At 71.4% G+C, this 57,671-nt stretch carries 49 protein-coding genes and 2 tRNA genes (1 of these 51 running past the window's edge); 35 read left to right on the top strand and 16 right to left on the bottom strand.

Features of this window, described 5'->3' with window-relative positions; translation table 11 throughout:
- Positions 1-58 precede the first annotated feature (58 nt).
- The 3 genes from ICC28_RS33040 to ICC28_RS33030 form a co-directional block, all read right to left on the bottom strand.
- Complete coding sequence (locus tag ICC28_RS33040; RefSeq protein WP_188292470.1) at positions 59-1,585, bottom strand: alpha/beta hydrolase; 1,527 nt, start codon at positions 1,583-1,585, stop codon at positions 59-61.
- Positions 1,586-1,747: 162 nt separating this feature from the next.
- Positions 1,748-3,292 (bottom strand): alpha/beta hydrolase, encoded by a 1,545-nt coding sequence (locus ICC28_RS33035; RefSeq protein WP_188292469.1) that lies wholly within the window; start codon positions 3,290-3,292, stop codon positions 1,748-1,750.
- A gap of 74 nt (positions 3,293-3,366) precedes the next feature.
- Positions 3,367-6,114, bottom strand: a complete 2,748-nt coding sequence (locus ICC28_RS33030; RefSeq protein WP_188292468.1) for a lysylphosphatidylglycerol synthase domain-containing protein — start codon at positions 6,112-6,114, stop codon at positions 3,367-3,369.
- A 186-nt stretch (positions 6,115-6,300) separates the two neighbouring features.
- Between ICC28_RS33030 and ICC28_RS33025 the strand changes: the two genes are divergently transcribed.
- The 6 genes from ICC28_RS33025 to ICC28_RS33000 all read left to right on the top strand — a co-directional run bounded on the left by ICC28_RS33025 (position 6,301) and on the right by ICC28_RS33000 (position 17,546).
- On the top strand, positions 6,301-6,687 hold the full coding sequence (locus tag ICC28_RS33025) for an MGMT family protein (RefSeq protein ID WP_188292467.1): 387 nt from the start codon (positions 6,301-6,303) through the stop codon (positions 6,685-6,687).
- Between the two features lie 257 nt (positions 6,688-6,944).
- The gene (locus tag ICC28_RS33020) at positions 6,945-10,562 is read left to right on the top strand and encodes an ATP-dependent helicase (protein ID WP_188292466.1); all 3,618 of its coding nucleotides are present in this window, start codon (positions 6,945-6,947) and stop codon (positions 10,560-10,562) included.
- Positions 10,563-10,653: 91 nt separating this feature from the next.
- Positions 10,654-14,205 carry a UvrD-helicase domain-containing protein gene (locus ICC28_RS33015; protein ID WP_188292465.1) on the top strand — a complete coding sequence of 1,184 codons (3,552 nt, stop codon included), beginning with the start codon at positions 10,654-10,656 and terminating at the stop codon, positions 14,203-14,205.
- A gap of 10 nt (positions 14,206-14,215) precedes the next feature.
- Positions 14,216-15,628 (top strand): dipeptidase, encoded by a 1,413-nt coding sequence (locus ICC28_RS33010; RefSeq protein ID WP_188292464.1) that lies wholly within the window; start codon positions 14,216-14,218, stop codon positions 15,626-15,628.
- A gap of 156 nt (positions 15,629-15,784) precedes the next feature.
- Entirely contained in the window at positions 15,785-16,726 is a 942-nt protein-coding gene (gene nudC / locus ICC28_RS33005; RefSeq protein WP_188292463.1) for an NAD(+) diphosphatase, read from the top strand.
- Between the two features lie 94 nt (positions 16,727-16,820).
- Positions 16,821-17,546 carry a uridine kinase gene (locus ICC28_RS33000; protein WP_188292462.1) on the top strand — a complete coding sequence of 242 codons (726 nt, stop codon included), beginning with the start codon at positions 16,821-16,823 and terminating at the stop codon, positions 17,544-17,546.
- A 140-nt stretch (positions 17,547-17,686) separates the two neighbouring features.
- On the opposite strand, the gene ICC28_RS32995 is transcribed toward ICC28_RS33000, so the two are convergent.
- Positions 17,687-17,944, bottom strand: coding sequence for a mycoredoxin (locus ICC28_RS32995; RefSeq protein ID WP_188292461.1), 258 nt, complete (start codon positions 17,942-17,944; stop codon positions 17,687-17,689).
- Between the two features lie 184 nt (positions 17,945-18,128).
- On the opposite strand from ICC28_RS32995, the gene ICC28_RS32990 reads away from it, so the two are divergent.
- The 5 genes from ICC28_RS32990 to ICC28_RS32970 all read left to right on the top strand — a co-directional run bounded on the left by ICC28_RS32990 (position 18,129) and on the right by ICC28_RS32970 (position 22,036).
- Positions 18,129-20,324, top strand: coding sequence for an ATP-dependent DNA helicase UvrD2 (locus ICC28_RS32990; RefSeq protein WP_188292460.1), 2,196 nt, complete (start codon positions 18,129-18,131; stop codon positions 20,322-20,324).
- 165 nt (positions 20,325-20,489) lie between these two features.
- Positions 20,490-20,822: a hypothetical protein gene (locus ICC28_RS32985; protein WP_188292459.1), complete on the top strand. Its 333-nt coding sequence runs from the start codon at positions 20,490-20,492 to the stop codon at positions 20,820-20,822.
- A 175-nt stretch (positions 20,823-20,997) separates the two neighbouring features.
- Positions 20,998-21,366, top strand: coding sequence for a WhiB family transcriptional regulator (locus ICC28_RS32980; protein ID WP_005480495.1), 369 nt, complete (start codon positions 20,998-21,000; stop codon positions 21,364-21,366).
- A complete protein-coding gene (locus ICC28_RS32975) occupies positions 21,363-21,689 on the top strand; it encodes a hypothetical protein (RefSeq protein WP_188292458.1) in 327 nt (108 codons plus the stop codon). The genes ICC28_RS32980 and ICC28_RS32975 overlap by 4 nt, the downstream gene beginning before the upstream one ends.
- 137 nt (positions 21,690-21,826) lie before the next feature.
- Positions 21,827-22,036: a hypothetical protein gene (locus ICC28_RS32970; protein WP_188292457.1), complete on the top strand. Its 210-nt coding sequence runs from the start codon at positions 21,827-21,829 to the stop codon at positions 22,034-22,036.
- A gap of 3 nt (positions 22,037-22,039) precedes the next feature.
- Here the strand turns inward: ICC28_RS32970 and ICC28_RS32965 are convergent, their stop codons facing one another.
- Positions 22,040-23,419, bottom strand: coding sequence for an ABC1 kinase family protein (locus ICC28_RS32965; protein ID WP_188292456.1), 1,380 nt, complete (start codon positions 23,417-23,419; stop codon positions 22,040-22,042).
- Positions 23,412-24,626, bottom strand: a complete 1,215-nt coding sequence (locus ICC28_RS32960; RefSeq protein ID WP_188292455.1) for a TOMM precursor leader peptide-binding protein — start codon at positions 24,624-24,626, stop codon at positions 23,412-23,414. Before ICC28_RS32960 ends, ICC28_RS32965 begins: the two co-directional genes overlap by 8 nt.
- Before the next feature lie 237 nt (positions 24,627-24,863).
- On the opposite strand from ICC28_RS32960, the gene ICC28_RS32955 reads away from it, so the two are divergent.
- From ICC28_RS32955 to ICC28_RS32940, 4 genes are all read left to right on the top strand, one after another.
- Positions 24,864-25,460, top strand: coding sequence for a M48 family metallopeptidase (locus tag ICC28_RS32955; RefSeq protein ID WP_188292454.1), 597 nt, complete (start codon positions 24,864-24,866; stop codon positions 25,458-25,460).
- 138 nt (positions 25,461-25,598) lie between these two features.
- Positions 25,599-27,353: a TerD family protein gene (locus ICC28_RS32950; protein ID WP_188292453.1), complete on the top strand. Its 1,755-nt coding sequence runs from the start codon at positions 25,599-25,601 to the stop codon at positions 27,351-27,353.
- A 13-nt stretch (positions 27,354-27,366) separates the two neighbouring features.
- On the top strand, positions 27,367-28,047 hold the full coding sequence (locus ICC28_RS32945) for an AIM24 family protein (RefSeq protein WP_188292452.1): 681 nt from the start codon (positions 27,367-27,369) through the stop codon (positions 28,045-28,047).
- 16 nt (positions 28,048-28,063) lie between these two features.
- Positions 28,064-28,819, top strand: a complete 756-nt coding sequence (locus ICC28_RS32940; RefSeq protein WP_188292451.1) for an AIM24 family protein — start codon at positions 28,064-28,066, stop codon at positions 28,817-28,819.
- Positions 28,820-28,951: 132 nt separating this feature from the next.
- On the opposite strand, the gene ICC28_RS32935 is transcribed toward ICC28_RS32940, so the two are convergent.
- Both ICC28_RS32935 and ICC28_RS32930 read right to left on the bottom strand, forming a co-directional pair.
- Positions 28,952-29,479 (bottom strand): NUDIX hydrolase, encoded by a 528-nt coding sequence (locus ICC28_RS32935; RefSeq protein WP_188292450.1) that lies wholly within the window; start codon positions 29,477-29,479, stop codon positions 28,952-28,954.
- Positions 29,476-30,906, bottom strand: coding sequence for a zinc-dependent metalloprotease (locus ICC28_RS32930; protein WP_188292449.1), 1,431 nt, complete (start codon positions 30,904-30,906; stop codon positions 29,476-29,478). Before ICC28_RS32930 ends, ICC28_RS32935 begins: the two co-directional genes overlap by 4 nt.
- Positions 30,907-31,098: 192 nt before the next feature.
- On the opposite strand from ICC28_RS32930, the gene ICC28_RS32925 reads away from it, so the two are divergent.
- The 4 genes from ICC28_RS32925 to ICC28_RS32910 all read left to right on the top strand — a co-directional run bounded on the left by ICC28_RS32925 (position 31,099) and on the right by ICC28_RS32910 (position 34,340).
- Complete coding sequence (locus tag ICC28_RS32925; RefSeq protein ID WP_188292448.1) at positions 31,099-32,214, top strand: SDR family oxidoreductase; 1,116 nt, start codon at positions 31,099-31,101, stop codon at positions 32,212-32,214.
- 258 nt (positions 32,215-32,472) lie between these two features.
- Positions 32,473-32,934: a molybdenum cofactor biosynthesis protein MoaE gene (locus tag ICC28_RS32920; protein ID WP_188292447.1), complete on the top strand. Its 462-nt coding sequence runs from the start codon at positions 32,473-32,475 to the stop codon at positions 32,932-32,934.
- A gap of 116 nt (positions 32,935-33,050) precedes the next feature.
- Positions 33,051-33,209, top strand: a complete 159-nt coding sequence (locus ICC28_RS32915) for a hypothetical protein (RefSeq protein WP_188292446.1) — start codon at positions 33,051-33,053, stop codon at positions 33,207-33,209.
- Positions 33,210-33,245: 36 nt separating this feature from the next.
- Entirely contained in the window at positions 33,246-34,340 is a 1,095-nt protein-coding gene (locus tag ICC28_RS32910; RefSeq protein ID WP_188292445.1) for a PDZ domain-containing protein, read from the top strand.
- 53 nt (positions 34,341-34,393) lie between these two features.
- On the opposite strand, the gene ICC28_RS32905 is transcribed toward ICC28_RS32910, so the two are convergent.
- Positions 34,394-34,936: a PPA1309 family protein gene (locus tag ICC28_RS32905; RefSeq protein WP_188292444.1), complete on the bottom strand. Its 543-nt coding sequence runs from the start codon at positions 34,934-34,936 to the stop codon at positions 34,394-34,396.
- Between the two features lie 162 nt (positions 34,937-35,098).
- Between ICC28_RS32905 and ICC28_RS32900 the strand changes: the two genes are divergently transcribed.
- The 4 genes from ICC28_RS32900 to ICC28_RS32885 all read left to right on the top strand — a co-directional run bounded on the left by ICC28_RS32900 (position 35,099) and on the right by ICC28_RS32885 (position 40,659).
- Positions 35,099-38,023 carry a UPF0182 family protein gene (locus ICC28_RS32900; RefSeq protein ID WP_223190168.1) on the top strand — a complete coding sequence of 975 codons (2,925 nt, stop codon included), beginning with the start codon at positions 35,099-35,101 and terminating at the stop codon, positions 38,021-38,023.
- 43 nt (positions 38,024-38,066) lie between these two features.
- Positions 38,067-38,140: transfer RNA gene (locus ICC28_RS32895), tRNA-Met, on the top strand.
- Between the two features lie 206 nt (positions 38,141-38,346).
- Positions 38,347-40,206 carry a tetratricopeptide repeat protein gene (locus ICC28_RS32890; RefSeq protein ID WP_188292442.1) on the top strand — a complete coding sequence of 620 codons (1,860 nt, stop codon included), beginning with the start codon at positions 38,347-38,349 and terminating at the stop codon, positions 40,204-40,206.
- A gap of 379 nt (positions 40,207-40,585) precedes the next feature.
- Positions 40,586-40,659 (top strand) — tRNA-Met (locus ICC28_RS32885).
- Positions 40,660-40,788: 129 nt separating this feature from the next.
- Here ICC28_RS32885 and ICC28_RS32880 read toward each other — a convergent pair.
- Positions 40,789-41,205 (bottom strand): Fur family transcriptional regulator, encoded by a 417-nt coding sequence (locus tag ICC28_RS32880; RefSeq protein WP_188292441.1) that lies wholly within the window; start codon positions 41,203-41,205, stop codon positions 40,789-40,791.
- 143 nt (positions 41,206-41,348) lie between these two features.
- Here ICC28_RS32880 and ICC28_RS32875 point away from each other — a divergent pair, with 143 nt between their 5' ends.
- A complete protein-coding gene (locus ICC28_RS32875) occupies positions 41,349-42,800 on the top strand; it encodes a catalase (RefSeq protein WP_188292440.1) in 1,452 nt (483 codons plus the stop codon).
- A gap of 106 nt (positions 42,801-42,906) precedes the next feature.
- Here the strand turns inward: ICC28_RS32875 and ICC28_RS32870 are convergent, their stop codons facing one another.
- A complete protein-coding gene (locus tag ICC28_RS32870; RefSeq protein WP_188292439.1) occupies positions 42,907-43,299 on the bottom strand; it encodes a cyclic nucleotide-binding/CBS domain-containing protein in 393 nt (130 codons plus the stop codon).
- 150 nt (positions 43,300-43,449) lie between these two features.
- Positions 43,450-44,250 carry a histidinol-phosphatase gene (hisN, locus tag ICC28_RS32865; protein ID WP_188292438.1) on the bottom strand — a complete coding sequence of 267 codons (801 nt, stop codon included), beginning with the start codon at positions 44,248-44,250 and terminating at the stop codon, positions 43,450-43,452.
- 362 nt (positions 44,251-44,612) lie between these two features.
- Between hisN and ICC28_RS32860 the strand changes: the two genes are divergently transcribed.
- On the top strand, positions 44,613-45,221 hold the full coding sequence (locus ICC28_RS32860; protein WP_188292437.1) for a TetR/AcrR family transcriptional regulator: 609 nt from the start codon (positions 44,613-44,615) through the stop codon (positions 45,219-45,221).
- Positions 45,222-45,318: 97 nt separating this feature from the next.
- Here the strand turns inward: ICC28_RS32860 and ICC28_RS32855 are convergent, their stop codons facing one another.
- The 4 genes from ICC28_RS32855 to ICC28_RS32840 all read right to left on the bottom strand — a co-directional run bounded on the left by ICC28_RS32855 (position 45,319) and on the right by ICC28_RS32840 (position 48,938).
- Positions 45,319-45,642 (bottom strand): DMT family transporter, encoded by a 324-nt coding sequence (locus ICC28_RS32855; RefSeq protein WP_188292436.1) that lies wholly within the window; start codon positions 45,640-45,642, stop codon positions 45,319-45,321.
- 121 nt (positions 45,643-45,763) lie between these two features.
- Positions 45,764-46,774 carry a ribosome small subunit-dependent GTPase A gene (gene rsgA / locus ICC28_RS32850; protein ID WP_188292435.1) on the bottom strand — a complete coding sequence of 337 codons (1,011 nt, stop codon included), beginning with the start codon at positions 46,772-46,774 and terminating at the stop codon, positions 45,764-45,766.
- A gap of 12 nt (positions 46,775-46,786) precedes the next feature.
- Entirely contained in the window at positions 46,787-48,103 is a 1,317-nt protein-coding gene (aroA, locus tag ICC28_RS32845; protein WP_188292434.1) for a 3-phosphoshikimate 1-carboxyvinyltransferase, read from the bottom strand.
- A 121-nt stretch (positions 48,104-48,224) separates the two neighbouring features.
- Positions 48,225-48,938, bottom strand: a complete 714-nt coding sequence (locus ICC28_RS32840) for a M50 family metallopeptidase (protein WP_188292433.1) — start codon at positions 48,936-48,938, stop codon at positions 48,225-48,227.
- 50 nt (positions 48,939-48,988) lie between these two features.
- Between ICC28_RS32840 and ICC28_RS32835 the strand changes: the two genes are divergently transcribed.
- The 10 genes from ICC28_RS32835 to ICC28_RS32790 all read left to right on the top strand — a co-directional run.
- Positions 48,989-49,804, top strand: a complete 816-nt coding sequence (locus ICC28_RS32835; RefSeq protein ID WP_188292432.1) for an SOS response-associated peptidase — start codon at positions 48,989-48,991, stop codon at positions 49,802-49,804.
- 1 nt (position 49,805) lies between these two features.
- A complete protein-coding gene (locus ICC28_RS32830) occupies positions 49,806-50,444 on the top strand; it encodes an alpha/beta family hydrolase (protein WP_188292431.1) in 639 nt (212 codons plus the stop codon).
- A 77-nt stretch (positions 50,445-50,521) separates the two neighbouring features.
- Positions 50,522-51,370, top strand: a complete 849-nt coding sequence (locus tag ICC28_RS32825; RefSeq protein ID WP_223190143.1) for a sigma-70 family RNA polymerase sigma factor — start codon at positions 50,522-50,524, stop codon at positions 51,368-51,370.
- The gene (gene rsrA, locus ICC28_RS32820; protein WP_188292429.1) at positions 51,367-51,669 is read left to right on the top strand and encodes a mycothiol system anti-sigma-R factor; all 303 of its coding nucleotides are present in this window, start codon (positions 51,367-51,369) and stop codon (positions 51,667-51,669) included. The genes ICC28_RS32825 and rsrA overlap by 4 nt, the downstream gene beginning before the upstream one ends.
- Positions 51,670-51,780: 111 nt before the next feature.
- Positions 51,781-53,064 (top strand): HD-GYP domain-containing protein, encoded by a 1,284-nt coding sequence (locus ICC28_RS32815; RefSeq protein ID WP_188292428.1) that lies wholly within the window; start codon positions 51,781-51,783, stop codon positions 53,062-53,064.
- Positions 53,061-54,302: an HD-GYP domain-containing protein gene (locus tag ICC28_RS32810; RefSeq protein ID WP_188292427.1), complete on the top strand. Its 1,242-nt coding sequence runs from the start codon at positions 53,061-53,063 to the stop codon at positions 54,300-54,302. Before ICC28_RS32815 ends, ICC28_RS32810 begins: the two co-directional genes overlap by 4 nt.
- Before the next feature lie 117 nt (positions 54,303-54,419).
- Entirely contained in the window at positions 54,420-55,400 is a 981-nt protein-coding gene (locus tag ICC28_RS32805) for a tetratricopeptide repeat protein (protein ID WP_188292426.1), read from the top strand.
- A 125-nt stretch (positions 55,401-55,525) separates the two neighbouring features.
- The gene (gene def, locus ICC28_RS32800; RefSeq protein ID WP_188292425.1) at positions 55,526-56,176 is read left to right on the top strand and encodes a peptide deformylase; all 651 of its coding nucleotides are present in this window, start codon (positions 55,526-55,528) and stop codon (positions 56,174-56,176) included.
- Between the two features lie 291 nt (positions 56,177-56,467).
- Entirely contained in the window at positions 56,468-57,553 is a 1,086-nt protein-coding gene (gene cyc1, locus ICC28_RS32795; protein ID WP_188292480.1) for an epi-isozizaene synthase, read from the top strand.
- A protein-coding gene (locus tag ICC28_RS32790; RefSeq protein WP_188292424.1) for a cytochrome P450 crosses the window boundary here: on the top strand, positions 57,550-57,671 show its 5' end (the start). The gene runs 1,255 nt beyond the window's last position; only the first 122 of its 1,377 coding nucleotides appear in the window; its start codon is at positions 57,550-57,552; its stop codon lies off the right edge, out of view. The genes cyc1 and ICC28_RS32790 overlap by 4 nt, the downstream gene beginning before the upstream one ends.

Genomic DNA, 57,671 nt, shown 5'->3' with positions numbered 1-57,671 from the left:
TCCCGGCCTGAACGGCGGGGGCTCCGGGCGCCAAGGGTGCCTGGAGCCCCCGCCGTCGTCATGAGCAGGTCTTGCCGTCCTCGGGCACGGTGCCCCGCAGCAGATAGGCGTCCACCGCTGAGTCGACGCAGTCGCTCCCGCTGCCGTAGGCACCGTGGCCCTCGCCCTTCCAGGTGAGGACCACTCCCACGCCCTTGCCCAGCTCGTCCGCCATCTTCCGGGCGCCCTCGACCGGTGTCGCCGGGTCGCCGGTGTTGCCCACGACGAGGATCGGTGCCGATCCGGGCGCGCTCACCTCCGGGGTGTCGAACTGCCCGTCCACCGGCCACTGGTGGCACCAGCCGGCCGTGTCCCAGCCCAGGAACCTGCCGAAGACGGGCGAGATCTTCTCGAACTCCGGCAGCAGCTTCTTCGTCTCCTCGACGGTCGGCCGCTGCTTGGTGTCCAAGCACGATATGACCCGTTGCGAGTGGGACGTCGTGCCGTAGCGCCCGGACGGGTCACGGTCGTTGTAGCCGTCGGCGAGGGCGAGCAGCTCCGAACCGTCGCCCTCCTCCACCGACTCCAGCGCGCTGGTCAGCGTCGGCCAGCTGGACTTGCTGTACAGCGGCAGCACGATCCCGGTGAAGGCCAGCGTCTCCGTCAGCTTCCGTCCCGGCCCCGTCGGCATCGGGTTCGCGTCGAGGCGGTCCAGCAGGTCGGCGATCTTCCGCGTGCCCTCCTCGGGGTCCTGCCCGGTGGACCTCAGATAGTTGTTCAGGGCGCGCTGGAAGCCCCGGGACTGGTTCTCGGCGTGCTCCACGATGCCCGCTTCGGGGTCGACGACGGCGTCGAGGACGAGCCGCCCGACGTTCTTCGGGAACAGGTTGGCGTAGACGCCGCCGAGTTCGGTGCCGTAGGAGATGCCGAAGTAGTGCATCTTCGAGTCGCCGAGGACATGGCGCATCAGGTCCATGTCGCGGGCGGTGTCGGTGGTCGACACGTGCGCCAGGAGCTTCCCCGCGGACTTCTCGCAGCCCCGCCCGAAGTCGGCGGCGTCCTGAAAGTACGCCGCCTCCTCGGCCGCGTCGTCCGGAGTGGCGTCCACGGTCTCCGCGGCCTGGATCTCCTTGTCGCCGCGGCAGCGCACGCCCTCGCTGGCGGCGACTCCGCGCGGGTCCCAGCTCACCAGGTCGTAGCGCTCGTGCAGCGAGTCGGCGTTGGAGGCGTAGTACGGCATCATCGAGATGCCCGAGCTGCCGGGGCCGCCGAAGTTGAACAGCAGCGAGCCGATCCGGTCGTTCCCGCGGGCCTTGGCGCGGATCAGGGCGAGCCCGATCGTCTCGCCCTCCGGCTCGGACCAGTCCAGCGGCACCTTGAGCGTCGCGCACCGCCAGTCGCCGCCCGGGGCGGGGGAGTCGTCGGTTGCCTTGCACTCGCCCCAGTCGAGCTTCTGGGAGGTCAGGGATGAGGGCAGCGAGGAAGTCGGCGCACCCCTGCTGGTCTCCGGGCCGCCCTTGCCGTCGTCGGACGAGCCGCCGCTGCACGCCCCGACCAGCAGTGCGGTGGCGCTCGTCAGAGCCGCCCACCGTACGAAACGCGCCATGTGCACTTCCCCCCTCGCAGGCCGTCCGCATCGTCCCGCGGATGGCGGTCAAGCCATAGTAGGCGGATCACGCGACAGCCGTTCCAGCCTGTGGATAACCCTCTGGCCTGCGGCTTTGTCGGGATCTTGGGGGTGCTGTCAGGGAAGATGCCAGGTGGGCCGTCACGAGCACACGGTCCCGGCCGCGGGCACCTTTCCCTCCAGCAGGTAGCCGTTCACTGCGCCCTGCACGCACTTGTTCTTGCTGTCGTAGGCGCCGTGCCCCTGGCCCTTGTACGTCAGCTCGACGCCCACGCCCTTGCCGAGCGCCCGCACCATCTTGCGCGCCCCCTCGTACGGCGTGGCCGGGTCGCCGGTGTTGCCCACGACGAGGATCGGCGCCGATCCGGGAGCGCTCACGTCCGGATGGTCGCCGGTGCCGGCCACGGGCCAGTCGATGCAGCTGATCATGGACCAGGCCAGGAAGTCGCCGAACAGCTCGGAGGCGGCCCTGAACTCCGGCAGCTTTCGCTCCACGAACTCGGCGGTGTAGCGGGCCTTGTCGTCGGCGCAGTTGATGGAGACGTTGGCCGCGGTGATGTTGCTGTACTCGCCGTTCTCGCTGCGTCCGTTCATCGAGTCCGAGAGCAGCAGCAGGATCCTGCCGTCACCGTCGTACGCCTGGACCAGGGCCTCGGTCAGGATCTCCCAGAAGTCCTGCGAGTACAGCGCCTGGGCGATGCCGTTGGTCGCGGCGGTCTGGGTCAGTTCACGTGGGAAGACGCCCGGCAGCGGCTTGCGGTCCAGGTCCGACAGCAGCTTGGCGATACCGTCCTTCACGTCCTGCGCGCTGTCGCCGATCGGGCAGTCCTCGACCTTCGAGACGCAGTCCTCGGCGAAGTTGTCGAGCGCCAGCTGGAAGCCCTTCGCCTGCCCGAGAGAGCCCTCCTCCGCGGTCTGTGTCGGGTCGACGACCGCGTCGAAGACGGCACGGCCGACGTTCTTGGGGAACAGATGGGCGTAGACGCCGCCGAGTTCGGTGCCGTAGGAGATGCCGAAGTAGTGCAGCTTGTCGTCGCCGAGGACCTGGCGCATCAGGTCCATGTCGCGGGCCGCGTCGGTGGTGCGCACGTGCGGCAGCATCTTCTTGGACTTCTTGTTGCAGGCCGCGTTGAACTCCCTGGTGCTGTCCAGCAGCGCGGTGCGCTCCGTGGCGTCGTCGGGCGTGGCGTCCTGCTGGAAGTAGGCGTCGAGCCGCTGGTCGTTCTCGCACAGCACGGGCGCGCTGCGGCCGACCCCGCGCGGATCGAAGCTCACCAGGTCGTAGCGGGTGCGCAGGGCCGCGTAGTCCTCGCCGAACGCGGGCAGCGTGGTGACGCCCGAGCCGCCGGGCCCGCCGAAGTTGAACAGGAGCGAGCCGATGCGCTTGTCCTTGTCGCCGCTCGCCTCGGCCCGGATCAGGGCGAGGTCGATCGTGTCCCCGCGCGGGTCGTTCCAGTCGAGGGGCGCCTTCAGGGTGGCGCACTGCCACGCGTCGCCGTTGGGCAGCGGTGACGGGGCACTGCCGCCGCCCTCCGCCTGGGAAGGGGCCGGACAGTCCTTCCAGTTCAGCTCCTGGGCCGTCAGGTCCTCGTCCTTGGGGTCGTCGCTGCACCCCGCCAGCACGGAGGACAGCAGCACGGCGGAGGCGGTCAGGACGGCGGCCCGCAGGCGGCAGGGGTTCGGCATGCTCCCATCCTGCGGTGGAGCACGGCGGGACGCTCGGGGCGCGGGCCGTACGAGGTACGGTCCGGACGCGCCTGCTACAGGGCGCCCTTGCGCGTGAGGTGGTTGAAGGCCAGCCAGCCCGGCAGGACGGGCAGCCACAGGGTCAGCAGCCGGTACAGCAGCACCGAGGGGGCCGCGACCTCGCTGGGCAGGCCTACGGCGATCAGACCGACCGTCAGCGTGGCCTCGACCGCGCCCACACCGCCCGGAGTGGGGGCCGCGGAGCCGAGCGCGTTGCCCGCGAGGAAGACGACGGCGACGCTGGCGAGGCTGATCGAGTGCTGGGGGTCGCCGAACGCGCGAATCGACGCGTCGAGACACATCACGAAGCATGCCGTCAGCAGCAGCATGCCCCCGATGCCGGTGATCAGCTTCTGCGGGCGCTGCAGCACGTCGAGCATGCGCGGTACGACGCCCGCGAACAGCGACCTCACGCGCGTGACGACGAACTTGCGCAGGAACGGCACCGAGGTCACCACGAGGACGAGCACGGCCACCGTCAGCAGGCCCGCGATGACCGTCCGGGACGGCGACAGCGAGGGCGTCTTCTCCGTGCCGGTCAGATAGCCGAAGGCCAGCAGCATCAGGATGTGGCAGCCGAGGCCGAACAACTGGGACGCGCCCACGCTCGCCACCGCGAGCCCCGGGCGCACGCCCGCGCGTTGCAGGAACCGGGTGTTGAGTGCCACGCCGCCCACCGCGGCCGGCGCGACGATCTTCACGAAGGATCCGGCGACCTGTGCCGCCACGGTGCGCAGGAACGGCACCCGCTCCGGCACGAATCCCAGCAGGGCCATCGCGGCCGCGAAGTAGCTGGCCGCCGAGAACAGCACGGCCGCCGCCACCCAGCCCCACTCGGCGTTGGAGACGAGCGGTCCGAACTCGATGTGGGTGAGCTGCGTCAGCAGGAAGTACGCGCCGATGGCGCCGGCGATGAAACTGATCAGCGTGCGCGGCCGCACCCGTTCCAGGCGGGCCGGCTCGACCGGCGCCTGCGGCTTGATCCGCAGCACCTCGTGCCGGATCTGCGTGAGCAGATCGTCCTCGCGCGCCTCGTCCAGCGCCTCGTCGATCGCACGCTTCTCGGCCCGCGTCTGCGCGCGTACGGCCTTCTTGCCGGGCTTCTCCAGCAGTACGGGCTCGGCCTCGCCCTCCGTCGCGCTGTCGCCACGGGCCTGCTTGACCTGCTTGGAGGCCTCCAGCACCGCCTCGCGTTCGCGTTCCGCCTGCTCCCGGGCCAGTCTGCGCAGCGTCGCGCGCGTGGAGCGCGTCAGCGCGATGGGCTGGAGCATCGGCAGGCAGTCGGCGACGGTGTCGGGGCCGAGGACGCCGACGGCGGAGGCCACGGCGCGTTCGGCGCCCACCCGGAGGCCGAGCGTCGTCACCAGCTGGGCGATGTCCATGCGCAGGAGCAGCTCACCGGCCGCGATCTCGCCGCCGCGCAGATCGGTGAGGATCACCTTGCCGGAACGATCCACCAGAATCGCGTCACCCGCGAGCCGGCGGTGGGCGATGCGCCGGGACTGCAACGCCCGTACCTGGTGCCAGGCGTTGTGCAGCAGCTCGTCGGTGATCTCCTCGTCCGTCAGCGAGTCCAGGGTGCGGCCGCCGCTGTGCTCGTAGACGAGCATCACGGCGTCGGGGCCGAGCTCGGAGGTGGCGATCAGCTTGGGCGCGTTGGCGCCGGCCGCGATGGCCGCGTAGGCGAGCAGCGCCTCCTGCTCCAGGGCCTGGCGCAGGGACTGCAGGCTGCGGCGGGTGGCGAAGCCGCGGAGCGTCAGATTGCGCCACACGCGGTAGAAGAAGCCCTGCGCCTGCTGCTCGCGGTCGACGACCGTGACGTCCAGTGGCGGGCCGTCCTCCAGGGTGACGAAGTAGCGCCGGCCGCGGTCGCCGGTGTCGGTGTGCTCCGGGATCTCCTCCCGGGCCGCGCTCACCGGGTGGAAACCGACGGTCCGCAGGCCCGCCATGAGTGTCCGTCCGGTGGGGCGGACGTTGGGCGAGCCGACCGCGTAGAGCGTGCCGTAGGCGACCGTCCAGCCGATCAGCACGGTCAGGATGATCGAGAACGGGGTGGTGTACCCGGTGACGAGCATCGAGAAGGCGTCGAGCATCAGCACGATCCACAGCACCGCGCGCCAGCGCGGCCGACGGGACATGCCGACGGCCGTCATGTAGGCGATGACAGGGGCCAGGTAGCCGTGCACGGGGTCCGTGAGGGCGTGGATGTCACCGGGGGAGGGCTGGGTGAGCGCCTCCTGGATGGAGCCGGGGGCGGCCTTGGCGACCCACAGATCGGTGGCGAGCGTCACGCCGTGCGCGAGGACGGCGGCCAGCACGCCGTCGGCGATACGCAGTCCGTCACGCTTGATCAGCCGCTCGATGGCGAACGCCACGGGCACCAGCAGGATCGCGATGCTGGAGGCCAGGCCGGCGATCTTGATGAGCAGGTCGGGCGCCTGGCCGGTGCCCTTGTTGATGTCCTGCTCGAGGCCGGAGGTGGTGCCGTGCGCGAACGCGGCGATCGCCAGCAGGACGACGACGGCCAGCACACCCACCAGGAGGCGCATCAGGTCGGACGGGCGGTGCACGCGCGCGGGGAGCAGCGGTTCGTCGCCCTCCACCTCGTCGGTGAGCGGCTCGTCGGGGTCGGGCGCGGCCTTGCGTCCGGTGTCCACCGCGTGCGTGACCTCCGTGCCGTCGGCGCCGGGGGCGCCTGCCGGGCGCGACGAAGCCTCAGAGGTGCTCTCCGCATCCTCGGGGTGCACACCCTGCTGCTTCATCGTCTCTTCTTGATCTCGTATCAACGGTCACCGCCCGCACGATGGTGGCATGCCCCGCCGGCGCGCGGAGGCGTCAGGGTGCACATGCGGGGGCGCACAGTCTGCCGGAAGCGCCGCCCCGGAGCGAGGGCCACGCAGGGTCACGGGCCCGTCACATTGTCGGTGGGGTGCGGCAGGATGGGGCGGATGAGCGAGGAGAGCCTTCCGCAGGACGCCCGCCCGGAGTACGCCGACGCGCTGCCGGAGTACGCCGAGCGGGTCCTTGAGGTCGCCGAACTGATCCCGCCGGGACGCGTCATGACGTACGGGGACGTCGCCGAATGGCTGGGGGAGGGCGGCCCGCGCCAGGTCGGCCGGGTGATGGCGCTCTACGGGGGAGCCGTCCCGTGGTGGCGTGTCGTCCGCGCGGACGGCGCCCTGCTCCCCGGGCACGAGCTGCGTGCCCTTCGTCACTACCGCGACGAGGCCACACCGCTGAAGGAGGCGAGCCGGGCAGCCGACGGTCATCTGCCGCGCCTCGACATGAGACGGGCGCGATGGGACGGCGGGGAGCGCGCGGAAGGTCACACCTGACAGCTTCCGCCATCGCGGGGGCCGGGGTGGGGCCTGTGATCCGTACGGGGGAACACGGGCACGTCCGTGGCATGGCGTACGTTCGTGAGTCGAGGGACGCATGTGTCGCGAGAGCCCCGAGGGATGAATCGGAAGTCCTGCTTCCGCACTGTCGGTCGGCGTAGCGTCGGCTGCACGTGTCCCCGTCACCCCACCGGCACCGCCCTCCGCGCGCGGTGGCCGGACAACCAGCACACCCTCCAGGACCGGCGAACCACGTGAGCTCCTCTTCCTCCACCAGGCGCCTGCCGCACCCCCCGGTGCGGCAGGGGAGCCGTGGCGCTTACCGACTGGTCCGTACCCCGCCGGAGCGCACGGACCCCCCTCGTCTGGACGCCGCACAGCGTTCCGTGGTTGACCACGACAGCGGCCCGCTGCTCGTTCTCGCAGGTCCGGGCACCGGGAAGACCACCACACTGGTCGAGTCCGTGGCGCGGCGGATCGCCCGCGGCGGCGACCCCGCGCGCGTGCTGGTGCTGACGTTCAGCCGCAGGGCGGCCGTCGAACTGCGCGACCGCATGGCCCTGCGCACAGGAGCGGCACGCGCGCCCCGGGCGACCACCTTCCACTCCTTCTGCTACGCCCTGGTCCGCGCCCACCAGGACAGCGACCTGTTCGTGGAGCCGCTGCGGCTGCTGTCGGGCCCGGAGCAGGACGTGGCCGTACGCGAGCTCCTCGCCGGACAGCCGGACCTGGAGCGGCTCGGCCTCGCACACGTGCGCTGGCCCGACGAACTGCGCGCCTGCCTGACCACCCGCGGCTTCGCCGACGAGGTCCGCGCGGTCCTCGCCCGCAGCCGCGAACTGGGCCTGGACCCCGGCGCCCTGGACGCCTTCGCCCGCCGTATCGGCCGCCCCGACTGGCGGGCCGCGGCCGCCTTCCTCGCCGAGTACCTCGACGTCCTCGACCTCCAGGGCGTGCTCGACTACGCCGAACTGGTCCACCGCGCGGTCCTCCTCGCCCGCCGCCCCGAGGTCGCCCGGCAGCTCGCCGACCGGTACGACGCCGTCTTCGTCGACGAGTACCAGGACACCGACCCGGCCCAGGTACGGCTGCTGCACGCGCTCGCCGGCGGGGGCCGCACCCTCGTCGCCTTCGGCGACCCCGACCAGTCGATCTACGCGTTCCGGGGAGCCGACGTGAACGGCATCCTGGAGTTCCCGCGCGACTTCCCGCGCGCGGACGGCCGTCCCGCCCCCGTCGCGGTCCTGCGGACCTCCCGCCGCTCCGGCGCCGCGCTGCTGTCCGCGACCCGGCTGCTCACCCAGCGGATGCCGCTGACCCGCCTGCCCGCGGACAAGGTCCGCGCCCACCGGGAGCTCGCACCCGTCCGCGACGGAGGCCGCGTCGAGGTGTACACCTACCCGACGCCGGGCACGGAGCTGGACAACATCGCCGACATCCTGCGCAGGGCACACCTGGAGGACGACGTTCCGTGGCGCGACATGGCCGTCCTGGTACGCGCCGGCTCCCGCACCATCCCGACGGTCCGCCGCGCCCTCACGGCGGCCGGCGTCCCCCTGGACATCGACGGCGACGACCTGGCCCTGCGGCACGAGCCGGCGGTGGCACCGCTGCTGACGGCTCTGCGGGCGGTGGCCACGGCGGAGGCCGGGACGGGCAACGGGCGCGAGGCCGCCGTCGCCGAGGACGCCCCTGCCGACGACGAGCCGGCCGCGGCGGAGGCGTCCTCCCGTGGGTCCGATAGGGAGACGGCTGCCGATGGCGAGCCGGAAGCCGCGGCCGCACCGGACGGGTCGTCCCGTGGGCCCGATACGGAGACGGCTGCCGACGCCGAGTCGGCCGCGGCGCAGGCGCCGTCCCGTCGGCCCGACGCGAAGAGTGCTGTCGACGGCGACTGGGCAGCCGTGGCCGAGGCGGACACGTCCTCCCGCCGACCCCACACGCAAACCGCCGCCGACGACGAGCCGGAAGCCGCGGCCGCACCGGACGAGCCCCCCTGCTGGCTCGACACGGAAACCGCTCTCACCCTGCTCGCCTCCCCCCTCGCGGGCATGGACGCCGCCGACCTGCGCCGCCTCGGTCGTGCTCTGCGCGACGAGGAACGGGCCGCCGGTGTCGCCCTGCCGCCGCCCTCGGACGAACTGCTCGCGCGCGCACTGGCCGAGCCGGAGCGGCTGGTCGCGCACGACCCCACGTACGCGCGTGGCGCCCAGCGCCTCGGCGCGCTGCTGCGCAAGGCCCGTGAACGCCTCGCGGGCGGCGGTACGGCCGAGGAGGCGCTCTGGGACCTGTGGGAGGGCACGCCCTGGCCCACCCGCCTGGAGCGCGCCGCCCGGCGTGGCGGCGCGGCGGGCCGCAACGCGGACCGCGACCTGGACGCCGTCTGCGCGCTGTTCGCGACCGCGGCCCGCGCCGAGGAGCGCACCGGCGGCCGCGGCGCCCTGAACTTCCTGGAGGAGATCGAGGCGGAGGACATCGCCGCCGACACCCTCACCCGGCGCGCCGTACGCCCCGACGCGGTCCGGCTGATGACCGCGCACCGCTCCAAGGGCCTCGAATGGCGCCTCGTCGTCGTCGCGGGAGTCCAGGAGGGCCTGTGGCCCGACCTGCGCCGACGCGGCTCCCTCCTGGAAGCCGACCGCATCGGCCGCGACGGACTCGCCGAACCGCTCACCCCGGGAGCACTGCTCGCCGAGGAGCGCCGCCTGTTCTACGTGGCCGCCACGCGCGCGCGTGAACGCCTCGTCGTGACCGCCGTGAAGGCCCCCGCGGACGACGGCGACCAGCCCTCCCGGTTCCTCGCCGAGCTCGGCGTCGAACCCAAGGACGTCACCGGACGGCCGCGGCGCCCCCTGTCGGTCGCGGCACTCGTCGCCGAGCTGCGCGCCACGACGGTCGACCCGCGCGTGTCCGACGCCCTGCGGGAGGCCGCCGCCCGCCGACTGGCCCGGCTCGCCGCCCTCTCCGACGACGACGGCCGCCCCCTGGTCCCCTCGGCCCACCCCTACCGCTGGTGGGGCATGTTCGAGCCGACCGAGAGCAAGGTGCCGCTGCGCGACCGCGACCAACCCGTCGTGCTCTCCGGCAGCGCCCTCGACCAGCTCGCCAACACCTGCGCCCTCCAGTGGTTCCTGGGCCGCGAGGTGAAGGCAGACGCGCCCGCGACCGTCGCCCAGGGCTTCGGCAACGTCGTGCACGTCCTCGCCGACGAGGTCGCCTCCGGACACACCCCGGCCGACCTGGCCGTCCTCATGGAGCGCCTCGACTCCGTGTGGAACGCGCTCGCCTTCGACGCGCCGTGGAAGTCGGCGCAGGAGAAGGAGAACGCGCGCGTGGCGCTCGAACGCTTCCTGAAGTGGCACGTCACCGACCGCACCGGCCGCACCCCGGTCGCCAGCGAGCACGACTTCGACGTCACCCTCGAAGCCGGCGACTACGAGGTGCGGATCCGCGGCCAGATGGACCGTGTCGAGGCCGACGGCGAGGGCCGCGCCTACGTCGTCGACTTCAAGACCGGCAAGCAGGCGCCGAGCGCCGCGGAGGTGGCCCGGCACCCGCAGCTCGCCGTGTACCAGCTCGCCGTCCGCGAGGGCGCCGTCGACGAGGCCTTCGACGGACTGCGCCCGGAGCCCGGCGGCGCCGAACTGGTCCATCTGCGGCAGGGCGCCGCCAAGCGGGACGGCGGCGAGACGCTGCCCAAGGTGCAGGCGCAGGAGCCCCTTGAAGGGGAGTGGGTCGGCGACCTGCTGGCCACCGCCGCCGGCAAGGTCCTCGACGAGCGGTTCACGCCGACGACGGGCCAGCACTGCGCGCACTGCGCCTTCCGCGCGTCGTGCAGCGCGCGCCCCGAGGGACGTCACGTAGTCGAGTGACGCACGGCACCACACGTGCTGACCAGCGCTTCTTCCGGCCCGGCAGGCGATTCGGCATCCACTGTCAGTGCGCGCCGCTAGCCTCTCTGAGGTGCCGCCACGTATCACCGATCCCGATCAGCTCAAGGAGCTCCTGGGCATCCCGTTCACCCCGGAGCAGATGGCGTGCATCACCGCGCCGCCCGCCCCGCAGGTGATCGTGGCCGGCGCCGGATCGGGCAAGACCACGGTGATGGCGGCCCGCGTGGTCTGGCTGGTCGGCACCGGCCAGGTCGCCCCCGAGCAGGTCCTCGGCCTCACCTTCACCAACAAGGCCGCCGGCGAACTCGCCGAACGGGTCCGCACGGCGCTGATCAAGGCGGGCGTCACCGACCCCGACGTCATCGACCCGGACAACCCGCCGGGCGAGCCGGTGATCTCCACGTACCACGCCTTCGCGGGCCGTCTCCTCACCGACCACGGGCTGCGCATCGGGCTGGAACCGACCGCCCGCCTGCTCGCCGACGCCACCCGCTACCAGCTCGCCGCGCGCGTGCTGCGCGAGGCCCCGGGCCCCTACCCGGCGCTCACCCGCACGTTCGCGGACCTGGTCAGCGACCTCCTCGCACTCGACGCCGAACTCGCCGAGCACCTCGTACGCCCCGAGGCCCTGCGCGCCTACGACGCCCGGCTCCTGCTCACCCTCCAGGGCGCCAAGCTCACCAACGCCGACCTGCGCAAGGTCCCCGAGACGGCCGCCGCCCGCCGCGAACTGGCCGACCTGGTGGTCCGCTACCGGGCCGCCAAACGCGAGCGGGACCTGCTCGACTTCGGCGACCAGATCGCCCTGTCGGCCCAGCTCGCGCAGCTCCCCGAGGTGGGCCGCATCCTGCGCGAGGAGTTCCGCGTGGTCCTCCTCGACGAGTACCAGGACACCTCGGTGGCCCAGCGCATCCTCCTGGCGGGCCTGTTCGGCGGCGGCACAGGCCACCCGGTGACCGCCGTCGGCGACCCCTGCCAGGCGATCTACGGCTGGCGCGGCGCCTCCGTCGCCAACCTGGACGACTTCCCCGAACACTTCGCCCACGCCGACGGCCGCCCCGCCACCCGGCAGGCCCTCAGCGAGAACCGCCGCAGCGGCGGCCGCCTCCTGGACCTCGCCAACGGCCTCGCGGAGCCCCTGCGCGCGATGCACGCGGGCGTGGAGGCCCTGCGCCCGGCGCCCGGCGCCGAACGCGACGGCATCGTCCGCTGCGCCCTGCTGCGCACCCACGCCGAGGAGATCGACTGGGTCGCCGACTCGATCGCCCACCTCGTGAACACCGGGAAGGCGCCCGGCGAGATCGCCGTTCTGTGCCGTACGGCCACCGACTTCGCCGAGATCCAGGGCGCACTGGTGGCCCGGGACGTCCCCGTCGAGGTGGTCGGCCTGTCCGGGCTGCTGCACCTGCCCGAGATCGCCGACCTCGTCGCCGTCTGCGAGGTCCTCCAGGACCCCGGGGCCAACGCCTCCCTGGTCCGTGTGCTGACCGGACCGCGCTGGCGCATCGGCCCGCGCGACCTCGCCCTGCTGGGCCGCCGGGCCCGCCTGCTGGTGTCGCACACGCGCGTGGACGGCGACGACGACCCGGACCGCCGGCTCGCCGAGGCCGTCGAGGGCGTCGACCCCGCCGAGGTGATATCGCTCGCGGACGCCCTCGACACGTTCCTGGAGACACCGCTCGACGGCGCCGGGGACGACGACGGGCTGCCCTTCTCGCCGGACGCGCGCGTACGGTTCGCCCGCCTGGCCGCCGAACTGCGCGACCTGCGCCGCTCCCTGTCCGACCCGCTGATGGACGTCCTGCACCGCGTCCTCGCCGTCACCGGCCTTGAGGTCGAGCTGTCGGCGTCCCCGCACGCCCTGGCCGCCCGCCGCCGCGAGACGCTGTCGAACTTCCTGGACGTCGCCGCCTCCTTCGCCGCCGGCGACGGCGAGGCGACCCTGCTGGCCTTCCTCGGCTTCCTGCGCACGGCCGCCCAGTACGAGAAGGGCCTCGACAACGCCCTCCCGGGCGGCGAGAACACCGTGAAGGTCCTCACCGCCCACAAGTCCAAGGGCCTGGAGTGGGACGTCGTCGCCGTCCCCGGACTGGTCACCGGCACCTTCCCCAGCAGCCAGGGCCGCGAGAAGTGGACCTCCCAGGGCAAGGTGCTGCCGCACGAACTGCGCGGCGACGCCGACACCCTGCCCGACGTCGAGGCCTGGGACGCGCGGGGCCTGAAGGCCTTCCACGAGGCCATGAAGGACCACCAGCACACCGAGGAACGCCGCCTCGGCTACGTCACCTTCACCCGCCCGCGCTCCCTGCTCCTCGGCTCGGGCCACTGGTGGGGCCCCAGCCAGAAGAGGCCGCGCGGCCCCTCCGACTTCCTCAAGGACCTGCACGACCACTGCGCGGCTGGACACGGCGAGATCGAGGCCTGGGCGGACGAGCCCGCCGAGGACGAGGAGAACCCGGCTCTCCACACGGCGACCGTCGACCAGGTCTGGCCCCTGCCCCTGGACGACGCGGCACTGGCGCGACGCCGGGCGGCGGCCGAGACGGTCCTCGCCCACCTGGAGGACCTCGCCTCCCACGAGGACGGCCACCCCGCCGCCCGACACGACCCGGACGCCTACGACGACCCGGACTGGCCTCCGCCGCCGGACGACGAAGCCCTGTACGACGCCCCCGAGGACGAGCCCGTCGCCGCCGACGTGCCCTTCGACGGACCTTTCGAGCACGACGCCCCCTTCGACACGCCCTTCGACGCCCCCTTCGAGGACGGCCAGGCCGACGACTGGGACTCATGGGCCACGGAACGCCCGGCCGTCCCCCACCAGGCCGCACCGCCCGAGCCGCAGGCCCCAAGCCCCCACCCCTCCGATCCGGAACCCGCGCTCACCCGCCTCACCCCGGAGGAGGCCCGCACCGTCGCCTCCTGGGACCGCGACCTCGACGCCCTCACCGGCGAGCTGCTGCGCGCCCGCGCCGACGTCACCGACGTACCCCTGCCCGCCTCCCTGACCGCGACCCAGCTGATGCGCCTCGCCGAGGACCCCGACGGCCTGGCCCAGGAGCTGGCCCGCCCCATGCCCCGCCCACCCCAGCCCGCCGCCCGCCGCGGCACCCGCTTCCACGCCTGGGTCGAGGCCCGCTTCGAGGAGCTCACCCTGCCCATGCTGGAGCCGGAGGAACTGCCCGGCAGCGAGGCCGAGATCGCCGACGAAAGCGACCTGGAGGCGCTCAAGGACGCCTTCGAACGCAGCGCCTACGCCCAGCGCACCCCCTACCGCGTCGAAACCCCCTTCCAACTCGCGCTCGCCGGCCGCGTCGTACGGGGCCGCATCGACGCCGTCTACAAGGAGGGCGACGGCGAGACGGCGACGTACGAGATCGTCGACTGGAAGACCAGCCGCACTCGCACGGCCGACCCCCTCCAGCTCGCCGTGTACCGGCTCGCCTGGGCCGAGCAGCAGGGCGTGCCCCTGGAGTCGGTCACCGCCGCGTTCCTGTACGTGCGCAGCGGCGAGGTCGTGCGGCCGCGGAACCTCCCGGACCGTGCCGCGCTGGAGCGGCTGCTGACCGGGGAGCCGTCGTGTGACGAACCGCCCAGCAACGATGTCGGTGCGGGCCGATAGGCTCGTGACCATGAGCCATCCCGTTGACAGCGACGTCAGCGCCGTCCGTACGTACATCGCACAGCACCGCGCGGCCTTCCTCGACGACCTCGCCGCATGGCTGCGCATCCCCTCCGTCTCGGCCCAGCCCGACCACGCGCCCGACGTACGCCGCAGCGCCGACTGGCTCGCCGCCGCCCTCAAGGAGGCCGGCTTCCCGACCGTCGAGGTCTGGCAGACATCCGGCGCCCCGGCCGTCTTCGCCGAGTGGCTCTCCGAGGACCCCCAGGCCCCCACGGTCCTGGTCTACGGCCACCACGACGTGCAGCCCGCCGCCCGCGAGGACGGCTGGGACAGCGACCCCTTCGACCCCGTCGTCCGGGAGAACCGCCTCTACGCGCGCGGGGCGGCCGACGACAAGGGCCAGGTGTTCTTCCACACACTCGGCGTCCGCGCCCACCTCGCCGCCGGCGGCCGCACCAGCCCCGCCGTCAACCTGAAGCTGATCGTCGAGGGCGAGGAGGAGTCCGGCTCCCCCAACTTCCGTACGCTCGTCGAGGCGCACGCCGACCGGCTCGCCGCCGACGCCGTGATCGTCTCCGACACCGGCATGTGGTCCGAGGACACCCCCACGGTGTGCACCGGCATGCGCGGCCTCGCCGAGTGCGAGATCCAGCTGTACGGGCCCGACCAGGACATCCACTCCGGCTCCTTCGGCGGCGCGGTGCCCAACCCGGCCACCGTCGCCGCCCGCCTCGTCGCCGCCCTGCACGACGAGCACGCGCGTGTGGCCGTCCCCGGCTTCTACGACGGCATCGTCGAACTCACCGACCGCGAGCGGGAACTCCTCGCCGAGCTGCCCTTCGACGAACAGCAGTGGCTGCGCACCGCCAAGTCCCACGCCACCCACGGCGAGGCCGGCTACACCACCCTGGAGCGCATCTGGGCCCGCCCCACCGCCGAGGTCAACGGCATCGGCGGCGGCTACCAGGGCGCCGGCAGCAAGACGATCATCCCGTCCTCCGCGGTGGTGAAGCTGTCCTTCCGGCTGGTCGCGGGACAGGACCTCCAGCACACCGAGAAGGTGGTCCGCGCCTGGGCCGCCGAACAGGTGCCCGCCGGCATCCGCCACGAGATCACGTTCTCCGCGGGCACGCGCCCGTGCCTGACACCGCTGGACCACCCGGCCCTGCAGTCCGTCGCCCGCGCCATGGGCCGCGCCTTCGGGCAGCCCGTCCGCTACACCCGCGAGGGCGGCTCGGGACCGGCCGCCGACCTCCAGGACGTCCTCGGCGCCCCGGTGCTCTTCCTCGGCATCTCGGTCCCCTCCGACGGCTGGCACGCCCCGAACGAGAAGGTCGAGCTCGACCTGCTGTTCAAGGGCGTCGAGACCACCGCGTACCTGTGGGGCGACCTCGCGGAGAACTGGCTCCGTGCGCCCTGAGCACCCCGAACGGTCCGGAGCGGTGCCGCGCGCGGGGCACACTGGTGGGGCCGCCCCGCACCGTCCCGCCCCGCCGGACCCGGTCCCCTCCCGCCCTACGTCCCGCTGAACCGCCTGCCGAAACCAACCGTTCCACCGGGGGAGTTGGAAGCACCCGTGACCACCTGGACCGACCACACCGCCGACCGCCCCATCTCGCTCACCGCCCCGAGCGGCATCGACCGCGCCGCCCACCACCGCCTCGACGAGGCCTGGCTGGCGGCGGCGTGGAGCCACCCCACGACCCGTTGCTTCGTGGTCTCCGGCGGCCAGGTCCTCATCGACGAGACGGCGGACGGCCGGACCGAACTCGTCATGACCCCCTCCTTCGAGGCCCCCCTCACCGAGGCACACCGCTACTTCCTCGGCATCGACGAGGACGGCGTCAGCTACTTCGCCCTCCAGAAGGACGCCCTGCCCGGCCGTATCGACCAGTCCGCGCGCCCGGCGGGCCTGCGCGAGGCGGGCCTGCTGCTGTCGCCGCGCGACGCCGGCCTGATGGTGCACGCGGTCGGCCTGGAGAACTGGCAGCGCACCCACCGCTTCTGCTCCCGCTGCGGCGACCGCACGGTCATCGCCGCGGCCGGCCACATCCGCCGCTGCCAGGCGTGCGGGGCCGAGCACTACCCCCGCACCGACCCGGCCGTGATCATGGCCGTCACCGACGAGGACGACCGCATCCTGCTGGGCCGGCAGGTGCACTGGCCGGAAGGCCGCTTCTCCACCCTCGCCGGCTTCGTCGAGCCCGGCGAGTCCATCGAGCAGGCGGTACGCCGCGAGGTCTTCGAGGAGGCCGGCGTCACCGTCGGCCAGGTCGAGTACGTCGCCAGCCAGCCCTGGCCCTTCCCGTCCAGCCTGATGCTGGGCTTCATGGCCCGCGCCACGTCGACCGACATCGACGTCGACGGCGACGAGATCCACGAGGCCCGCTGGTTCTCCCGCGACGAGCTGCGCACCGCCTTCGACACGGGCGAGGTCCTGCCGCCCTACGGCATCTCCATCGCGGCCCGCCTCATCGAACTCTGGTACGGCAAGCCACTGCCGACCCGCAGCGCCTGACCGACATACGAAAGGGCGGCCGCCCCACCTCGGGACGGCCACCCTGCTGATCGGTGATCTTCCTGGCCGTCGGACCAGCCGATAGGTTCCCCCCATGAGATCACCACAGGCTGACGTGCATCATTCGGCTTCGTCCTGGCGGCAGCCCTGTCCTCCGGCGGCCTCCGTCGAGCGCAGCATGCTGGTCGAAGAGATTGCCAAGCGCATCCTGAATCTCGGGCAGGGCCGTCTGCTCGTGGGGATCGACGGCTTCACCGCTGCGGGGAAGACGAGCTTCGGGCATGAACTGGCTGAGTGGATCAGTGTTGCGGGGCGGCCCGTGCTCCGGGCGACTCTCGACGATTTCAAGAAGCCGTGGAGGGACCGGCATCTGTATGACCGGGAGTCCGGCGAGGGGTACTACCGCAACGCATACGACTATGAGGCGGTCAGGCGCCTGCTGCTGGATCCCTGCCGGTCATCGGGAGCGACATCCTGCGTGCTGTGCAGCATCGACCCGCTGACCCAACGAGATCACTCATCGGAAGCGACGCCGCTTTCGGCGGACGCTGTGCTGATCGTGGATGGGGTCTTCGCGTTCCGGCCCGAGATCAATGAGTACTGGGACTTCCGGATCTGGTTGCAGGTGGATGCGGAGCTGTCCGTTCGGCGAGGTGCCGAGCGCGACCAGAACTGGGCCGGGTCTGAAGCCGAGTCGATCCACCGCAACAGGTATCTGGTGGCCGAGAACATCTATCTTCAGGAAGTCGACCCGCTGCGGATGATGGATGTGGTCATCGACAACTCGGCGTTCGCGCGTCCGCAGATCGTGACGCCGTGACGCCGGCAGTCTCGGGCGCGTGCCCGTCTTCGGGCGTCATGTCGATCACGCTACCGCCGAGCCCGGACCCGTAAAGGCCGGGCATACAAAGACCCCCGATCCGGCGCCAGGCCGGTCGGGGGTCGTGTGCGTCATGTGGGTCAGACGCCCAGCGCCTGCTTCACCTGGGCAAGGCTCGGGTTCGTCATCACGACCTCAGTCCCACCGCTGGAGGGAACCACCTGAACAGTGGGGACCGTCTGGTTTCCGCCATTCGCCTTTTCCACGAATGCCGCGGACGCCGGGTCCTGCTCGATGTTGATCTCGGTGTACGCGATGCCCTCGCGCTCCAGCTGCTTCTTCAGCCGCTGGCAGTAGCCGCACCACGTGGTGCTGTACATCGTCACAGTGCCCTGCATGTCTCGCGCGCTCCTCTGGTGGCTCGGGGACGGGGTCGTCCTGATGAGGAACGCTTGTGATCGGGCGGCCATTCCCGCCCGGGGTATGCCGGGCCGCGTGACGCCTGCCGCATTAGTACGACTGCAAGGCCCTGCCTGTGGACAACCGGCTCACCCGTCTCCGGCGACCTGGCAGCATGGCCATGTGACAGCAGCAACGCACTCCCCGCTCTTCCCGCAGGTACCGGACTCGGCCGACGCGGTGCTCGAGGGACTCGACCCCGAGCAGCGCGAGGTGGCGACCGCCCTGCACGGGCCGGTGTGCGTGCTGGCCGGTGCCGGAACCGGCAAGACGCGGGCGATCACGCACCGGATCGCCTACGGGGTGCGCGCCGGGATCCTCCAGCCCTCCAGCGTGCTGGCCGTCACCTTCACCAACCGTGCCGCCGGTGAGATGCGCGGCCGGCTGCGCCAGCTCGGCGCCGGCGGGGTGCAGGCCCGTACGTTCCACTCGGCGGCCCTGCGGCAGCTCCAGTACTTCTGGCCGAAAGCGATCGGTGGCTCGATGCCCCGGCTCGTCGACCGCAAGATCCAGCTCGTCGCGGACGCGGCCGCCGCCTGCCGCATCCGTCTGGACCGCGGCGAGCTGCGGGACACCACCGCCGAGATCGAGTGGTCCAAGGTCACCCAGACCGTCCCCGCCGACTACCGGCTCGCCGCCGCCAAGGCCGGCCGGGAGGCCCCCCGCGACCCGGCCGAGATCGCCCAGCTCTACTCCGCCTACGAGGACCTCAAGCGGGAGCGCGGCGTCATCGACTTCGAGGACGTCCTGCTGCTGACCGTGGCGATCCTCCAGGACCGCCACGACATCGCCGAGCAGGTCCGCTCCCAGTACCAGCACTTCGTGGTCGACGAGTACCAGGACGTCAGCCCGCTGCAGCAGCGCCTGCTGGAGCTGTGGCTGGGCGAACGCGACAACCTGTGCGTGGTCGGCGACGCCAGCCAGACGATCTACTCGTTCACGGGAGCAACCCCGGACCATCTGCTCGACTTCCGCACCCGTCACCCCGGTGCCACCGTCGTCAAGCTGGTCCGCGACTACCGCTCCACACCCCAGGTGGTCCACCTCGCCAACGGTCTGCTCGCCCAGGCCCGGGGCCGGGCCGCCGACCACCGCCTGGAGCTGATCTCCCAGCGGGACCCGGGTCCGGAGCCCGTCTACACCGAATACACCGACGAGCCCGCCGAGGCCGAGGGCGCCGCCCGCCGGATCCGCGAACTGCTGGACTCCGGGATCCCGGCCAGCGAGATCGCCGTCCTGTTCCGCACGAACTCCCAGTCCGAGACCTACGAGCAGGCCCTCGCCGACGCCGGTATCCCCTACCAGCTGCGAGGCGCCGAGCGCTTCTTCGACCGCCCCGAGGTCCGCAAGGCCGGGATCGCCCTGCGGGGTGCCGCCCGCTTCGGCGGCAACGACTCCCTCCTCGACGACGCCGTCGACCTGCCCTCGCAGGTGCGTGCCGTGCTGTCCGGGGAGGGCTGGACGCCGCAGCCCCCGGCCGGCTCCGGCGCGGTCAGAGAGCGCTGGGAGTCGCTGGCCGCCCTGGTGAACCTCGCCCAGGACTTCGCCGCCGCCAGACCCGGCGCCACCCTCGGCGACCTCGTGGCGGAGCTCGACGAGCGGGCCAACGCCCAGCACGCGCCCACCGTCCAGGGCGTCACCCTCGCCTCCCTGCACTCGGCCAAGGGCCTGGAGTGGGACGTCGTCTTCCTGGTCGGTGTGGCCGAGGGCATGATGCCGATCACCTACGCAAAGACCGACGAGCAGATCGAGGAGGAGCGCCGCCTCCTCTACGTCGGAGTCACCCGCGCCCGGCAGCACCTCCATGTCTCCTGGTCCTCCGCCCGCTCACCCGGCGGCCGCCCCAACCGCCGGCCCAGCCGTTTCCTCGACGGGCTGCGCCCCGGCTCCACCGGCACCGCCGGCTTTGCCGCCGTGGGCCGCTCGGGGGGCGTCGAGCGCGGCTTCACCAGCAGCCCCGGCGCCGCCCCGCGCCGCACCCAGCGCATTCCCGCCCGCTGCCGGGTCTGCGGGCGCAGCCTCACCGACGCCGGTGAGATGAAGCTGATGCGTTGCGAGGACTGTCCCTCCGACATGGACGAGGGCCTGTACGAGCGGCTGCGCGCGTGGCGTGCGGTCCAGGCGCAGCGCAGTGGGCAGCCGGCGTTCTGCGTCTTCACCGACAAGACACTGATGGCGATCGCCGAGGCCACTCCCGACGACGAGAGGGAGCTGGCGCGGATCCCGGGTGTCGGCATGCGCAAGCTCAACCGCTACGGGACCGATGTGCTAGCCATCTGCGCAGGTCGGCAGCCCGAGGAGGAAGAGGACGAGGACTGAAACGAACTCGTCGAAAAAATAGTTTGCGCATGCCCCAGGAATCCCCATAGGTTCTTAGCCACGGGAACGGAGGCCTTCCTGGAGGCCCCAATTCCGTGTTGTACTTGCATACCCGTCGGACTGGCTCACCCCAGTCCCCCTAGACGCCGAGAGGAGGCGAGTCCAGTGATCAGCATCAACACCAGCTCCATCGTCAGCACCGTGAAAATGGCCGATCGCTCGGCCGTCGCCTCCCTGTGCATGCTCGGCACCTCGGACCTGGGCACCGGTCTGTCCGGCATTCGTGCCGTGCGTCCGGCGTCCTCCCTGTCCCTCGCGGGTCTCCCTGTCCGCGAGCGGAATGAGCGACCGACCAAGGCACTGGAAGCGGCAGTAGAAGCACAGGCGCAGGCCTATGGCTTTACGGCGACCGGTGCCGGATTCCGGAAGCAGACGACGCAGCACCACCACCAGATGTGGGCCTTCCGTGGGCCAGAACCCTGGAGTGATCCAGCCTGATCGGCGATCAGGCCGGCGCCTTCAGGGCCGCGGAACCCCATCCGGGATCCGCGGCCCTTCTGTTTTCCCTGAAGCGGGAGAACGGGGTGAAGGGGCCTCGGGACAAGAAAAGAACCCGGTACCAGCCGCAACCCGGTCCAACAGGACCGGAACGACCAGACGAGGAAGACCAACCGTGCAACTCGAAGCGCACGCCCCGTCCGTACCGCCTTCCGAAACGATCCCCCCGCCCGGCCTCACGGAGGACTCCACCTTGACCCCGCTCACCGCGCTCACCGCGCTCGACGACGCCATCGAGAACCTCGGCGTACCCGTCCCCTGCCGTTCCTACGACCCGGAGGTCTTCTTCGCCGAGTCGCCGGCGGATGTCGAGTACGCCAAGTCCCTCTGCCGCACCTGCCCGCTGATGGAGGCCTGCCTCGCCGGCGCCAAGGAGCGGCGTGAGCCCTGGGGCGTCTGGGGTGGCGAGCTGTTCGTCCAGGGTGTCGTCGTCGCCCGGAAGCGGCCGCGTGGCCGCCCGCGCAAGAACCCGGTCACGGCATGAACACCGCAGGAACGATCGACCGCCCCCTCACGCACGACCCCAAGAAGCAGGCCCCGATGAAGCCGTCCACCAACGAGCCCGCAGGCACCACGACGCCTGAAGACTTCACCACCAGTGGCGCGATCGACTCGCGCCAGAACAGGACCCGCGAAATGCAACTCATCCCAGAAGCCCTGGCCCGTGCGCATATGCACGAGCGTCTGCACGAGGCCGAGCGGGAACGCCAGGCCATCCGCCTGGTGACCGCGCGCCGTATGCAGCGTCGCGCCGAGCGCGCCTCGCTGCGTGCCCGTCGCGCGCTCGCCATGGCGGTCATGCAGTAACCGACCACACCCGAAGCGGTGGCCTCCCGAACCGGGAGGCAGCAGCTCTCCACGCGGGGGCCGGTCCGTCCGAACGGACCGGCCCCCGCGGTGCGTTGTGCCCGCGCAACCGCCGACGACGGCGTTATCGTCGCCGGGTGACGAGTCTTTCCGGGGACAGTGACCACGGCGGTTCCGGCGCGGAGCGGCAGACCCTGGTGTGCGCCCGCTGCGGAACCCGGGCCGAGGCGCCCCAGCCCACCTGGGCCTGCTCCGTGGAGAACGGCGCCCGCCGCTACTTCTGCGACGCCTGCTCCCGGGAGAATCTCAGGGCGATCGAGGGGCGGCTGGACTCGGCCTGGTGGTAGGGCTCACGCCTCCGCCGCCGACTCCTCCGGCGTCTCCTCCTCCGCCACGAAGCCCGGCAGCCAGGCCTCCAGTTCCTCGCGCAGCCGAACCGTCGCACCGAGCTGGCACAGGACGCCGATGGTGCTCAGCGTCACCCTGTGGATCAGGAGATAGGCAGGCGGCAGGTTGAGCTGCTTGCCGAGCTGGTACGCGGGGGAGCGGGGGTCGCCGACGCGGGCCGCCTGGCTGCGCATCCAGCCCCGGGTGAAGGTGAACTCGTCGACCTGGGCCGGTTCGATGATCGGCAGGAGGTAGTCGAGGACGGCGTCCGGGTCCAGCTCTATGGACTCCTTGACGAAGCCCTCCGTGCACAGCAGCTCGTAGACCGCGTCGGCCTCGCCGTCCAGGGTCATCCGCAGGGATTCACCGATGGGCGTCGGCAGGCCGCCCGGAAGGCGGTCGACCGTGCCGAAGTCCAGGACGCCCAGACGCCAGTCGTCCTCACTGTCCGGCTCACCGTCCGGTTTGCCGGGCAGGAGACGGAAGTTGCCCGGGTGCGGGTCGGCGTGCAGCAGGCCGGTGCGGGCCGGGCCGGAGAACAGAAAGCGCGCCAGGAGCTGACCGGCGCGGTTGCGCTGCTCGGCGGTGCCGCCCGTGATGATCTCCGACAGCGGGATGCCGTCGATCCACTCGGTGACCAGGACCTGCTCGCACTGATGGACCACGCCGGGGACCACCACGTCCGGGTCGCCCGCGAACTCCTCCGCGTGCACCTGCTGGGCCTGGGCCTCCAGGCCGTAGTCCAGCTCCTCGGAGACACGGTCCTTGAGCTCCGTGATGAGCGGCTTGATGTCCATGCCCGGGACGAGCGGCCCCAAGAGGCGGGCGAACCGGCTCAGTTGGTTGAGGTCCGACAGCAGGGCCTCGCCGGCGCCCGGGTACTGGACCTTGACCGCCACCTCGCGGCCGTCGTGCCACACGCCCCGGTGCACCTGGCCGATGGAAGCCGCCGCGGACGGCTTGTCGTCGAACTCCTGGAACAGGTCCTGCCAGTCCGTGCCGAGCCGCTCGGCGAGCACCGTGTGCACGGTGCGCGTCGGCATTGGAGGGGCCGCCTCCTGCAGCTTCGTCAGCGCCGCACGGTAGGGGCCGGCGACTTCTTCGGGCAGGGCGGACTCGAAGACGGACAGTGCCTGCCCGAACTTCATCGCACCGCCCTTGAGCTCGCCGAGCACCTTGAACATCTGCTCCGCGGTGCGCTGCTGCAGCTCGCGGCCGACGATCTCCGCGGACTCGCCCACGATCCGCTTGCCCAGTCCCCAGGTCGCCCGTCCGGCGAAGCCGAGCGGGAGCGCGGCGAGCTTGGCGGTACGGGTGACCGCTTTCCGGGGAAGATCAGACATGCGCCCTCCAGGTCCCAGGCAGCCGCGCCGTGTCTGCCTGACGGCGTGACGTTCTCGACGGCCGTTGCACCGCCATTGTCTCGTGTGCCTCCCCCTGCTTGGAGGTGTGTCCTTCCTTACCCTTCTCCGCGGCCCCGCACGAGCATGCGGGATGCGGTAGGACCGGGCGTGCGTGCCAGGTCAGACCGGGCAGGGACACCTCCCAGCGGACGCCGGCGCTGGACGGCGTCCGGCCGTCCAGGAACGCCAGCGCGTGCGCGGCCGCCAGCCCCGCGACCGTCGTGGCCAGCGCCAGGTCGCAGGGCGGCACCTGTCGCCGGCCGCCCGAGCGCCACTGCGTGATCATGCGAGGCCAGGCCGGGTCCCGGTCGGCGCGTCCTTCGCTCAGACAGCCCGCGCAGCTCGTCTCACCGGGCAGGACGAGCGGACCGACGACGCCGGTTCCCTCCACCACACCGGCGTACAGATGCGGCGTACCGGAAGTGATCAGCGGGTCGGCGGCGGGCGGGTCGGGGGCGTGCACGGCGACGTCGTCCCGTGGGGCGAGGATCACCAGGGAGTGGCCCGGGTGGTCGCCGTCCGGCGCTGACTGGGGTCCGCGGCGCGGCGGCCGGTCCGGTGCCGCTCGGCGCACGGCCCGCCGGGCGGCCTCGTCCCGCCGGTCCCCCAGGGACTCGGCGGGCAGTCCGCCGGGTGCCACGTCCCAGGGCTCGACCTGACCGCCGTCGCACACGTCGACCTCGCCGATGCCCGCGCCCGACAGCACCGAGGCCAGTACCGCGCCCACCCGGCCGGCGCCTCTCACCTGTACGTGCAGGGAGCGGCGGGCGGCTAGTCGGCGCATCGCCTCGCCCGGCTCGGGCGTGGTCAGGGAGAGCGAGGCCAGATCGGGGCGGAGCCGGTCCATGACCTCCTTCTTCCGGCGCAGGTCGGCCGCGGCAGGGCCGCCCCCTCGCGCGTCGTCGAGCAGCCCGGCCCGCGTCAGCCGCTGCACCAGCCCGTCGACATGACCGTCGGGCAGCTGCATGCGGCGCCCCTCCGCACGCAGCAGGTCCAGCCCGCGGGTGCCGTTGAGGAGGTCGAGGAAGCTGCCCGTGGCCGTGTCCATCGGGCCGAGCGTCATCGCGTGCGCGGGAGTCATCCCGAACTGCACGGTGTTGAGATCGCGCCAGCCGCGCCGGAGCGCGGGCTTCACCCTCGGATGCATGACAGGCCCCCGTACGTCATGGTTCGTTCCTCGTACGTCATGGTTCGTCCCCGTGTGCCGTGGAGTCGGTCGCAGCTCCGTCGGCGAGATCCAGCATGCCGGGCTCAGCGGCCGGGTGCCGAAAGTTGTCCACAGGCGGTGGGTGTTCGTCGTACAAATCCGACGCATGGCGGGGGATCGGTGCCGAACCGACCCGGAGTCGGGACTTCCCGCGTGTGCAGCGGGTAACGTCGGGGCGTGTCCGTCGACCCACTGCACCGCGCCGGAACGCCACAGCGCAGCACGACGAGCCCGCCGCCGAGCAGCCCGGGGGCGAGCGCGATCGAGGTGCGCAGGAGCACCCGTCGGCGCAGGACGGTCTCCGCGTACCGCGAGGGCGATCGCACCGTCGTGCTCATCCCCGCCCGGATGTCCGAGGCGGAGGAACAGCGCTGGGTGAACGTCATGCTCGACAAGCTGGCCGCCCAGGAGAGCAAACGGGTGCTCGGCGACGCGGAGCTGGCGGAGCGGGCGGAGCGGCTGTCGGCCCAGTATTTCAGCGGTCGCGCCCGGCCCACGTCGGTCCGCTGGGTCACCAACCAGAACACGCGCTGGGGTTCGTGCACCCCGGCCGAGGGCAGCATCCGGCTCTCGCACCGCCTCCAGGGCATGCCCGAGTACGTCGTCGACTACGTCCTCCTGCACGAGCTGGCGCATCTGCTCGTGCCCGGCCACGGCCCCCGCTTCTGGCGGCTGTTGGAGGCGTATCCGCGTACCGAGCGGGCCCGGGGCTACCTCGAAGGAGTGGTCGCCGCCGACCGGCTGCCGCATCTGCCCGGCGCGCGCGGAGAGTGACCATTCCCGGAAGCGGGGCTTCCGGTACAGTCGCGCGCCGGTTCTGTACCGGCTGTGTACCGACTTCGTCCGGTGTCCGAGTTTGCCGTTAGCCTTGCGCGACGCACTCACATTCGGGATGGGGGACGGTCGTTACGCATGGCCAGGGAATTCCAACGCGGCCACAAGGCCAGGATCAGTGACCTCACCGCGGGCACGGATCTGTACGTAGGTGTGCAGATCTCGGGTCCCGGGCTGACCTTCGACATCAGCTGCTTCGGTCTCGACGCCGACGAACGGCTCTCGGACGACCGCTACTTCGTCTTCTTCAACCAGCCGAAGTCCCCCGAGGAGTCCATCCAGCTCCTGGGCGCACAGGCCGGCGACACGGAGTCCTTCCGGGTCACGCTGGACCGGATCCCGCCGCAGATCCAGAAGCTGTCGTTCACGGCCACGATCGACGGCGCCGGGCAGATGTCCCAGGTCGGCCCCGGCTACATCCGCATCGTCGCAGGCGGCGAGGAAGTGGCCCGCTACGCGTTCAACGGTTCGGAGTTCTCCACCGAACGTGCCGTGATGCTGGGCGACTTCTATCTGAAGGACGTCTGGCGGTTCGCCGCGGTCGGACAGGGCTTCGACGGCGGGCTCGACGCGCTGCTGAAGAACTTCGGCGGCGAGGTCATGGAGGAGGAAGCCCCCGAGCCCCAGCAGCAGCCGCAGGCCGGTGCCGCCCCGGGCTTCGCCCCGCCCGCCTTCGGAGTCCCCGCAGCCCCGGCTCCCGCCCCGGCCCCCGCCCCGGCGCCTGCCCCCGCGTCCGCCCCGGCCCCCCAGGGCTTCGCGCCCCCTCCGGGCGCCACACCGCCCCCGGCCCCGGCGCCCACGCCCCCGATGCACGCCGCGCCGACCATCGTGGCCCCCATGACGCCCCCCGGCGGCACCCAGGTCCCGCCGCCCGCCCCGGCCCCCGCGCCCTACGGCCAGCCGGGCCAACCGGCCCAGCCGCAGCCCCCGTACGGACAGGCCCCCGCCGCCCCCAGCGCGCCGATGCCCCCCGGCTACGGCCAGCCGCCCCAGGCCCCCCAGGCACCGACCCCGCCCCCCGGCTACGGTCACCCGACCCCGCCGCCCCCCGGCTACGGCCAGCAGCCGCCCTACGGCCAGGCTCCGGGCCAGCCGGCCGCCCCGTACGGCGCGCCGCAAGGTGCCCCCCAGGGAATGCCCCAGGGCGGCGCCCCCCAAGGCATGCCCCAGGGCCCCGGCGTGGCCGCCGCGCTGGAGCAGTTCCGGGAAACGCCCACCGGGCAGCGCTGGACGCAGCAGAACAGGAAGATGGTCCGCGTCGACCTCGGCATCGGCGGGCAGCCCGTGCTGGCCCGGCAGGGCAGCATGGTGCTCTACCAGGGCAAGGTCGACTTCAGCTACAAGGGCGCCGGTTTCGCCGGCCGGATCGTCGGCAACGCGACCGGCCAGGAGATGCAGCTGATGCGCTGCACCGGCCAGGGCCAGGTGTTCCTCGCCGAGGACTCCACCATGCTGCACCCCATCGAGCTCCAGGGCGACGGCATCTGCGTCTCCGCCGAGAACGTCCTCGCCTTCGACGAGAGCCTCCAGTACGAGGTCCGCCGCATCGAGGGACACGGCATCCCCGGTGGCGCGCTGTTCACGATGCAGTTCACCGGCACCGGCACGATCGTCGTCAAGACGCACGGCACGCCCGTGGTGCTGCCGGTGACGCCCACGACGTTCGCCGACTGCAACGCCGTGGTCGCCTGGTCGGCCGCCTCCCAGGTGGTCGTCTCCAGCCAGGTGCGGATGCGCCGCAACGCCTACGCCGGGGACACCGGCGAGAGCGTCAACCTCCAGTTCCGGGGCGCGCCCGGCAACTTCATCGTCGTCCAGCCGTACGAGATCTGAGGGAGAGCCCGTCATGAACCAGCCGCTCGCGGGCTACGCTCCCGCACCCGTCACCGCCCGCATGGAGAACCACGGCAACCACATGCTGAAGGTCGCCATGCAGACCGGGCACGACCTCCTCGCGCGCGTGGGGTCGATGGTCGCCTACGAGGGCTTCGTCCAGTACGAGCCCAACCCGCCGGCCGTGCGCCAGATCGCCAAGGACTGGATGACCGGTGAGGGCGCGCCGCTGATGAAGTGCTCCGGCGACGGACTGCTCTACCTCGCCGACTACGGGGCGAACGTCGTCGTGATGAACCTCAACGGCGACGGGATCTCCGTCAACGCCACCAACCTGCTCGCCTTCGACGCGCACCTCACCTGGGGCGTCGAGCGGGTCAAGGGCCTGGCCAAGTTCGCCGGACAGGGCCTGTGGAACACCAAGATCTCCGGGCAGGGCTGGGTCGCGCTGACCTCCCGGGGCAAGCCGATCGTCGTCGACTGCGGCGGCGGCGAGAACGAGACGTACGTCGACCCCGACGCGCTCGTCGCCTGGTCCCCGAACCTCAAGGTGAAGGGCAAGCGCAGCTTCAAGGCGCAGTCGCTGATCGGCCGCGGCAGCGGCGAGGCCTACCAGATGGCCTTCTCCGGCCAGGGCATCGTCGTCGTCCAGCCCAGCGAGGACAGCACCGACCGCCTCCGGATCCGGGGCTGAGGGGGAGCACCACACCATGCAGAGCCCGCTTTTCGCGTACAACGACCAGCAGACCCAGGAGCGCTGGAGCCTGCAGAACAAGCAGATGCTCCGGCTCACCCTGGAGGGCCACGACGACATCCTCGCCCGCAAGGGCACGATGGTCGCCTACCAGGGCATGGTCGAGTTCGACGCCGAGTACCAGAGCAACGACCAGGGACGCGCGCGTGCGCACACCGGCGAGGGTCTGGACCTCATGCGCTGCCACGGGCAGGGCACCGTCTACCTCGCCAACCTCAAGCAGCACGTCCACCTGATGGACGTGGACCAGGACGGGCTGACCGTCGACAGCAGCTATGTGCTGGCCATGGACTCCTCGCTGCACCACGAGGTCATCGCCGTCGACAGCCTGTACGGCATCTCCGGCTCCGGGAAGTACCAGCTCAACATCACCGGCCGCGGCAAGGTCGCCCTGATGACCTCGGGCATGCCGCTGCTGATGCAGGTCACGCCGGAGAAGTACGTCAACTGCGACGCCGACGCCATCGTGGCCTGGTCGACCGGCCTGCGCGTGCAGATGCAGGCCCAGACCCACACGTCCGGGGTGTGGCGCCGCCGCGGCAACACCGGTGAGGGCTGGGAGCTGAGCTTCATGGGCAGCGGCTACGCCCTCGTACAGCCCAGCGAGATGCTGCCGCCGCAGAACGCCCAGATCGGCTCGGGCATCGCCGCGCAGTACGGCATGGGCCAGCAGGGGGCCCGCGGCCAGAACCAGGGCAACGTCTGGAGCTGAGCGCTCCGCGGGGAGGCCGCATACCAGCCGCGGGCTCGTTGTGGCTGGTCGCGCAGTTCCCCGCGCCCCTTATGGGGCACGAACGACCGCCTGTGCAAGGGGCGACCGCGATTGCGGTCGCCCCTTACACCGTCACAGCCCGGCGCGAGTGGCTTCCAGCAGGCGTACGACCGACTCGTCCGCTACGTCCGCGACCTCGTCGTAGGCGAACCAGCGCAGGTCGAGGGACTCGTCGCTGATCTCCTGGACCGCGTCGGGCGGGGCCACGACGGCGTACTGGACGTCGAAGTGCCAGTTGCAGGGCGACGGGATCGGATGGCGGTCGAGCCGCACCGGGCCGCCCGGCAGCAGGGAGAGGCCGCTGATACCGGACTCCTCGGTGGCCTCCCGCAGGGCCGCGGCCGCCAGGGAGGTGTCCTCCGGCTCGCAGTGGCCGCCCATCTGCAGCCACATCCGCAGCTTCTTGTGGAGGGTCAGCAGGACACGCCCGCGCGAGGGGTCGATCACCAGACCGCTCGCCGTGACGTGCCCGGCCTCGCAGGCCTTCCACATGCCGTCCGGGTGCGCCGCGAGGTGATCCAGGTAGGCCTGGCGCAGCTCGGCCTGGCCCTGGTCCTCGTAGCCCTTCAGCACCAGGACGGCGTCGTCGTACAGGCTCACTCGGTGTCGTCGCCCTTGGTGTCGTCGTCCTTCTTGCGCAGGTCGGGTTTCTCGGCCGCCTCGCCGAGCATCTTGTCCAGCTCGGAGAAGTCCATCTGCTCGCGGTGCACGAAGCCGTCCGGGTCGTCCAGGTCGGACGCCGTCGGCAGCATGTCCGGGTGGGCCCACAGGGCGTCACGGCCGTCCACCCCTCGCGCGTCGGTGAGCGACGCCCACAGCCGCGACGCGTCACGCAGGCGGCGCGGACGCAGCTCCAGACCGATCAGCGTGGCGAACGTCTGCTCGGCCGGGCCGCCCGAGGCACGGCGACGGCGCAGCGTCTCGCGCAGCGCGTCGGCGGACGACAGACGCGGCTTCGCCGCCGCGTGCACCACCGCGTCCACCCAGCCCTCGACGAGCGCCAGAGCCGTCTCCAGACGGGCCAGGGCGGCCTTCTGCTCGGGCGTGTCCTCCGGCTGGAACATGCCCTGCTGGAGGGCGTCCTGGAGCTGCTCGGGGTTCTGCGGGTCGAACTGGCCGACCACGTCCTCCAGCTTGGCGGTGTCGACCTTGATCCCGCGCGCATAGCCGTCGACCGCGCCGAACAGGTGCGAGCGCAGCCACGGCACGTGCGCGAAGAGGCGCTGGTGGGCGGCCTCGCGCAGGGCGAGATACAGCCGCACCTCCTCCTTGGGCACGCCCAGGTCCTTGCCGAACGCCGCCACGTTCACCGGCAGCAGCGCGGCGCGGCCGGCCGGGCCGAGCGGCAGGCCGATGTCGGTCGAGCCGACGACCTCGCCCGCGAGCACGCCCACGGCCTGCCCGATCTGCGTGCCGAACATGGCGCCGCCCATCGAGCGCATCATGCCGATCAGCGGGCCCGCCATGGCCTGCATCTCCTCCGGCAGGACGTCGCCCATGGCCGTGCCGACGCGCTCGGCGACCGGGTCGACGAGCTCCTTCCAGGCCGGAAGCGTCGCCTCGACCCACTCCGCGCGGCTCCACGCCACGGCCGTGCCGGCCCCGGAGGGCAGCGACGTCGCGTCGTCGAGCCACAGGTCGGCCAGGCGGACCGCCTCCTCGACCGCGCTGCGCTCGGCGGGGCCGACGCTCGCGTCCTTGGTGCCGTCCGACGTGCCCTGGGAGACGGTCTGGCGGGCGATCTGCTTGGCCATGTCCCAGTTCACCGGGCCGCCCTCGTACGAGAGCATCTGGCCCAGTTGCTGGAAGGCGGCGCCCAGGTCGGTGGGGTTCAGCGAACCGAACATGGCAGCGAACGGGTTGTCGGCCCCCGGGCCGCCAAAGCCCCCGGCGCCGGGCAGCCCGCCGAAACCGAACGGGTTGGCCGGGCCCTGACCACCACCGCTCTGCTGGTCCTTCTTCTTGCCCTCGTCGCCGTCGTCCGGCTCCTCCGGCGGAAGGCCGAATCCGAATGGGGTGTCACTCACGGGATTCCTCGGCTGGTAAGGCCGCCGGTTGTCTCCGACGGCGCGGCTGCCCGATAACACCACCCAGCGTAGACACCACGGGCGGTTGGGGCCTCGGTGCTTCGCCGACTCTCGGCCTGCGGCAGGATGGATGCCACCTGGTACGTACGCGTCACTCGCGCCCGTACTGAAGACAACCGCTGGAGACGCCCGGTGAGTTCCCCTGATCCGCAGGTTCGCGCAGCGCGAAACCAGTCAACCAGTCCCGCCGCGCGCGGGCCCGTCGTAGCGGTCACCGGTGCCGCGTCCGGCGTCGGAGCGCTGCTCACCGAGCGGCTGGCCGCATCCGACGAGGTCAAGCAGGTCATCGCCATCGACGAGCGGCGCGGCGAGTGCGCGGCGGCGCAGTGGCACATCCTGGACGTACGGGATCCGGCCATCGCGGACAAACTGCGCGGGGCCGACGTGGTCGTGCACCTCGCGCTCGACCTCGACCTGGAGACCGACGCGGCCGCCCGTACGGCCTACAACGTACGGGGGACGCAGACCGTGCTGACCGCCGCCGCGGCGGCCGGAGTGCACCGGGTCGTGCTGTGTACGTCCGCGATGGTCTACGGCGCCCTGCCGGACAACGAGCTGCCGCTGTCCGAGGACGCCGAGCTGCGGGCGACGGCGGAGGCCACCGGGGTCGGGGACCTGCTGGAGGTCGAACGGCTCGCGCGGCGCGCGCCGCGGGCGCATCCCGGGCTCAATGTCACCGTCGTACGACCGGCCGTGCTGGTCGGGGGTGGCACCGACACCGCGCTGACCAGGTACTTCGAGTCGCCTCGGCTGCTGGTGGTGGCCGGGTCGCGGCCCGCCTGGCAGTTCTGCCACGTCGAGGATCTGTGCAGTGCTCTGGAGTACGCCGTCCTGGAGAAGGTCGACGGGGAGCTCGCCGTCGGGTGCGAGGGGTGGCTGGAGCAGGAGGAGGTCGAGGAGCTGAGCGGGATCCGGCGGATGGAGCTGCCGTCGGCGGTCGCGCTCGGGGCGGCGGCGCGGCTGCACCGGATCGGGCTGACGCCGTCGCCGGCCGGGGACCTCGCGTACACGATGTACCCCTGGGTGGTGAGCGGGAGCCGGCTGCATGACGCGGGGTGGCGTCCGCAGTGGACGAACGAGGAGGTGCTGGCCGAGTTGCTGGAGGAGGTGACCGGGCGGCACACGGTGGCCGGGCGGCGGCTGGGGCGCAAGGACGCGACGGCCGCGGGGGCGGCCGGGGCGACGGTCGCGCTGCTGGGTGCGGCGGCCGTGGTGCGGCGGGCGCGGAAGGCTCGGCGGCGGATCTGAGGTCTGCGGCGCTGTCCTCTGCGAGGCGTACGGCGGTGTCCTCGCCCACGTCGGTGAGGTGCCGCGCGTGTGGGGTGCCGTCGGGGTGGGTGCGCTCGCCTGCGCTTGCGGGGTGCCGCCTGCGCACACCCGTGCCGCCCCAGCGGCACGATTGCCCGCAGGCTCGGCGGCGGCTGTAGGAGGCTCCAAAGGGGCACGCGCGTGTGCCGGGTGATTTTGCTATTTCGGGTTCTTGTGGGGGTGGGGCACGATGGGCCCATGGCACCCATGAACGACCATCCCGGTGAGCAGGCCGCGCAGGACCCCATCAAGTTGATCTCCATTCGGGAGACGGCGCTTTCTCTGGACGAGGTCTTCCGGGCCGTCGGGGACGACGCCGCCGGGGGGACCGCGTTGTTCGTGGGGACCGTGCGGAACCACGACGGGGGTGCCGATGTCGACCGGCTCGGGTACTCCTGCCACCCCAGTGCCGAGGCCGAGATGCGGCGGATCGCGGAGAAGGTCGTCGCCGCGTACCCCGTGCGCGCGCTGGCCGCCGTGCATCGGATCGGCGACCTGGAGGTCGGGGACCTCGCCGTTGTCGTCGCCGTTTCCTGTCCGCATCGCGGTGAGGCCTTCGAGGCCTGCCGGAAGCTGATCGACGACCTCAAGCACGAGGTGCCGATCTGGAAGCACCAGACGTTCGCCGACGGTACCGAGGAGTGGGTCGGCGCCTGCTGACCGACTTCCGACCCCTCCGGTTGCGTAACCGCCCCCCCGGCCCGAGCGTTGTCAGTGCGGATGGTTAATCTGCTGATCAGTCAGTTGCGGTCGCTCACTGGGGTTGGGAGGACGGCATGGCGGCGCTCGCCTGGTTGCTGATCCCGCTTGTCGCTGCGATCGGTGCCGGTCTGTGGGGCAGTTGGGCCAATCGGACCCGCAAGGTCCGCAGCGACGGACCCGAGCTGGACGGATATGCCCGGTTCCGCGCGGCCATGGAGAAGACGCGGCCCTGACGGGACGCTGACAGGGGCGTCCCGTACTGTCGTGGCATGCCACGCCGCACCGCGACGATGCTCGCCTCCACCCTGATGCTGATCGCGCTCCTGTGCGCGGGAGTGTTCATCCCCGTGCCGTACTCGGAGATGTCCCCGGGGCCGACGGTGAACACGCTCGGGGAGCACGACGGCGAGCCGGTGCTGCAGATCTCCGGGCGCAAGACGTACGCGACCAGCGGCAATCTGAACATGACGACGGTCCGGGTCACCAGCGCCGACTACAAGATGAACCTCGTGACGGCGGTGTACGGCTGGCTCGCGCACGACAACAAGATCGTGCCGCACGAGACGCTCTACCCGGACGGCAAGACCGAGGAGGAGTCCACCCAGGAGAACGCCGAGGAATTCAGCCAGTCCCAGGAGAGCGCGAAGGTCGCCGCCCTGAAGGAACTGGACATCCCGGTGCGGACCTGGGTGATCGTCTCCACGGTGGTCAAGGACTCCCCGGCCGAGGGCAAGCTGCACGCCGGTGACGTGATCAAGGCGGTCGACGGCAAGGCCGTGAAGGAGCCCGCCGACGTTGCCGAACTGGTGACCGAGCACAAGCCCGGCGAGGACGTCGTGTTCACCATCGTGCCCGCCAAGGAGCAGGCCGCGGCCGAGAAGAAGCAGCGGACGGCGACGAAGACCGAGGACGTCACCATCACCACCGCGGCCTCGGACGACGACGGCGAGAAGCGTGCCATCGTCGGGATCTCCGCCGGGACCGACCACACCTTCCCGTTCACCATCGACATCAAGCTCGCCGACGTGGGCGGCCCGAGCGCCGGTCTGATGTTCGCGCTCGGCATCTACGACAAGCTCACCCCGGGCAGCCTCACCGGCGGCGCGTTCGTGGCCGGCACCGGCACGATCGACGACGACGGCAAGGTCGGCCCGATCGGCGGCATCGAGATGAAGACCGTCGGCGCCCGCGAGCGGGGCGCCCAGTACTTCCTCACGCCCGCCGACAACTGCGCGTCCGCCGCCAAGGACACCCCCGCAGGGCTCACCCTCGTCAAGGTCGGCACCATGGAGGACGCCCTGGGCGCCCTCAAGGACATCCGCAGCGGCGACACCGCCGACCTGCCGACGTGCGCCAAGGGCTGATCGGCCGGCCTCGCCACGGCGACGAGGGCACCCCGTCGCCGTAGCCGAAGTGCTCAGTCCTCGAAGGTGGCGGACAGGGCCTGGGCCAGGCCCGGGACCAGGTCGGCGCCGGTGAGGACGTCCGTGGGGGAGTCCTTCTCGCGCAGCCGCAGGGCCGACTCGCGGGCGCCGTCGCGCAGCACCGCGACCGTCATCCGGACCTCCTGACGGTCCGGGTGCTCGGCCACCCACTTCGTGAGCGCGGCCTCGCTCAGATCCTTCGGGACCTGCGCCTCCGCGGACGGCGGCAGCATCAGCCGCTCCACGGTGAGCGCGCAGCCGACCACCGCGTCGGGCCAGGCGATGGTGCCGAGGAACTCGTCGAGGGGCTTGCCCGTTGGAATTTCATCCTGCTCGATGGGGGTGAGGCCGGGGTTCTCCTGCTCGCCCTCCAGGCCGAGCTGGGCGGCGAGGCCGGGTTCCTGGGCCCGCAGCCGTGCGGTGTCTACGAGGGCGAAGAGGCGGGCGGGCTGATCCCAGCCGAGGCCGGAGGCGTACTCGTCGATTTCGAGTACGGCCCGGGTGAGCGGGCTCGCCGCCATGGGAGTGTTGGACATGGTCACAATCCTGCCTCGTTCCCGCCCCGAATCGGGAACCGAGTAAAGCGTAGGTAAGTTGCATAGGTGTGGGCCTACGATCACGGGGCCCCCGGAAGGTCCGAAAAGCGAGGGCCTGACGGATCGACAGCGAACTTTGAGGTGCGCACCTTGGCTTTCCAGATGCCGGACCGCGGCGGAGGCCCGACGGGGCCACGGATCAGAGTGGGCCGCCCGTCCCGGCGCGTCCGGACCCTGCTCATGACGCTGGGCGTCCTTGCCGTACTCGGCATGGCGTTCACCATGTTCGCCGGGTTCTGGACGGACTGGCTCTGGTACCGGTCGGTGAACTACTCCTCCGTCTTCACGACGACCCTGTGGACGAAGATCGGGCTCTTCTTCGTCTTCGGCCTGCTGATGGCGCTGTCCGTCGGCGTCAACATCTGGCTGGCCCACCGGCTGCGCCCGCCGCTGAGCGCCATGTCGATGGAGCAGCAGAGCCTCGACCGCTACCGGATGGGCATCGCGCCGTACAAGAAGTGGCTGCTGCTCGGGATCACCGCCCTGGTGGGCCTGATCGCCGGCGCCTCGGCGTCCGGCCAGTGGCGCACCTGGCTGATGTGGGTCAACGGCGTGTCGTTCGGCCAGAAGGACCCCCAGTTCCACCTGGACGTCTCCTTCTTCGCCTTCGACCTGCCCTGGTACCGGTTCATGCTGGGCTTCGGCTTCGCCGCCGCGATCCTCTCCCTGATCGCCGCCGCGCTCACCCACTACCTCTACGGCGGGCTGCGCATCACCAGCCCGGGCGCGCGCGCCACCGCGGCGGCCACCGGGCACCTGTCGGTGCTGCTGGGCATCTTCGTGGCGCTCAAGGCGGTCGCCTACTGGCTCGACCGGTACGGCCTCGCAGTGAAGTCCAGTGACTTCAAGGCGACCGACAGCTGGACGGGTCTGCGCTACGTCGACGCCAACGCCTATCTGCCGGCCAAGACGATCCTGTTCTGCATCGCCGTCATCTGCGCCCTGCTGTTCTTCGCCACCCTGTGGCGGCGCACCTGGCAGCTGCCCGTCATCGGCTTCGGCCTGATGGTGCTCTCGGCGATCCTCATCGGCGGCCTGTACCCGGCGATCGTGCAGAAGTTCCAGGTCCAGCCGAACGAGCAGGCCAAGGAAGCGCCGTACGTCGCGAAGAACCTCAAGGCGACGCGCGAGGCCTACGGCATCGACGACGCGAAGGTCAGCGAGTACCCGGGCACCAGCAAGACCGAGGACAAGACCAAGCTGCGCGACGACGTGTCCGACACGGCGAGCATCCGCATCATGGACCCGAACATCGTCTCGCCGACGTTCCAGCAGCTCCAGCAGATCAGGAACTACTACGCGTTCCCGACCAACCTGGACGTCGACCGCTACAGCAAGGACGGCAAGGACCAGGACACGGTCATCGGTCTGCGTGAGATCAACCTCAACGGCATTCCGAAGAACAGCTGGATCAACGACCACTTCCGCTACACCCACGGATACGGCGTGGTCGCGGCCGAGGGAACCAGCGCCGGTGCCAACGGCCGCCCGAAGTTCACGGAGTCCGACCTGCCGTCCAAGGGCGACCTCGGGACGTACCAGCAGCGGGTCTACTACGGCGAGAAGACCACCATGTACTCGATCGTCGGCGGTCCCCAGAAGGAGATCGACTACTCCGACGACAACGGCGAGAAGACCTACACCTACGAGGCCGACAGCGGGGTCAACCTCTCCAGCCCGATCAACCGGGCCGCGTACGCGCTGGCGTTCAGCGAGCCGCAGATCCTGTACTCCGGGGCGATCGGCGAGGGTTCGCGGATCCTGTACAACCGCACGCCCAAGGAGCGGGTCGAGGCGGTCGCCCCGTGGCTGACCATCGACGGTGACGCCTACCCGGCGGTCGTGGACGGCAGGATCCAGTGGATCGTCGACGCCTACACGACGACCAACGGCTATCCGTACGCCTCCCGTACGACCCTCGGGGACACGACGGCCGACTCGCTGACCGCGACCAACGACTCGCGCGCGGTGGTGGCCCAGCAGAACCAGGTCAACTACATCCGCAACTCGGTGAAGGCGACCGTCGACGCGTACACCGGCGAGGTCAAGCTCTTCCAGTGGGACACCCAGGACCCGGTCCTGAAGACCTGGATGAAGGCGTTCCCGAACACGGTGGAGCCGAAGAGCGAGATCTCCGAGAACCTCATGGCCCATCTGCGGTACCCGCAGGACCTGTTCAAGGTCCAGCGCGAGTTGCTGACCCGCTACCACGTTGAGGACGCGACGACGTTCCTCAGCGGCAGCGAGGTGTGGCAGGTGCCGGACGACCCGACCAACAAGTCGGGCGACGCGGTGCCGCCGTACTACCTGAGCATGAAGATGCCCGACCAGAAGGAACAGGCGTTCTCGCTCACGACGACGTTCACGCCCAACGGCCGTGACAACCTCAGTGCGTACATGGCGGTCGACGCCGAGGCGGGCACCCCTGGCTACGGCCAGATCAGAATCCTGAAACTGCCGACGAACACCACCGTCAACGGGCCCAAACAGGTCCAGAGCCAGTTCAACTCCGAACAGGACATCGCCGAGACGATCAGGCTGCTGAGAGGCGGCGACTCCGAGGTCGAGTACGGCAACCTGCTGGCGGTGCCGCTCGACGGAGGACTGCTCTACGTCGAACCGGTCTACGTCCGCGGTGGCGGGCTCAAGTACCCGCTGCTGCGCAAGGTCCTGGTGACCTATGGAGGCGCCACGGCGTTCGAGGACACCCTCGGCGAAGCGCTCGACAAGATCTTCGGAACGGAGGAAGCGACCACCGAGCCACCCGAGGAAGGCGAAGGCGAACCGACGCCGCCGCCCTCGTCCGAGGATCCGACGGTCCAGGAGGCGCTGGACGACGCCCAGAAGGCCTTCGACGACGGCCAGGAAGCCCTCAAGGACGGCGACTGGGAGGCGTACGGCCGGGCGCAGAAGGACCTCCAGGACGCGCTGGAGCGGGCCGAGAAGGCCCAGGACGCCGCAGATGGGCGGAGCGGCGGGACGTCGAGCCCGAGTCCCAGTCCGACCGGTAGTCCCGACAGCGGCTGATCAAGAGCCCACCCCGCGCCGTGATACGGTTGCAGAACAACGGCGCGGGGTGGAGCAGCTCGGTAGCTCGCTGGGCTCATAACCCAGAGGTCGCAGGTTCAAATCCTGTCCCCGCTACTGATGGCGAAGGCCCGGATCCTGAAGAGGATCCGGGCCTTCGTGATGTGCGAACGCATGTGCCGCGGGCTGGGATGGCCGTGCTGCTGTGGGGAGTTGGGGGAACTGTGTTTGACTTGTCTCTCTGTGGGCATGTCGACAAAACGCTGAAGTGACCTCAATGGCTGCGGTATACCAGGTGTACCCGGGTTGCGGGTGGTGCGACGATGGACGTTATGGGGGACAAGGCAACTCTGTTGGAGACAGGGCGTTTTGTGCAGCCTGCCGACCGGGACGAAGCCGGTGAGGCCGCCGAGGAGCTGCGTCTGCGGCTCGCCGCCGACGCGGGCGATGCCGAAGCGATGAGTGTCCTCGGTGCCATGCTGCTGCGCCGCGGTGATCTCGACGGAGCCGAGCCCCAGTTGCGCGCCGCGACCGCCGCCGGGGACCGTGCCGCCGCCAACAATCTGGGAGTTCTCCTCCACCAGCGCGGGTACGCCGACGAGGCCGCCGGCTGGTGGCGCATCGCCGCGGTCGCCGGATCGGCCGCGGCCGCCCATGCGTTGGGCCGTCATCACCGTGAGCGCGGGGACGAGCCGGCCGCCGAGTACTGGCTGCGCCAGTCCGCCGAGCAGGGGCACACGCTGGGCGCCTACGCGCTCGCCGATCTGCTGGAGCACCGGGGCGACCCCGGGTCCCGGCGGTGGATGCGGGTCGCGGCCGAGCGCGGGCACCGGGAGGCGGCGTACCGGCTGGCGAGAGCGCTGGACCGGCGGGCCGGGGGGGAAGGCGACGGTGACAACGGTGTCGGAGGCGCCGGAGCGGACGGCTCCGGTACGCACCCGTCGGGCGAGAACCCGGTTCCTGCGAATTCCGCCGACGACGCCGAGGCCGAGCAGTGGTACCGGCAGGCCGCCGCGCGCGGGCATCGCAGGGCCGCGCTGCACCTCGGCGCCATTCTGGAGCGGCGCGGTGAGCTCAAGGAGGCCGGACGCTGGTATCTGACGTCCGCCAAGGACGGTGAGGCGCGGGCCGCCTGCGCGCTGGGGTTCCTGCTGCGGGACGCCGGGGACACGGAGAGCGCCGCCGTGTGGTGGCTGCGGGCCGCGCAGGACGGGGACGGCAACGCGGCCAACGCGCTGGGCGCGCTGCACGCCGAGCGCGGGCAGACGCAGACCGCCGAGCGGTGGTACCGGGCCGCGATGGACGCGGGCGATGTCAACGGGGCGTACAACCTCGGGCTGCTCTGCGCCGAGCAGGGGCGGACCGCGCAGGCCGAGCAGTGGTACCGGCGGGCCGCGTACGCGGGGCACCGGGAGGCGGCCAACGCGCTGGCGATCCTGCTGCTGCAGGGCGGGGACACCGCCGGGGCGGAGCCGTGGTTCTCCAAGGCGGCCGAGGCGGGGAGTGTCGACGCCGCGTTCAACCTGGGGATCCTGTTCGCGGGGCGGGGCGAGGACGGCATCGCCCTGCGCTGGTACCAGCGGGCCGCGGCCGCCGGGCATACGGAGGCGGCGCTTCAGGTCGGCATCGCGTTGCTGCGCGACGGGGACGAGGCCGGCGCGGAGCGGCATCTGCGGTGCGCGGCGGGGGGTGGCAGCGCGGAGGGGGCGTACCGGCTGGCGACCGTGCTGGACGCGCGGCGGCCGCCGGAGCCCGCGCACGAGCTCGGGGAGATCGTGCACGAGAAGAGCGAGTGCGAGGAGTGGTACGAGCGGGCGGCCTCGCAGGGGCATCGGCGGGCGCAGGTGCGGGTCGGGATGCTGGCGGCGGCTCGGGGGGATGTCGTCGAGGCGGCTCGGTGGTACCGGTCGGCGGCCGAGGCCGGGTCGCGCAACGGTGCCTTCAATCTGGGGCTGCTGTTGGCTCGGGAGGGGAGTGAGCCGGAGGCGGCGGTGTGGTGGGAGCGGGCCGCTGATGCGGGGCATGGGCGGGCGGCGTTGCGGTTGGCCCTGGTCTACGCGCGTCGTGGGGAGCTGGCGGAGGGGCAGCGGTGGGCTGATCGGGCGGTGGCGTTGGGGCCGGGGGAGGTTGCGGAGCGGGCGGCTCGGTTGCGGGACGCGTTGCGGGAGGAGTTGTCGGCGTAACGCTCCGCCGGGGGTGGTGGTGGCCGGCCTTGTGCTGTGGTTGGCGTCTTGGGTTTTCGCCCCCGCCGCCCCTACCCGTCCCGTCCCCGGGGGCTGCCGCCCCCGGACCCCCGCGTCGGCCCTGAACGGGCCTTGTCCTCAAACGCCGGACGGGCTGGATTTGTCCGTGGTCGCTCGTCCTCAAGTGCCGGGCTGGATTTGTCCGTGGTCGCTCGTCCTCAAGTGCCGGGCTGGATTTGTCCGTGGTCGCTCGTCCTCAAGTGCCGGGCCGGATTCGTTCGTGGACGCTCGTCCTCAAGCGCCGGACAGGCTGGATGTGTGGCGCTCGCGAAGCGATTTGCTTCTCTCTGGCTTCTTGACGTAACGTTGCATTCATCGACGCGGGGTGGAGCAGCTCGGTAGCTCGCTGGGCTCATAACCCAGAGGTCGCAGGTTCAAATCCTGTCCCCGCTACTGAAGGCCGAGGGCCGGAATCCGAAACAGGGTTCCGGCCCTCGGTGTGTTCGTGGCCGGTGTGCTCCTGGCCGAACGGAAAGCCCCGGCGCCGCTGAGCGGTGCCGGGGCTTTCGGGTGGGTGTTCGTTTACGCCGTCGCGCAGGTCGGGCAGATGCCGCGGTACGTCACCTCGACGTCGGAGACGGTGAAGCCGAAGCGCTCCGAGGAGGGGAGGTCGGCGAGCGGGTTGCCGGTGGGGTGGACGTCCCGGATGGCACCGCACTGGGCGCAGACCAGGTGGTGGTGCGGCCGGTGGGCGTTCGGGTCGTACCGCTTGGCGCGCTTGTCGGTGGCGACCTCGAGCACCTCGCCGAGCGAGACCAGCTCGCCCAGCGTGTTGTAGACGGTGGCCCGGGAGATCTCGGGCAGCTTGGCGACGGCCCGCGCATGGACCTCGTCGGCCGTCAGATGGACGTGTTCGCCGTCGAGGACCTCGGCCACGACGCGCCGCTGCGCGGTCATCCGCCATCCACGTCCGCGCAGCCGTTCCAGAAGGTCACTCATGCGCTACAGCCTAACAGCAAGGGGACCAGGTCCCGAATGGGTGTGACTTTGGATCCTTATTTGACTTAGACATTGTCCATTGTAGGATCGAGACCGGCATTAGCCAAGGGACAGGAACAGCAATGACGGGCGCAGGAGGCGACGTGACCCACGGGCCGCTCACTACGGAAGCCGGTGCACCGGTGGCCGACAACCAGAACAGCGAGACCGCGGGCGCCGGTGGCCCCGTACTCGTTCAGGACCAGCTCCTCCTGGAGAAGCTGGCCCACTTCAACCGCGAGCGCATCCCGGAGCGGGTGGTGCACGCCCGTGGCGCGGGCGCCTACGGCACCTTCACGGTGACCGCCGACGTGACCCCGTACACGAGGGCCGCCTTCCTCTCCGAGGTCGGCAAGCAGACCGAGGTCTTCCTGCGGTTCTCGACCGTGGCCGGCAACCTCGGTGCGGCGGACGCCGTGCGCGACCCGCGCGGCTGGGCGCTGAAGTTCTACACCGAGGAGGGCAACTACGACCTCGTCGGCAACAACACCCCGGTGTTCTTCATCAAGGACGCCATCAAGTTCCCGGACTTCATCCACACCCAGAAGCGCGACCCGTACACGGGCTCGACCGAGGCGGACAACGTCTGGGACTTCTGGAGCCTGAGCCCGGAGAGCACCCACCAGGTCACCTGGCTGTTCGGCGACCGCGGCATCCCGGCCTCGTACCGCCACATGAACGGCTACGGCTCGCACACCTTCCAGTGGAACAACGAGGCCGGCGAGGTCTTCTGGGTCAAGTATCACTTCAAGACCGACCAGGGCATCAAGAACCTCACGCAGGCGGAGGCCGACGCGCTCGCGGGCCGGGACCCCGACTCGCACCAGCGTGACCTGCGCACCGCCATCGAGCGCGGCGAGTTCCCGACCTGGACCGTGCAGGTGCAGATCATGCCGGAGGCGGACGCGGCGACGTACCGCTTCAACCCGTTCGACCTCACCAAGGTGTGGCCGCACGAGGACTACCCGCCGATCGAGATCGGCAAGCTGGAGCTCAACCGCAACCCGCGGAACATCTTCGCCGAGGTCGAGCAGTCGATCTTCAGCCCCGCGCACTTCGTGCCGGGCATCGGACCGTCCCCGGACAAGATGCTCCAGGGCCGCCTCTTCGCCTACGGCGACGCCCACCGCTACCGCGTCGGCATCAACGCCGACCACCTGCCGGTGAACCGTCCGCACGCCACCGAGGCGCGCACCAACTCCCGGGACGGCTTCCTCTACGACGGCCGCCACGGCGGTGCGAAGAACTACGAGCCGAACAGCTTCGGCGGGCCGCAGCAGACGGGCCGTGCGCTCTGGCAGGCCACCTCCGTCAGCGGGGCCACCGGCAACCACCCGGCCCCGGTGCACGCCGAGGACGACGACTTCGTGCAGGCGGGCAACCTGTACCGGCTGATGTCGGAGGACGAGAAGGAGCGGCTGATCGCCAATCTGGCGGGCTTCATCGCCAAGGTCTCGCGCGACGACATCGTCGAGCGGGCGATCGAGAACTTCCGTCAGGCCGACGGAGACTACGGCAAGCGGCTGGAGGCCGCGGTCCAGGCCCTGCGCGGCTGAACGACACACCAGCACTGGATCGCTTGACGTAGGCAGTGGGCGGGCCGGATCCCCTGGCGGGGGTCCGGCCCGTTCCGTTGGGGTGATGAGGGGCGGTCGGGTGCGGTCAGGCGGGGGCGTGCTGCCGGACCGGGGCCCAGCAGCGGATGATGTCGCGGACCGAGACGATGCCGACCGGCTCGTCGTGGTCCAGGACGACGAGATGGCGGAAGCCGCCGTGCGCCATGGCCTGGGCCGCCTCCTCCAGGGTCCAGGCCGGGGCGGCGAAGACGACGTCGGTGGTGGTGTGGTCGTGGACGCGTTCCGTGTCCGGGCTCTGGCCCAGGCCCACGGAGTTCAGTACGTCGCGTTCGGTGAGGATGCCGATACCGCCGGCGTCGGGGTCGAGGACGATGGCCGCGCCGACGCGGCGCGCGGACATCAGGGCGGAGGCCTGGCGAAGGGTGTGGGCGGGTCCGATGGTGAGGACCACCGTGCTCATGGCATCGCGGACGAGCATGGGTTCCGGGTCACCTCCTGGGGAATCGCCGAGCTAGTTCGACGATTCACAAGTTCACAAATGAGGGTCCTCTCAGAGTCGCAGGCAAAGCGAGGGTCAACAAGGGGGCGCGTGCGGACGAGTGAGGGCGCACGCGCTCATTTGTGAGGTTCAGTAGCGCTGGTTCAGGTAGCCCAGGAGCTCGTCGTGCAGCGGGCCGTTCGAGGCGGCGGCGTTGCCGCTGTGCGGGCCGGGGCGGCCGTCGAGGCCGGTGAAGGTGCCTCCGGCCTCCGTGACGACGATCGCGGTCGCGGCCATGTCCCACAGGGACAGCTCCGGCTCCGCGCAGATGTCGACCGAACCCTCGGCGACCATCATGTACGGCCAGAAATCGCCGTACGCGCGCGTGCGCCAGACCTCGCGGGTGAGGTCCAGGAAGCCGTTCAGCCGGCCCTGCTCCTCCCAGCCGGAGAGGGAGGAGTACGCGAAGGAGGCGTCGGCGAGCTTGGTGACGCCCGAGACGTGCAGGCGGGTGGCCGAGGCCAGGCTGCGGCCGGTGAAGGCGCCGTGGCCCTTCGCGGCCCACCAGCGGCGGCCGAGGGCGGGGGCGGAGACGACGCCGACGACGGGCTGGAAGCCGCCCTCGCCGGCCTCCGTCAGGGCGATGAGGGTGGCCCAGACGGGGACGCCGCGCACGTAGTTCTTGGTGCCGTCGATGGGGTCGACGATCCAGCGGCGGGGGCCGGTGCCCTCGACGCCGTACTCCTCGCCGAGGATCGCGTCCCGGGGGCGGGCGCGCTGGAGCTGGCCGCGGATGAGTTCCTCCGCGGCCTTGTCCGCTTCGCTCACCGGGGTCATGTCCGGCTTCGTCTCGACCTTGAGGTCGAGGGCCTTGAAACGGGCCATGGTGGCCGCGTCGGCGGCGTCCGCGAGGACGTGGGCGAGGCGGAGGTCGTCGAGGTAGTCCGGCATGTGACGAACGGTATCTGCCGGTGGTTCTACGGGGCCAGCGGGGCCGCAGTGTGGACGGGGTGGGGCGCTGTGGCTGGCGCGGGGGTGGGCCGCGCAGCCCGGCGCCATCGGGGTGCCGCCCTTCCTCGGCAGCGGGCGCCGCCCCGGCGGCACGACGGCCCGCAGCCTGGACGGCGTGAGCCGGCACCGCGCGAGGCGCGCACGACGGCCCGCAGGGTGGGCGGGGGGCTCGGGCGGTAGGTGTTCGTGGTTGCGGCGGGCGCGTTGCTTCTCACCACCCCCTGTGCGGCTCCGCACCCCTTGACAGTGCTTTCGGGTGCGTCAAATCTGGGCGCAGAGCCGCTCGCCCCTGGGAGGCGAAGATGCCTGCAGCGCGGGAATCGCTACTGGACGCCGCTTACACGGCCCTCGCGCGCCGGCCGTGGTCGGCGGTGCGGATGGTGGACGTGGCCGCGGCGGCCGGGGTCTCCCGGCAGACGCTGTACAACGAGTTCGGCAGCAAGGAGGGGCTCGCCCGGGCGCTCGTGAGAAGGGAGGCCGACGGCTACCTCACGGGCGTGGAACGGGCGTTGGCCACCCAGTCCGACGCGCGTGACCGGCTCACCGCCACCGCGGAGTGGACCGTCGGCGCCGCCCGGGACAACGCGCTCGTCCGGGCCATGCTCACCGGCTGCTGGAGCGAGCGGCTGCCCTCGCCGACGCTGTCGGCGGTGCCGTCCTCCTCCGCCGTACCGGCGCAGCGCCGGGCCGACGGCCCGCTGCCCTCGCCGGGCGACTTCGTGGCCATCGTCCGCGACCGCGCCGTGGCCGTGCTCTCGGGGCCCGGCGCGAACAAGGCGGACAGCGCGGAACTGGCCCGCTCCTGCGAGCTGGTCGTCCGCCTGGCCCTGTCCTGCGTGGCCGCGCCGCCCGGCGAGGGCGGGGTGGCCGATCTCGTACGGGGCGTGCTGCACCGGCAGCCGGCGTCCTGAAGCGTCCTCGGCGCTGCGCCGCCGCCGCGGCCGGTCGCGCAGTTCCCCGCGCCCCTTCAGGGCGCTGCCGAACCGCCGTTGACCGCACCCGGCCCGCTCAGTGCGCCGACCCCGACAGCTGGAGGCCGATCACGCCGACGATGACCAGACTGATCGAGACGATCTTCAGCGTCGAGACGAGGTCGCCGAGGAAGACCATGCCGTAGATCGCGGTGCCCGCCGCGCCGATGCCCGTCCACACCGCGTACGCCGGGCCCACGTCGAGCTTTCTCAGCGCCAGGGTCAGCAGGCCGAAGCTGCCCAGGGCGAAGACGGCGAACGCGATGGTGGGCCAGAGTCTGGTGAACCCGTGTGACAGTTTCAGACAGACGGCGAACCCGGTTTCGAGCAGACCCGCCACGATGACCAGCAGCCACGCCATGTGCTGTCCTCCCGTATCCCCACGTACTTGTGACCGCTTCGTCAGGCTTTGGTCAAGGTCGGTTCCGGCTCGGTGCGATTATGCCCTTACCGGACTCGCGCCGGGACAAACAACGCGGAGGTCAGTCGCCTTCCCTGCGCTCCCTCGTGGCCAGCAGCCTGCGTAGCGAGTACAGCCGCGCCGGATCGGCGTGACCCTCGGCCACCCACGCGTCCAGCGCGCAGTCCGGCTCGTCATGACTGCACGCGCGGGGGCAGCCCTCGGTGCCCGGTTCCAGGTCCGGGAACGCGTGGATCACCCGGGACGGGTCGATGTGCGCCAGGCCGAAGGAACGCACGCCCGGGGTGTCGACGACCCAGCCCTCGGAGCCGTCCAGCGGCAGCGCCAGCGCCGACGTCGTCGTATGGCGGCCGCGGCCGGTCACCGCGTTCACATGGCCCGTCAGCCGCCGACGCTCCTGCGGCACCAGCGCGTTCACCAGCGTCGTCTTGCCCACGCCGGAGTGGCCCACGAACGCCGTCACCCTGTCGTCCAGGTGCTCCCGTACGCGGTCGGCGGCGTCGCCGTTCTCCAGCTCCTGGCGGCTGGTCACGACGTACGGGATGTCCAGGTCGCCGTAGAGCTCCAGGAGCTTGTCGGGCGGGGCCAGGTCCGACTTCGTCATCACCAGCAGCGGGGTGAGGCCGCCGTCGTACGCCGCCACCAGGCAGCGGTCGATCAGGCGCGGGCGCGGCTCGGGGTCGGCGAGCGCGGTGACGATGGCGAGCTGGTCGGCGTTGGCCACGACCACCCGCTCGAAGGGGTCGTCGTCGTCGGCCGTGCGGCGCAGCACCGAACTGCGCTCCTCGATGCGGACGATGCGGGCGAGGGTGTCCTTCTTGCCGGTCAGGTCGCCGACGATGGCCACCCGGTCGCCGACCACCGCCGCCTTGCGGCCCAGCTCGCGGGCCTTCATCGCCATCACCACCCGGTCCTCGACCAGGCAGGTCAGCCGGCCCCGGTCCACGGTGAGGACCATGCCCTCGGCCGCGTCCTCGTGCTTGGGGCGGATGTTCGTACGCGGCCGGTTGCCCTTGCGGTTGGGGCGGCTGCGGATGTCGTCCTCGTCGGTGTGCTTGCCGTAGCGGCGCATGATCCTCGGCCCCTACGCCCCGAGCATCCCGGCCCACAGTTCGGGGAAGTCCGGCAGGGTCTTCGCCGTCGTCGCCACGTTCTCGATCCGCACGCCCTCGACCGCCAGTCCGATGATCGCGCCGGCGGTGGCCATGCGGTGGTCCTCGTAGGTGTGGAAGATCCCGCCGTGCAGCGGGCGCGGGCGGATGTGCAGCCCGTCGGCGGTCTCGGTGACGTCGCCGCCGAGCTCGTTGATCTCCTTGGTGAGCGCGGCCAGCCGGTCCGTCTCGTGCAGCCGCAGATGGGCCACGCCCCGCAGGGTGGAGGGGGAGTCGGCGAGGGCGGCGACCGCCGCGATGCCGGGGGTCAGTTCGCCCACGTCGCCGAGGTCCACATCGATGCCGTGAATACGACCCGATCCGGTGAACTCCAGCCCGTAGTCGGTCAGTTCGCAGGAACCGCCCATTTCGGTGAAGATCTCGCGCAGCCGGTCGCCGGGCTGCGTGGTGCGCGCCGGCCAGTCGGGGACGGTCACCTTGCCGCCGGTGACCAGGGCGGCCGCCAGGAACGGCTGGGCGTTGGACAGGTCCGGCTCGACGGTCAGGTCACGGCCGAGCAGCGCGCCCGGCGTGACCCGCCAGACGTTCGGCTCGCCGCCCGACTCGGGGGTGTCCACCTGCGCGCCGACCGAGCGCAGCATGTCCACGGTCATGCGGATGTGCGGCAGGGAGGGCAGCGCGGAGCCGGTGTGGCGGACCTCGACGCCCTGGTTGAAGCGCGGCCCGGAGAGCAGCAGGGCGGAGACGAACTGGGACGACGACGAGGCGTCGATCTCCACCGGGCCGCCGTCCAGGGCGCCGCCGCCGTGCACGGTCAGCGGCAGCGCGCCGCGGCCGTCGTCGTCGATCCGGGCACCGAGCACCCGCAGGGCGTCGATCACGCCGTTCAGGGGGCGCTCGTAGGACCTCGGGTCGCCGTCGAAGCGGATCTCGCCGTCGGCGAGAGCGGCCACGGGGGGCAGGAAGCGCATCACGGTGCCCGCGTTGCCCACGTCGACGGTGGCGGGACCGCGCAGGCCCGTGGGGAGGACACGCCAGGCCTCGCCGGTGCCGTCGGGGCCGACCCCCTCCTCGATCTCGACGCCCATCGCGCGCAGCGCACCGGCCATCAGCAGGGTGTCGCGGGAGCGGAGCGGGCGGCGCAGCCAGCCGGGCTCGCTGGCCAGGGCCGCGAGCACCAGCGCGCGATTGGTGACCGACTTCGACCCCGGGACGTGGACCGTCGCGTCGACGGCTCCGCTCGCGTAGGGGGCGGGCCAGAGGGCGGTGTCTGAGGGGTTCAAAGCCATGAGCCCACTCTAGTGCGGTGCCGCGGTTCGGGTGCGGCGGCGTTGTGGCTGGTCGAGCCGTCCCTCGCACCGCCTCTCGCACCCCTGGTCGAGCCGTTCCCGGCGCCCCCGGGCGGGCCGGTCAGACGGACAGCAGCCAGCGGCCGCCGCCTATCAACGAGCACAGGCTCACCGCGTGGAACAGGAACAGCCACAGCCCCGCCGGCACATGCGTCAGACGGGACAGCTGGTCCGCGTCGGAGTCCCCCGCCCCGCCCCGCGCCCGCTTCGCCTGCAACTCGAAAGCGGGACGCACACCGCCCAGCAGCAGGAACCACACCACCGCGTACGCGAACGCCGCCTGCACCTGCGGCCCCGCCAGCCAGGACACCACCACGAACGTGCCGCCGGTCAGCACCACCGTCAGCGCGCCGTACGCGTTGCGGATCATCACCAGCATCGCCAGCAGCAGTGCCGTCGCCAGCCACAGCAGCAGCGTGATGCGCCCCGCGCCCAGCAGGGCGGCGCCGCCGAGGCCCAGCAGCGGGGGAGCGGTGTAGCCGGCGGCGGCCGTGAGGATCATGCCCAGGCCGTGCGGCTTGCCGCGGCTGACCGTGAGGCCGCTGGTGTCCGAGTGCAGTCGGATGCCGGTGAGCTGACGCCCGGTGAGCAGCGCGACCAGGCCGTGCCCGCCTTCGTGGGCGATGGTGATCGTGTTGCGGGAGAGGCGCCACAGGCCCTGCGGGACGACCACCGCGAGCGCGGCGACGAGCGTCGCGATCACCACCCACAGATCCGGGTCGGTCTGGGTGCCGACGAGTTCGTCCCACAGAGAGGTCGCGGTGCTGCTGTCCATGTTCCCGGGGTGCTCCCTCTCTTCATACGGAGTCTGGCAGTGTGGCACGTATGTGCGGACGGTATGCATCGAGTCGTAGGCCGGAGGATCTCGCGGGAATCTTCGAGATCGAGAAATGGGATCCCGAGGAGACCCTGGCCCCCGACTACAACGTGGCCCCGACCAAAGAGGTTTACGCGGTACTGGACCGTCCTCTGAAGGACGCCGAGGAGCCGCGCCCGGTTCGCCAGCTGCGCAAGCTGAAGTGGGGCCTGGTCCCGTCCTGGTCCAAGACGCCCGAGGGCGGCGCCCGGATGATCAACGCGCGCGCGGAGACGGTCCACGAGAAGCCGTCCTACCGCCGCGCCTTCGCCTCCCGGCGCTGCATCATCCCCGCCGACGGCTACTACGAGTGGGTCACCGGCAAGCAGGAGCGGGACCTGGAGGTCGAGGGGAGGAAGAAGCGGCCGCGCAAGCAGCCGTACTTCGTGCTGCCCGCCGACGGCTCGGTCTTCGCGATGGCCGGGCTCTACGAGTTCTGGCGGGACCGCACCCTGCCCGACGACCACCCGCAGGCCTGGTGGGTGACCTGCTCCGTCATCACCACCGAGGCGGAGACGACCCCGCTGGCGGTCGCACCGGCCGACGGGCCGCACACGCTCGCCGAGATCCACCCCCGGATGCCCCTCATGCTCACCCCCGACCGCTGGGACTCCTGGCTGGACCCCTCCCGCACCGACGCCGAGGACCTGCGCTCCCTGCTGGAGCCGCCCCCGCCCGGCCTGATGCGCGCCTACCCGGTGTCCACGGCCGTCAGCAACGTCCGCAACAACGGGCCGGAGCTGCTGAAGGAGCTGGAGGGGCCCGAAGAGGGCACACTCTTCTGACGTGACCCAAGAGATCACCGAGATCATCAGCACCGACGCGGGCGACGCCCGCGTCACCTGGCACCGCGCGAAGAAGCCGCGCCTCGTCCTCGCCGTCAGCCATGGCGCCGGCGGCGGCATCGACGCCCGCGACCTCCAGGCCCTCGCCCACGTCCTGCCCGGGCACGGCGTGAGCGTCGCCCTCGTCGAGCAGCCCTGGCGGGTGGCCGGCAAGAAGGTGGCGTCCGCGCCGAAGACCCTGGACGTGGGCTGGCGGGGCATCTGGCCCGCGGTGGCGAAGCCGGGCCTGCCGGTGATCTCCGGCGGGCGCAGCGCGGGCGCCCGGGTCGCCTGCCGTACGGCCGTGGAGCTGGGCGCCGCCGCCGTCGTAGCCCTCAGTTTCCCGCTCCACCCGCCGGGCAGGCCGGAGAAGTCCCGCGCCGAGGAGCTGCTCGGCTCCGGGGTGCCCACGCTGGTCGTGCAGGGCGGCAACGACCCCTTCGGAAAGCCCGAGGAATTCCCGGACGGGGAGTACGAACTGGTCGAGGTGCCCTGCGGCGATCATGGCTTCGCCGTGCCGAAGCGGGCCGACCTCACCCAGGAGGAGGCCGTGGGGATCGTCACGGACGCGGTCGTGAAGTGGACCGGGTCACTCGGGTAAAGACCCGGGAATGTTGCGCAGCGGCCCCCTGTTGAGGCGGACAGAAGCGCACACGTCTCAGAGAGGAAGTCCGCCGCATGGGTTCGACTTACTGCCCGAGCCGCAGCAGCCGCACTGACCTGGACTGGACGGTGCTGCACGCGGCCAAGACCGCGCCTATTCGAGGGGCGGCGCAGACGGGTAGTCGTCTATCCTCCGAATCTGGTGGCATCGGTTTCGGTGCTGCCCGGAATCTTGAGGAGGTGGGTCCGGTTCCCGGTACCGACGCAGGGACCGAACACGGCCAGGCGGAGCAGCCCGAGGGCCGGGGCACGAGCACGGAGACCACCGCGGAGCGCAGCGCGCGCTTCGAGCGGGACGCGCTCGAATTCCTCGACCAGATGTATTCGGCCGCGCTGCGCATGACGCGCAACCCGGCCGACGCCGAGGACCTCGTGCAGGAGACGTATGCCAAGGCGTACGCGTCCTTCCACCAGTTCCGTGAGGGCACCAACCTCAAGGCCTGGCTGTACCGGATCCTCACCAACACGTTCATCAACTCGTACCGCAAGAAGCAGCGCGAACCCCAGCGCAGCGCGGCCGAGGAGATCGAGGACTGGCAGCTGGCGCGCGCCGAGTCGCACATGTCGACCGGTCTGCGCTCCGCCGAGTCGCAGGCGCTCGACCACCTGCCGGACTCGGACGTGAAGGAAGCACTCCAGGCGATCCCCGAGGAATTCCGCATCGCCGTCTATCTCGCGGACGTAGAGGGCTTTGCGTACAAGGAGATCGCGGACATCATGGGGACACCCATCGGTACGGTGATGTCCCGGCTGCACCGGGGACGCCGTCAACTGCGCGGCATGCTGGAGGACTACGCCCGTGAGCGCGGGCTGGTCCCGGCGGGCGCCGGGGAGTCGAACGAAGCGAAAGGCTCGGGCTCATGAGCTGCGGAGAGCCGCACGAGACGGACTGCAGTGAGGTCCTGGACCATCTCTACGAGTTCCTCGACAGTGAGATGCCGGACGTCGACCGCGACAAGTTCAAGCAGCACTTCCAGGAGTGCTCGCCGTGCCTGGAGAAGTACGGGCTCGAAGAGGCCGTCAAGAAGCTCGTGAAGCGCTGCTGCGGTCACGACGACGTACCGTCCGACCTGCGCTCCAAGGTCCTGGGGCGGCTCGATCTGATCCGCTCCGGGCAGGCCGTCCCCGAGCACGACATCACCGCGACGCCGCAGGAATCCTGAACAGGCTGTCGTCACTCGAACGTGCTAATCGGCGGGTGATAGGCCCGCACACTCCCCCCTGGCCCCTCTAGGCTCCCGACGCTGGACGGGTGTGGCCAGGGGAGGGACGTCATGGAGGGGATTCCCGCGCGGGCGCGTGCGTACGTCGCCTGCGTCGCCCTCGGTGCCCTGCTCTGCCTGCTTCCGCTGCCGTCCGTGCGCACACCGTGGTGGGCCCTCGTCCTCCTCGCCGTGCTGTACGCGGGCTGCGAGCGGCTCGCACGACGGCGGTTCGCCGGCACCTTCCACCCCGTCCTGCTCGCCGGGGCCTTCCTGCTGCCGCCGCCCGCCGCCGCGCTCGTACCGCTGCCCGCGGCACTGCTCTCCCCGGGCGCGCCGACCCGGCGGATCTGGCGGGCCGCGCAGCTCTCGCTCGCCGTCTGGGCGGCCGCCCGCGTGCACTGGGCGCTCGGCGGCCGGGACGCCGTCGTCGCCTCCGACTTCCCCTACGTCCTCCTGCCGGCCGGTGGTGCGGTGGTGGCGTTCTGCCTGGCGTTGACCCTGCTCGACGGCGGCATCCTCACGCTGGCCGAACAGGTGCCGGCCCGCCGGGCCTGGCGGGGGCTGTTCCTGCGCTCCCTGGCGCCGATCTCGGTGCACGGGCTGGCCGGACTGATGATGGCCGTGCTCTGGCGCAGCCCCTACGGGCCCGTCGCCGCGCTGCTCGTGCTGCTGCCGATGTGCGTCTCCTGGTGGGCGTTCGCGCAGTACCACCGGGAGCGGGCGGCCCATCAGGCGACGATCCGGGCGCTCGTCCAGGCCGTCGACATCAAGGACGGCTACACCCGCGGACACAGCGAACGGGTCGGACAGGCCTCGATGATGATCGCGCGCGAACTGGGCATGGACGACGGCCGCGTGGAGGTGCTCCGGTTCGCCGGGATCCTGCACGACGTGGGCAAGCTCGGCGTGCCCACCCGGCTGCTGCGCAAGGACGGGCCGCTGACCCCCGAGGAGCGGCGGATCATCGAACTGCACCCCGAGTACGGGCACGAGATGGTCCGCGGCATCTCCTTCCTCGGCGAGGCCCGGACCGCCGTACTGCACCACCACGAGCGGCTGGACGGCAGCGGATACCCGTACGGGCTCGTCGGCAGCCAGATCCCCGAGCCCGCCCGGGTGGTGGCCGTGGCGGACGCGTTCGACGCGATGACGTCCACCCGGTCCTACCGCAGGGCCCGGCCGGTGGCCGCGGCGCTGGAGGAGCTGCGGCGGTGCGCCGGGTCGCAGTTCGACCCACGGATGGTCGAAGCCCTGGTCAGCGCGCTGGGACAGCACGGTTGGCACCCCGCCGTCACCGCCGACGAAGCCCACCCGCCGCGCCCCCGCGCGGCGGTACCCGAGGCACAGCGGTGACGCCCTCCCGGTGGATCCGCGCCCTCGTCCACGGCTCGGCCGCCCTCCTCGCCGCCGCCGCCCTCCCGCACACCCTCTGGCAGGGCCTGGAGGAGCGGCCCGTCGCCCTGGCCTTCGGCGTGCTGATCACCATCGGCGAGCTGACCCGGGGAACCGGCGCCCACGTCCGCGAGGCCGCACCGCTCGCCGCCGCCGGGGCCCTGTCGTACGCCCTGCTCGGGGAGAACGCGGGAGACCCCACGTACCACGGCGTCCTCCAGGTCGTCACCGTCGTGCTCCTCGCCTCCCTCCTCGGCGCCGTGCCGCACATCGCGCGCGGCCGCGGCGCCGCGCCCGACCACCTGGCCCGGCGGATCCTCACCGTCGCCTTCGCCGCCGCCTGCTTCCAACCCCTGTACAACCGGGGCCTGTTCGACGGGTGGATCGGCCCCGCCTACGCGCTGCTGCTGCTCGCGCTGCTCTCCCTCACCGCCCTGTGCGACGCCGTCCTGGCCGCCGCGCTCGCGCACTCCCGGACCGGATGGCCGTTCGGTCCGCTGCTCCGGGACGAGCTGCGGGCCCTGCTCGGCATCGGCTCGGCCGTCTGCGCGACCGGCGCGGTCATGGCGCTCGCGGTGGCCGTCGTGGGGCTGTGGGCGCTGCCCGTGTTCTGCCTGCCCCTGCTGCTCGCCCAGCTCTCCTTCCGCCGGTACGCCGCCGTCCGCGCCACCTACCGGCAGACCATCGCCTCACTCGCCCGGGCCACCGAGGTCGCCGGGTACACCCCGGCCGGGCACGCCCGGCGGGTCGCCGCGCTCAGCGTGGCCGTCGGACGGGACCTGGGGCTGTCCGAGGCCGAACTCACCGTCCTGGAGTACGCGGCCCTGATGCACGACATCGGCCAGCTGAGCCTCGTCGACCCCGTCCCCGCCGGGGCCACCGCCGACCTGCCCGCCGCCGAACAGCGCAGGATCGCCCTGCTCGGCGGTGCCGTGGTACGCAGCACCGGTGTCGACGGCTCGGTCGCCGTGGTCGTGGAGCGCCAGGCCGACCCCTGCCCGGAGCAGCCGGTCGCCGCGCGGATCGTACGAGCCGTCAACGCCTACGAGGAGAAGGCGCAGGGCGCCGGGCCCGGCGGGCCGCTGACGGCCCTGGAGGCGCTGCGGCTGGGCACGGCCGGGGACTACGCGCCCGAGGTCGTGGCGGCGCTGGCCAGGGTGCTGTCAAGAGACGGTCTGACCTTGGGGCCGGTGGGGTAACCCATGGGTAATGAGCGCCCCTCCAGCGGTACGTGGTTGGATGCGAAGGGAGAGGGTCTCCGAGAGGCTGTCCGGGGGCACAGCCGGCCCACTCGACGGAACTGGCAGGCGGGAATCGTGAGGATCTTCGGCAAGGGACGGCACCGGCCCTCCGCCTCCTGGCGGCAGGCCACCGACCGCGCGTTCACGTTGATCGGCGACGGTCGGTACGACGACGCGGGCGCGCTGCTGACACGCGCCGCCGACCTGGAACCCTGGCTGTCCGAGTCCTGGTTCAACCTCGCGCTGCTGCACAAGTTCCGGCACGACTGGGAGCAGGCCCGCGCGGCGGGGCTGAGGGCCGTGGCGCTGCTCGACCGGGAGACCGGGGCCCCCGACTGGTGGAACGTCGGCATCGCGGCCACCGCCCTGCAGGACTGGCCGCTCGCCCGCCGTGCCTGGCAGGCCTACGGGCTGCGGGTGCCGGGCGGGGCCGCCGACGCCGGTGAGCCCGTGGGCATGGAACTCGGCAGCGCCGCCGTACGGCTCTCCCCGGAGGGCGAGGCCGAGGTGGTGTGGGGGCGCAGGCTGGACCCCGCCCGGATGGAGGTGCTGTCGATTCCGCTGCCGTCCTCCGGGCGGCGCTGGGGCGAGGTCGTCCTGCACGACGGTGTGCCCCACGGGGAGCGCACCACCACCGCCGGGCACGCGTTCCCGGTGTTCGACGAGATCGAGCTCTGGGCGCCCTCGCCGGTGCCGACCTGGGTCGTCCTGCTGGAGGCGGCGACCGAGGCCGACCGGGACGCGCTGGAGCAGCTCGCGGCCGACGCCGGGTTCGCGGCGGAGGACTGGTCGTCGTCGGTGCGGCTGCTGTGCCGGACGTGCTCCGAGTCCCGGATGCCCTCCGACGAGGGCGACGGGGAGCACCTGGATCCGCACGACCACAGTGAGCCGGGGCATCCCGGGCCGCTGGGGCATCGGACGGACGGGCAGCTGTGGGTGCCGGAGCGGGAGTGCGGGGTGGCTGCGCCGGCTTCTCTGGTGCGGGGGTTGTTGGACGGGTGGGTCGCGGACAGCCCTGATTCCCGGGACTGGCGGGATTTGGAAGAGGTCTGCTGAGGGCGTTGTCCGGCTGCGGGCTCGTTGTGGCTGGTCGCGCAGTTCCCCGCGCCCCTTTGGGGCGCCCTCCCCCCTTACCCTGTATTCGCAGAATTCACTTGGTTTCAGGAAGGCATACGTCGGTCATGGCGCAGCAGGACACCGATCAGCAGCACGCGGGCGTGCTTCCCGTGGACGATGAGGGTTTCGTCATCGACACCGAGGAGACCGAGGAGCGCGAGAACGCCTGGCGTGAGCGCGGCACCTCGCGGCCGATCACGGTCGTCGGGAACCCGGTGCTGCACAAGGAGTGCAAGGACGTCACCGAGTTCGGCGCGGAGCTGGACCAGCTCGTCGCGGACATGTTCGCCTCGCAGCGCACCGCCGAGGGCGTGGGCCTGGCCGCCAACCAGATCGGCGTCGACCTGAAGGTCTTCGTCTACGACTGCCAGGACGACCAGGGCGAGCGGCACGTCGGTGTGGTCTGCAACCCCAAGCTCGTGGACCTGCCCGCCGAGCGGCGCCGGCTGGACGACAGCAACGAGGGATGCCTGTCCGTGCCCACCGCGTACGCGCCGCTGGCCCGGCCGGACTACGCCGAGGTGACCGGCCAGGACGAGAAGGGCAACCCGATCAAGGTGCGGGGCACCGGCTACTTCGCGCGGTGTTTGCAGCACGAGACCGATCATCTGTACGGCTACCTCTACATCGACCGGCTCTCCAAGCGGGAGCGCAAGGACGCCCTGCGCCAGATGGCCGAGAACGAACCCCGCTACCCCGTGGTCGCGAACGACTGAAGTCGACTCCGGCCCCACAAGTCCCCTTTCGCACGGCGCCTGTTCAGGGACCCCTCCCTGACCGGGCGCCGTTCGTCTGTGCGTCGTACGTTCGATCCCCTGTGCCCCTCTGGTGATCCGTAATCAGTCACACAAGGGGAGATTCTCGGCATCGTGGGGTAGTGAATGGAGCAAATCCGTTCCCAGATCGGTCAGTTGTAGTGCTGAATGGGAAGTGCGGGGATACGCAACGGCGCACGCCCGGCACAACGGGAGAGGTGTGCGCAACTGGCGGCTGAGAGGGGTTTGTTCGTGCACGCTTTCTCACACAGCACCACATCGACGCCGACGGCGGTCGCGGTCCCACCATCGCTCTCCCTCCCGGTGATCGAGGCAGCGTTTCCCAGGCAACTGCACCCGTATTGGCCCAGGCTTCAGGAGAAGACCCGTACCTGGCTCCTGGAAAAACGGCTCATGCCGGCGGACAAGGTGGCGGAATATGCCGATGGCTTGTGCTACACCGACCTCATGGCGGGGTACTACATTGGCGCCCCCGACGAGGTCCTCCAGGCGATAGCGGACTACAGCGCGTGGTTCTTCGTCTGGGACGACCGCCACGACCGTGACATCGTGCACCACCGCCCGGACGCCTGGCGGCGGCTGAGGTTCCGGCTGCACGCGGCGCTCGGCTCCCCCGAGGACCACCTGCACCACGAGGACCCGCTGGTCGCCGGTCTCGCCGACAGCGTGGGGCGGCTGTACTCGTTCCTGTCGCCGACCTGGAACGCGCGTTTCGCCCGGCACTTCCACACGGTGATCGAGGCGTACGACCGGGAATTCCACAACCGCACCAACGGGGTCGTCCCCACGGTCGAGGAATATCTCGCGCTGCGCCGGCTCACCTTCGCCCACTGGATCTGGACCGATCTGCTGGAGCCGAGCGCCGGACAAGAACTCCCGGACACGGTGAGAAAACATCCCGCATATCGGCGGGCTGCGCTGCTGAGCCAGGAATTCGCCGCCTGGTACAACGACCTCTGTTCGCTTCCCAAGGAACTCGCGGGCGACGAGGTACACAATCTCGGAATCAGCCTCATCAAACACGAGGGGCTGACTCTTGAAGAGGCGGTGACGGAAGTCAGGCGGCGCGTCGAGGAATGCATATCCGAATTCCTGGTGGCCGAGCGGGAGGCCTTGGCGCTTGCCGACGAACTCGCCGACGGCACACTGAAGGGCAAAGAACTGAGCGCCGCCGTGCGGGCTTGTGTCTGCAACATGCGGAACTGGTTCAGCACGGTCTACTGGTTCCACCACGAGTCCGGCCGGTACATGGTCGACAGCTGGGACGACCGGTCCACGCCCCCGTACGTCAACAACGAAGCGGCAGGTGAGAAATGACCGTCGAGTCTGTGAAGCCCGAAGCGCAGATATATGCGGATTCGGAGCTGCGCGAACCGGCCCTCGCGGGCGGCGGAGCCCCGCTCCTCGGCCACGGCTGGAAGCTGGTGCGCGACCC

This window comes from Streptomyces sp. TRM68416 (assembly GCF_014596915.1).
Lineage (GTDB): Bacteria > Actinomycetota > Actinomycetes > Streptomycetales > Streptomycetaceae > Streptomyces.
The sequence above is the reverse complement of the archived record's forward strand: the minus strand, read 5'-3'. Positions and strand labels throughout refer to the sequence as shown.

Excerpts from the sequence above, each read along its gene's own strand:
- ICC28_RS33040 (WP_188292470.1), bottom strand. The coding sequence starts at position 1,585 with ATGGCGCGTTTCGTACGGTGGGCGGCTCTGACGAGCGCCACCGCACTG.
- ICC28_RS33035 (WP_188292469.1), bottom strand. The coding sequence starts at position 3,292 with ATGCCGAACCCCTGCCGCCTGCGGGCCGCCGTCCTGACCGCCTCCGCC.
- ICC28_RS33030 (WP_188292468.1), bottom strand. The coding sequence starts at position 6,114 with ATGAAGCAGCAGGGTGTGCACCCCGAGGATGCGGAGAGCACCTCTGAG.
- ICC28_RS33025 (WP_188292467.1), top strand. The coding sequence starts at position 6,301 with ATGAGCGAGGAGAGCCTTCCGCAGGACGCCCGCCCGGAGTACGCCGAC.
- ICC28_RS33010 (WP_188292464.1), top strand. The coding sequence starts at position 14,216 with ATGAGCCATCCCGTTGACAGCGACGTCAGCGCCGTCCGTACGTACATC.
- ICC28_RS33000 (WP_188292462.1), top strand. The coding sequence starts at position 16,821 with ATGAGATCACCACAGGCTGACGTGCATCATTCGGCTTCGTCCTGGCGG.
- ICC28_RS32995 (WP_188292461.1), bottom strand. The coding sequence starts at position 17,944 with ATGCAGGGCACTGTGACGATGTACAGCACCACGTGGTGCGGCTACTGC.
- ICC28_RS32975 (WP_188292458.1), top strand. The coding sequence starts at position 21,363 with ATGAACACCGCAGGAACGATCGACCGCCCCCTCACGCACGACCCCAAG.
- ICC28_RS32965 (WP_188292456.1), bottom strand. The coding sequence starts at position 23,419 with ATGTCTGATCTTCCCCGGAAAGCGGTCACCCGTACCGCCAAGCTCGCC.
- ICC28_RS32960 (WP_188292455.1), bottom strand. The coding sequence starts at position 24,626 with ATGCATCCGAGGGTGAAGCCCGCGCTCCGGCGCGGCTGGCGCGATCTC.
- ICC28_RS32950 (WP_188292453.1), top strand. The coding sequence starts at position 25,599 with ATGGCCAGGGAATTCCAACGCGGCCACAAGGCCAGGATCAGTGACCTC.
- ICC28_RS32945 (WP_188292452.1), top strand. The coding sequence starts at position 27,367 with ATGAACCAGCCGCTCGCGGGCTACGCTCCCGCACCCGTCACCGCCCGC.
- ICC28_RS32940 (WP_188292451.1), top strand. The coding sequence starts at position 28,064 with ATGCAGAGCCCGCTTTTCGCGTACAACGACCAGCAGACCCAGGAGCGC.
- ICC28_RS32920 (WP_188292447.1), top strand. The coding sequence starts at position 32,473 with ATGGCACCCATGAACGACCATCCCGGTGAGCAGGCCGCGCAGGACCCC.
- ICC28_RS32915 (WP_188292446.1), top strand. The coding sequence starts at position 33,051 with ATGGCGGCGCTCGCCTGGTTGCTGATCCCGCTTGTCGCTGCGATCGGT.
- ICC28_RS32910 (WP_188292445.1), top strand. The coding sequence starts at position 33,246 with ATGCCACGCCGCACCGCGACGATGCTCGCCTCCACCCTGATGCTGATC.
- ICC28_RS32905 (WP_188292444.1), bottom strand. The coding sequence starts at position 34,936 with ATGTCCAACACTCCCATGGCGGCGAGCCCGCTCACCCGGGCCGTACTC.
- ICC28_RS32900 (WP_223190168.1), top strand. The coding sequence starts at position 35,099 with ATGCCGGACCGCGGCGGAGGCCCGACGGGGCCACGGATCAGAGTGGGC.
- ICC28_RS32890 (WP_188292442.1), top strand. The coding sequence starts at position 38,347 with ATGGACGTTATGGGGGACAAGGCAACTCTGTTGGAGACAGGGCGTTTT.
- ICC28_RS32880 (WP_188292441.1), bottom strand. The coding sequence starts at position 41,205 with ATGAGTGACCTTCTGGAACGGCTGCGCGGACGTGGATGGCGGATGACC.
- ICC28_RS32870 (WP_188292439.1), bottom strand. The coding sequence starts at position 43,299 with ATGCTCGTCCGCGATGCCATGAGCACGGTGGTCCTCACCATCGGACCC.
- hisN (WP_188292438.1), bottom strand. The coding sequence starts at position 44,250 with ATGCCGGACTACCTCGACGACCTCCGCCTCGCCCACGTCCTCGCGGAC.
- ICC28_RS32860 (WP_188292437.1), top strand. The coding sequence starts at position 44,613 with ATGCCTGCAGCGCGGGAATCGCTACTGGACGCCGCTTACACGGCCCTC.
- ICC28_RS32855 (WP_188292436.1), bottom strand. The coding sequence starts at position 45,642 with ATGGCGTGGCTGCTGGTCATCGTGGCGGGTCTGCTCGAAACCGGGTTC.
- rsgA (WP_188292435.1), bottom strand. The coding sequence starts at position 46,774 with ATGCGCCGCTACGGCAAGCACACCGACGAGGACGACATCCGCAGCCGC.
- aroA (WP_188292434.1), bottom strand. The coding sequence starts at position 48,103 with ATGGCTTTGAACCCCTCAGACACCGCCCTCTGGCCCGCCCCCTACGCG.
- ICC28_RS32840 (WP_188292433.1), bottom strand. The coding sequence starts at position 48,938 with ATGGACAGCAGCACCGCGACCTCTCTGTGGGACGAACTCGTCGGCACC.
- ICC28_RS32835 (WP_188292432.1), top strand. The coding sequence starts at position 48,989 with ATGTGCGGACGGTATGCATCGAGTCGTAGGCCGGAGGATCTCGCGGGA.
- ICC28_RS32825 (WP_223190143.1), top strand. The coding sequence starts at position 50,522 with ATGGGTTCGACTTACTGCCCGAGCCGCAGCAGCCGCACTGACCTGGAC.
- rsrA (WP_188292429.1), top strand. The coding sequence starts at position 51,367 with ATGAGCTGCGGAGAGCCGCACGAGACGGACTGCAGTGAGGTCCTGGAC.
- ICC28_RS32815 (WP_188292428.1), top strand. The coding sequence starts at position 51,781 with ATGGAGGGGATTCCCGCGCGGGCGCGTGCGTACGTCGCCTGCGTCGCC.
- def (WP_188292425.1), top strand. The coding sequence starts at position 55,526 with ATGGCGCAGCAGGACACCGATCAGCAGCACGCGGGCGTGCTTCCCGTG.